At 46.0% G+C, this 44465-nt stretch carries 46 protein-coding genes and 3 pseudogenes; 27 read left to right on the plus strand and 22 right to left on the minus strand.

Translation table 11 applies throughout. The features are described from left to right. Positions 1-333 (plus strand): hypothetical protein (locus tag QUB44_RS22370; RefSeq protein ID WP_333370874.1); only part of this gene is annotated, 333 nt, incomplete at its 5' end. Positions 334-814: 481 nt separating this feature from the next. On the opposite strand, the gene QUB44_RS22375 is transcribed toward QUB44_RS22370, so the two are convergent. Continuing rightward, on the minus strand, positions 815-2749 hold the full coding sequence (locus QUB44_RS22375; protein ID WP_333165943.1) for a serine/threonine-protein kinase: 1935 nt from the start codon (positions 2747-2749) through the stop codon (positions 815-817). A 192-nt stretch (positions 2750-2941) separates the two neighbouring features. Between QUB44_RS22375 and QUB44_RS22380 the strand changes: the two genes are divergently transcribed. The 3 genes from QUB44_RS22380 to QUB44_RS22390 all read left to right on the plus strand — a co-directional run bounded on the left by QUB44_RS22380 (position 2942) and on the right by QUB44_RS22390 (position 4243). Further along, complete coding sequence (locus QUB44_RS22380; protein WP_333370876.1) at positions 2942-3124, plus strand: hypothetical protein; 183 nt, start codon at positions 2942-2944, stop codon at positions 3122-3124. A 127-nt stretch (positions 3125-3251) separates the two neighbouring features. Then, positions 3252-3734, plus strand: a complete 483-nt coding sequence (locus tag QUB44_RS22385) for a 2Fe-2S iron-sulfur cluster-binding protein (RefSeq protein ID WP_006635922.1) — start codon at positions 3252-3254, stop codon at positions 3732-3734. A 38-nt stretch (positions 3735-3772) separates the two neighbouring features. Then, positions 3773-4243 carry a phycobilisome protein gene (locus QUB44_RS22390; protein WP_333211712.1) on the plus strand — a complete coding sequence of 157 codons (471 nt, stop codon included), beginning with the start codon at positions 3773-3775 and terminating at the stop codon, positions 4241-4243. A 17-nt stretch (positions 4244-4260) separates the two neighbouring features. Here QUB44_RS22390 and QUB44_RS22395 read toward each other — a convergent pair whose 3' ends face one another. The 5 genes from QUB44_RS22395 to QUB44_RS22415 all read right to left on the minus strand — a co-directional run bounded on the left by QUB44_RS22395 (position 4261) and on the right by QUB44_RS22415 (position 8096). Further along, the gene (locus QUB44_RS22395; RefSeq protein ID WP_333370879.1) at positions 4261-5427 is read right to left on the minus strand and encodes a pentapeptide repeat-containing protein; all 1167 of its coding nucleotides are present in this window, start codon (positions 5425-5427) and stop codon (positions 4261-4263) included. A gap of 239 nt (positions 5428-5666) precedes the next feature. Next, positions 5667-6329, minus strand: a complete 663-nt coding sequence (locus tag QUB44_RS22400) for a V4R domain-containing protein (protein ID WP_333370882.1) — start codon at positions 6327-6329, stop codon at positions 5667-5669. 64 nt (positions 6330-6393) lie between these two features. Further along, positions 6394-6864, minus strand: coding sequence for a phycobilisome protein (locus QUB44_RS22405; RefSeq protein ID WP_333370884.1), 471 nt, complete (start codon positions 6862-6864; stop codon positions 6394-6396). A 169-nt stretch (positions 6865-7033) separates the two neighbouring features. Continuing rightward, on the minus strand, positions 7034-7300 hold the full coding sequence (locus tag QUB44_RS22410) for a hypothetical protein (RefSeq protein ID WP_333370885.1): 267 nt from the start codon (positions 7298-7300) through the stop codon (positions 7034-7036). Between the two features lie 94 nt (positions 7301-7394). Further along, positions 7395-8096, minus strand: coding sequence for a V4R domain-containing protein (locus QUB44_RS22415; RefSeq protein ID WP_333370887.1), 702 nt, complete (start codon positions 8094-8096; stop codon positions 7395-7397). 282 nt (positions 8097-8378) lie between these two features. On the opposite strand from QUB44_RS22415, the gene QUB44_RS22420 reads away from it, so the two are divergent. The 3 genes from QUB44_RS22420 to QUB44_RS22430 all read left to right on the plus strand — a co-directional run bounded on the left by QUB44_RS22420 (position 8379) and on the right by QUB44_RS22430 (position 12947). Next, entirely contained in the window at positions 8379-10214 is a 1836-nt protein-coding gene (locus QUB44_RS22420; RefSeq protein WP_333370889.1) for a caspase family protein, read from the plus strand. A gap of 1498 nt (positions 10215-11712) precedes the next feature. Then, positions 11713-11937 (plus strand): hypothetical protein, encoded by a 225-nt coding sequence (locus QUB44_RS22425; protein WP_333042394.1) that lies wholly within the window; start codon positions 11713-11715, stop codon positions 11935-11937. 758 nt (positions 11938-12695) lie between these two features. Continuing rightward, complete coding sequence (locus QUB44_RS22430; protein ID WP_242725377.1) at positions 12696-12947, plus strand: TIGR02450 family Trp-rich protein; 252 nt, start codon at positions 12696-12698, stop codon at positions 12945-12947. A gap of 231 nt (positions 12948-13178) precedes the next feature. Here the strand turns inward: QUB44_RS22430 and QUB44_RS22435 are convergent. The 3 genes and pseudogenes from QUB44_RS22435 to galT form a co-directional block, all read right to left on the minus strand. Continuing rightward, positions 13179-13268, minus strand: a pseudogene (locus QUB44_RS22435) (IS5/IS1182 family transposase); the annotation flags it as partial. 5 nt (positions 13269-13273) lie between these two features. Next, the gene (locus tag QUB44_RS22440; protein WP_333370891.1) at positions 13274-14386 is read right to left on the minus strand and encodes a M24 family metallopeptidase; all 1113 of its coding nucleotides are present in this window, start codon (positions 14384-14386) and stop codon (positions 13274-13276) included. 112 nt (positions 14387-14498) lie between these two features. Continuing rightward, positions 14499-15587, minus strand: coding sequence for a galactose-1-phosphate uridylyltransferase (gene galT / locus QUB44_RS22445; RefSeq protein WP_333370894.1), 1089 nt, complete (start codon positions 15585-15587; stop codon positions 14499-14501). Between the two features lie 106 nt (positions 15588-15693). Here galT and QUB44_RS22450 point away from each other — a divergent pair, with 106 nt between their 5' ends. Next, positions 15694-15846, plus strand: coding sequence for a hypothetical protein (locus tag QUB44_RS22450; protein WP_333370896.1), 153 nt, complete (start codon positions 15694-15696; stop codon positions 15844-15846). Here the strand turns inward: QUB44_RS22450 and QUB44_RS22455 are convergent. The 3 genes from QUB44_RS22455 to QUB44_RS22465 all read right to left on the minus strand — a co-directional run bounded on the left by QUB44_RS22455 (position 15812) and on the right by QUB44_RS22465 (position 21559). Continuing rightward, positions 15812-17491, minus strand: coding sequence for an AarF/ABC1/UbiB kinase family protein (locus tag QUB44_RS22455; protein ID WP_333370898.1), 1680 nt, complete (start codon positions 17489-17491; stop codon positions 15812-15814). The two genes, QUB44_RS22450 and QUB44_RS22455, sit on opposite strands and share 35 nt — an antisense overlap. Positions 17492-17931: 440 nt before the next feature. Continuing rightward, positions 17932-20157: an ATP-binding protein gene (locus tag QUB44_RS22460; protein WP_333370941.1), complete on the minus strand. Its 2226-nt coding sequence runs from the start codon at positions 20155-20157 to the stop codon at positions 17932-17934. Between the two features lie 526 nt (positions 20158-20683). Next, positions 20684-21559: a hypothetical protein gene (locus QUB44_RS22465; RefSeq protein WP_333370900.1), complete on the minus strand. Its 876-nt coding sequence runs from the start codon at positions 21557-21559 to the stop codon at positions 20684-20686. Between the two features lie 178 nt (positions 21560-21737). Between QUB44_RS22465 and QUB44_RS22470 the strand changes: the two genes are divergently transcribed. Then, positions 21738-22286 carry a LeuD/DmdB family oxidoreductase small subunit gene (locus QUB44_RS22470; protein WP_333042404.1) on the plus strand — a complete coding sequence of 183 codons (549 nt, stop codon included), beginning with the start codon at positions 21738-21740 and terminating at the stop codon, positions 22284-22286. Between the two features lie 97 nt (positions 22287-22383). Here the strand turns inward: QUB44_RS22470 and QUB44_RS22475 are convergent, their stop codons facing one another. Both QUB44_RS22475 and QUB44_RS22480 read right to left on the minus strand, forming a co-directional pair. Then, a complete protein-coding gene (locus QUB44_RS22475) occupies positions 22384-22806 on the minus strand; it encodes an NUDIX hydrolase (protein ID WP_333370902.1) in 423 nt (140 codons plus the stop codon). A 160-nt stretch (positions 22807-22966) separates the two neighbouring features. Beyond that, positions 22967-23398: a DNA-binding protein gene (locus QUB44_RS22480; RefSeq protein WP_333370904.1), complete on the minus strand. Its 432-nt coding sequence runs from the start codon at positions 23396-23398 to the stop codon at positions 22967-22969. Positions 23399-23542: 144 nt separating this feature from the next. Between QUB44_RS22480 and folD the strand changes: the two genes are divergently transcribed. The 4 genes and pseudogenes from folD (at position 23543) to QUB44_RS22500 (ending at position 26589) form a co-directional block, all read left to right on the plus strand. Then, positions 23543-24421 (plus strand): bifunctional methylenetetrahydrofolate dehydrogenase/methenyltetrahydrofolate cyclohydrolase FolD, encoded by an 879-nt coding sequence (folD, locus tag QUB44_RS22485; protein WP_333370906.1) that lies wholly within the window; start codon positions 23543-23545, stop codon positions 24419-24421. Positions 24422-24497: 76 nt separating this feature from the next. Next, the gene (locus tag QUB44_RS22490; RefSeq protein ID WP_333370908.1) at positions 24498-25259 is read left to right on the plus strand and encodes a calcium-binding protein; all 762 of its coding nucleotides are present in this window, start codon (positions 24498-24500) and stop codon (positions 25257-25259) included. 324 nt (positions 25260-25583) lie between these two features. Next, positions 25584-25727, plus strand: a pseudogene (locus QUB44_RS22495) (bifunctional 5,10-methylene-tetrahydrofolate dehydrogenase/5,10-methylene-tetrahydrofolate cyclohydrolase); the annotation flags it as partial. 73 nt (positions 25728-25800) lie between these two features. Then, positions 25801-26589, plus strand: a complete 789-nt coding sequence (locus QUB44_RS22500) for a calcium-binding protein (protein ID WP_333370910.1) — start codon at positions 25801-25803, stop codon at positions 26587-26589. A gap of 454 nt (positions 26590-27043) precedes the next feature. Here QUB44_RS22500 and QUB44_RS22505 read toward each other — a convergent pair whose 3' ends face one another. Both QUB44_RS22505 and QUB44_RS22510 read right to left on the minus strand, forming a co-directional pair. Next, positions 27044-27304, minus strand: a complete 261-nt coding sequence (locus tag QUB44_RS22505) for a DUF4926 domain-containing protein (RefSeq protein WP_333370912.1) — start codon at positions 27302-27304, stop codon at positions 27044-27046. Between the two features lie 18 nt (positions 27305-27322). Beyond that, entirely contained in the window at positions 27323-27655 is a 333-nt protein-coding gene (locus QUB44_RS22510) for a DUF6883 domain-containing protein (RefSeq protein WP_333370914.1), read from the minus strand. A 175-nt stretch (positions 27656-27830) separates the two neighbouring features. On the opposite strand from QUB44_RS22510, the gene QUB44_RS22515 reads away from it, so the two are divergent. Further along, positions 27831-28250: a GNAT family N-acetyltransferase gene (locus QUB44_RS22515; protein ID WP_333370917.1), complete on the plus strand. Its 420-nt coding sequence runs from the start codon at positions 27831-27833 to the stop codon at positions 28248-28250. Positions 28251-28497: 247 nt separating this feature from the next. On the opposite strand, the gene QUB44_RS22520 is transcribed toward QUB44_RS22515, so the two are convergent. Genes QUB44_RS22520 through ndhC form a run of 3 tightly spaced genes read right to left on the minus strand, consistent with a single transcriptional unit; the run spans position 28498 to position 30069 of the window. Then, positions 28498-29001, minus strand: a complete 504-nt coding sequence (locus QUB44_RS22520; protein WP_333370919.1) for an NAD(P)H-quinone oxidoreductase subunit J — start codon at positions 28999-29001, stop codon at positions 28498-28500. Continuing rightward, entirely contained in the window at positions 28994-29716 is a 723-nt protein-coding gene (gene ndhK / locus QUB44_RS22525; protein ID WP_333370921.1) for a photosynthetic/respiratory NAD(P)H-quinone oxidoreductase subunit K, read from the minus strand. Before ndhK ends, QUB44_RS22520 begins: the two co-directional genes overlap by 8 nt. Beyond that, on the minus strand, positions 29707-30069 hold the full coding sequence (ndhC, locus tag QUB44_RS22530) for a photosynthetic/respiratory NAD(P)H-quinone oxidoreductase subunit C (protein WP_006635500.1): 363 nt from the start codon (positions 30067-30069) through the stop codon (positions 29707-29709). Before ndhC ends, ndhK begins: the two co-directional genes overlap by 10 nt. A 366-nt stretch (positions 30070-30435) precedes the next feature. On the opposite strand from ndhC, the gene QUB44_RS22535 reads away from it, so the two are divergent. The 8 genes from QUB44_RS22535 (at position 30436) to QUB44_RS22570 (ending at position 35798) form a co-directional block, all read left to right on the plus strand. Further along, complete coding sequence (locus QUB44_RS22535; protein WP_333109400.1) at positions 30436-30771, plus strand: rubredoxin; 336 nt, start codon at positions 30436-30438, stop codon at positions 30769-30771. Then, entirely contained in the window at positions 30758-31771 is a 1014-nt protein-coding gene (locus QUB44_RS22540; protein ID WP_333370923.1) for a photosynthesis system II assembly factor Ycf48, read from the plus strand. The genes QUB44_RS22535 and QUB44_RS22540 overlap by 14 nt, the downstream gene beginning before the upstream one ends. A gap of 56 nt (positions 31772-31827) precedes the next feature. Then, positions 31828-32076, plus strand: a complete 249-nt coding sequence (gene psbE, locus QUB44_RS22545) for a cytochrome b559 subunit alpha (RefSeq protein WP_006635503.1) — start codon at positions 31828-31830, stop codon at positions 32074-32076. A 20-nt stretch (positions 32077-32096) separates the two neighbouring features. Beyond that, entirely contained in the window at positions 32097-32234 is a 138-nt protein-coding gene (gene psbF / locus QUB44_RS22550) for a cytochrome b559 subunit beta (protein ID WP_006635504.1), read from the plus strand. A gap of 9 nt (positions 32235-32243) precedes the next feature. Further along, positions 32244-32366, plus strand: coding sequence for a photosystem II reaction center protein L (locus QUB44_RS22555; RefSeq protein ID WP_015176850.1), 123 nt, complete (start codon positions 32244-32246; stop codon positions 32364-32366). A 69-nt stretch (positions 32367-32435) separates the two neighbouring features. Then, positions 32436-32558, plus strand: a complete 123-nt coding sequence (locus QUB44_RS22560; RefSeq protein WP_333109398.1) for a photosystem II reaction center protein J — start codon at positions 32436-32438, stop codon at positions 32556-32558. A 336-nt stretch (positions 32559-32894) separates the two neighbouring features. Further along, on the plus strand, positions 32895-35147 hold the full coding sequence (locus QUB44_RS22565) for a transglycosylase domain-containing protein (protein WP_333370943.1): 2253 nt from the start codon (positions 32895-32897) through the stop codon (positions 35145-35147). Between the two features lie 492 nt (positions 35148-35639). Continuing rightward, a complete protein-coding gene (locus QUB44_RS22570) occupies positions 35640-35798 on the plus strand; it encodes a hypothetical protein (RefSeq protein WP_333370925.1) in 159 nt (52 codons plus the stop codon). A gap of 87 nt (positions 35799-35885) precedes the next feature. Here QUB44_RS22570 and QUB44_RS22575 read toward each other — a convergent pair. Together QUB44_RS22575 and QUB44_RS22580 are read right to left on the minus strand one after the other, a co-directional pair. Next, positions 35886-36020: pseudogene (locus tag QUB44_RS22575) on the minus strand (glycosyltransferase family 2 protein); the annotation flags it as partial. Between the two features lie 174 nt (positions 36021-36194). Next, positions 36195-36740: a phosphatase domain-containing putative toxin gene (locus QUB44_RS22580; RefSeq protein ID WP_333370927.1), complete on the minus strand. Its 546-nt coding sequence runs from the start codon at positions 36738-36740 to the stop codon at positions 36195-36197. A 57-nt stretch (positions 36741-36797) separates the two neighbouring features. Here QUB44_RS22580 and QUB44_RS22585 point away from each other — a divergent pair, with 57 nt between their 5' ends. Continuing rightward, on the plus strand, positions 36798-37436 hold the full coding sequence (locus QUB44_RS22585; protein WP_333370930.1) for a pentapeptide repeat-containing protein: 639 nt from the start codon (positions 36798-36800) through the stop codon (positions 37434-37436). Between the two features lie 116 nt (positions 37437-37552). Here the strand turns inward: QUB44_RS22585 and QUB44_RS22590 are convergent, their stop codons facing one another. Next, positions 37553-41209, minus strand: coding sequence for an eIF2A-related protein (locus QUB44_RS22590; RefSeq protein ID WP_333370933.1), 3657 nt, complete (start codon positions 41207-41209; stop codon positions 37553-37555). Positions 41210-41439: 230 nt separating this feature from the next. Between QUB44_RS22590 and QUB44_RS22595 the strand changes: the two genes are divergently transcribed. The 4 genes from QUB44_RS22595 (at position 41440) to QUB44_RS31265 (ending at position 44413) form a co-directional block, all read left to right on the plus strand. Then, a complete protein-coding gene (locus tag QUB44_RS22595) occupies positions 41440-43065 on the plus strand; it encodes a calcium-binding protein (protein WP_333370935.1) in 1626 nt (541 codons plus the stop codon). 338 nt (positions 43066-43403) lie between these two features. Then, the gene (locus QUB44_RS22600) at positions 43404-43676 is read left to right on the plus strand and encodes a hypothetical protein (protein ID WP_333370937.1); all 273 of its coding nucleotides are present in this window, start codon (positions 43404-43406) and stop codon (positions 43674-43676) included. A gap of 79 nt (positions 43677-43755) precedes the next feature. Continuing rightward, positions 43756-44079 carry a hypothetical protein gene (locus QUB44_RS22605; RefSeq protein WP_333370939.1) on the plus strand — a complete coding sequence of 108 codons (324 nt, stop codon included), beginning with the start codon at positions 43756-43758 and terminating at the stop codon, positions 44077-44079. A 52-nt stretch (positions 44080-44131) separates the two neighbouring features. Beyond that, the gene (locus QUB44_RS31265) at positions 44132-44413 is read left to right on the plus strand and encodes a transposase family protein (protein WP_445299925.1); all 282 of its coding nucleotides are present in this window, start codon (positions 44132-44134) and stop codon (positions 44411-44413) included. Positions 44414-44465: the final 52 nt, after the last annotated feature.

Raw genomic sequence — 44465 nt, forward strand, 5'->3', positions numbered from 1 at the left:
GCCAGCGTTCATCCTGAGCCAGGATCAAACTCTCCGTGTTGGATTGTTTTTTTTGGCTTTAGTCAAGTTCTTTCCACGCTAGCCCTGAAGGCTGGTTTTTTTCCCTTGACTTTTTTCTCGTTGTTTGCGATATTGAGTTCAGCTCTCGCTTTTACTCTCTATCTTGATTTTTTTGACGAGGTTAATAGTGCTTTAAGCTTTCAAACTATTCTTTTTTCTAGGTTCAGTTTTTTGCCTTTAGTTCGTGGTTCAGTGAACCGCTTCTCTTCTGGCGCTTTATTAATGTATCAACTCTCCCCAGAGTTGTCAAGCTTTTTGGGGAAATATTTTTGAGGTTTTTTGAAAGCTATACACTGTAAGGGTTTCGAGACTTATGACCGGCTCCGACCTCCGCTGGCTGACTCCTCTTTTAACTATGGGGTCTTTTTTTTGACGAAAAGACGGCTTTGGGGCAGACTATTTCCCGCGCATGGGTATAAGGACTCACTGGTTCAATAGGATGATGGGGCTTACTTAGAGTAGAGGTAAGGCAAAGTTAGAGTGTAAGGTGTGAAGCTGCATCATGGGGTTAGGATGACAGAAGCAGGCTGGTGCATGAGTCATATATATGTAAGTGGTGTCTGCATTTCTGGGACTTTACTGAGGGAGGTTTGGGTCTCAGATTGAGCCGATCGCCCTTAACAATTCCTCTGATTCAAAATCCAGAAGTTGACACGACACCGTACTCTAACCCAGATCAAACTCCGAAAAATCGATCGCCCGCAAATACACTATCCTGAATTACGCCCCGAAACTCCTTTAGTTACGCCAGCTATCAGCCCTTGATGATCGAGCGCGAGTTGGTCTCTTCAACATCTACATCTAAAAAGTGCAACTGACTCTCTTCCTCAGTATTGACAGCAATCACCAAACCTCTATCCCCCCAAGGAGCGATCGCCCGGGGTGAGGCAGGACTGCTAAAATTCCCTACTTGAATCCCTTGACTGTTTAACACTTCTATCTGCCCCCCAAAATCGGCCAATACCCATCCCCAATTAGCCACACAAGCAGACACGGGCAAACTTTCAAGGGGAATTCGCGCTACCTTGAGCGGCCACAATTTCATCAACAGCACCGCCGCTTTACCACCTTGGGGAATTCCCAGCAAAGTATAAGGCTCAGGTGTCAATAGGATCTGTCCGACGCTGGCAGACAACCGCACAGAACCCACCGGCGTGCCGCGGCGAGTGTAAACTCTAAAAATAGTTTGGGGATTTTTTGGTTCGTTGTCCGGCCAAATTGCTAAGACGTGTCGCCGATCCAAAAAAATTAATTCTGGTAAATAGTGTTCTGGTAAAGGCACAGTAGCGATCAGCTTCAGGGCTTTTTCCCGATCGCCCGCAGTGCTGTTTCCCGCTAAAGAATAAAAACGCAGTTCGCCAGGCACCGCTACTGTCAACCAGTTACCGTGAGAGTCAATAGCAGCTTTTAAAGCATCTGGGCCTTGCCTAAAACCCATATCCAGCAGGCACTGAGGTTCCCAAGAGCGATCGTTGAGCCAGTAAAGTTTTTGCGGAGTGAGAACGCAGCAGCCGTGGGAAACAGGTAAAATGCCCCGCACGATTTCCGGCATTAATGAAATAGAAGTAGATATTTCTCCTGTAACTAGCTGTTTTCCCGGCTGAGACCAAACCTTTACCTCTGTACCTACAGCAGCATAGAGATATGTTTCAGTGGCAATTAAAGCGGTCAACGGTGCTGGAAGTATCAGTGGCTTGGGGTGCGAAAGCGCATAGCGGACAGTCCCAAGTAAATTAATCGCCGACAGTGATGCTTTTTCCTCTTCAACTTCTAGCAAAGACTCAGTTTCCGACTTCAGACTTTTATCACCACTTGTGGGATTTTCCCAAGGAATAATGCAGTCGCCCAATTGCCTAACAGCGGGGTCATACATGATCAGTCGCAGAGCTTGGGCCATTTGGGAAGCACTGGCAAAACGGCGGGCTGGCAGCTTTTCTAAAGATTTTTTAACTATTGCTTGCAAAGGTTCGGGGATGGCGTCGGGAAATTGCAAGCGTTGATTCAGGTGCGCCCACCTCAAGTCTCCGGGGGTTCCCCCGAAAGGGCGGTAGCCCATTAGCAATTCAAACAGCAGAATGCCTACTGCATATATATCTGACATCGGGGAAAAAAGACCGTAAAACCGCTCAGGGGCCATGTAAGCGGGGGAACCTACGGTAGCGTCGGGAGAAAGTTCTTGGTGGAGGCGAGTGGTACCAATTTCTGGCAGCCGACGCGCGATGCCAAAGTCAGACAGTCGGGGCGACCAACCTTTTGCCCCTAAAGTGAGGAGGATATTTTCGGGTTTGATGTCGCAGTGAACTACGCCTCGCCGGTGGGCGTAGTCTAAGCCTGCTAAAACTTCCATGACTAGCTGCAAACCTTCAAGCAGACGCAAGGGGCGCTCTTGTTTGAGCAGGTTGCGGAGGGTTCCTCCCTCGCAGTAGTCCATAACCAAGTACCTCCCTGTAGCTGTGTGTTCTAGAGCTCGGCAGGTAACAATGTTCGGGTGCTGCAAGGTGATCAGAAACCACAGCTCTCGCAAGAATTCGCTAGTTGGGGCTTTTTGATGACTAAGTTCTTTGAGAGCAACCAGTTGGCTGGTGAGGCGGGAGTCCTGGGCGGGAGCTTCTCGAACGCTGGCACAAAAGACTCGACCAAATTGTCCTTGTCCGACTAGCCCTAAAATACGGTACTTAGAATGTTGCATCGGTCTAATTATAGAAAAAGCTTGAGCTAGTATTAAAATATGTAAATAATTCTGACAAAAATTCAAATTTTTGAATCCCTCGCCAGGTACAGCCTATGTTATCTCAGGTTCATTCTCAGCCTCTTTGAGAGCGATCGCACAGTCGCACCTACTAAAATCCTGGAGCTTCGGAATCACTATCAATCTTGCCGGATGCCGCTACCTGATCGGAAACTACCTGTGGCTGCTATTTTAGTCGATCGCGACTATTGCTGTTTTTTCAATGCCATCCAGAAAGTATCTAAGGTTTTAGCTTTTCAAGGCGAAGCTGGGGAATCGGGGCGAGGGAACAGCGATATGACCAAAACAGAAGTGCGGTTATGTCATAGGGGTTAGAGAGCCAGAAGCCGATGCTGTCGTCAAGGCATCTTAACCTTTTTGAGTATTAGCCAAATTTTTTTGCGCTTTGAATAAGTTGATCGTAACTTGCTAAATACTGAAGTTGACAGGAGCAAACATCAATATGGTTAAAATTATTAAACTAGATCCAATTGCGGAGGAAATAGCAGTCGAAACCCGATCAAATATTTTGTCTGCCTTACTTTCCAAAGACTTAGACGTTCTCAAGGAATGCGGGGGGCGGGGAATGTGCGCTACCTGCCATGTTTACATTAAAGAAGGCATGGAAGGCTTGTCGGACATGAACCGCCGCGAGAGAAGGACGTTGGAAGTCATTACTACGGCTAAAGCCAATTCGCGACTTGCTTGTCAGGCTCAAATTATGGGCGAGGGTGTGGTTGTACAGTTGCCTGCGGGGATGTACATTAATGCTATTGAAAATGTCGAAGCTCTGATCGGCCGCCGGGCCCAGCAAGATTTATTACACCCAATTACGGGTCAAGTAGTTGTAGAATCAGGAAAGTTAATTACTCGTTCTATCGTGACACAGCTTAATGAAACCCGCTTTCAAGTAGGACAGTATTTAGTTCGCACTAAAGAAGCTTAAAACTGATATGTTTGTATTTTAGTAGTAGAGAAAAATCTATGTTGAGCCAACTTGCGCGTTTGAGCATGGAAGCAGACGGACGCTACGCCAGTGCAGAAGAACTCCAATTTTTGAAAGACTACTTTCAGTCTTTGAATCACCGGATGAGTGCTTATAAAAAAATTCAAGCCTCTGAAACAGAAATTATGCGGCAAGTGGAAGCACAAATGCTCTCTCTAGACCCTGGTTTATTTCGGCGGGGGGCTAACGATATGACTGAAAAGTGCCGTGGAGATATTGTGCGGGTGTTGAGGCATTCGGCGGCAGCACTGTTGATTAATGATACGGAACGATTGCGCGATCGGCTACTACTTTGGTTGCAAACTATTTTAGGGGCTGTTCAAGTTAGAAATAGTGCGACCGTGACTTACGATGTGATGAAAAAGGTTCTCAAACAATATCTCACAGTGGAAGAAAGAAACCTATTTTTTCCGATTCTGGACATCAACCGCACTTTACTCGGCAAATAATCAAGGGAGTTGACGAGTTAACGCCGATAAACTGTGCCGTTAGGAAGAGTGGCTCCAATCAACTTCGCTCCCGTCAAATCCGCCTCAGTGAGAATGGCTCCCCGGAGGTTGGCTCCTGTCAAGTCAGCTTTCTGCAAGTTGGCTTTACTCAGGTTAGCTTTGGTCAAGTTAATTTCATGCAGGCAAGAATTAGAAAGGTCGGCATTGAGCAGGTAGGCTAGACTCAAGTTGGCTTTGCTGAGGTTTGCCCCGCTCAAATTAGCTTCCATCAGATAAGCACCGCTCAAGTTGGCTTCGTTCAACAATGCCTCTGCCATATTAATTCCAGTTAAAAGTTTGCGGCTCAAGTCTACACCGCCCAGATCGGCTCCGCTGAGGTTAATACCGCTTAAGTGGCTGCCATTCAAAGTAATGTTTCTCAGATAGGTTTTGCTGAGGTCTGCTTTGCACAAATTGGCTCTATCCAAGCAAGCTTCGCTAAGGTCTGATCCGATCAAGCACGCGCCGTTTAAATAGGCTTGAGTGAGGTTAGCTCGCCTGAGATTAGCTTTCAACAGGTTGGCTTTACTGAGGTTAGCACGAGTTAAGTTGGCTCCGGCTAGGTTGGCTTTGGATAATTCGGCTCCGGTGAGCTGTGCTTCGGTCAAGTCTGCCTCTTTCAGACTCGCTAGACTTAAGTAAGCATCTTTGAAGTTTGCTCCGTTGAGATTGGCTTTAATCAGATAGGCTTTACTGAGATTGGCCTCAGTGAGAACGGCTTTGGTGAGGTTAGCCGCGCTCATATCTGCACCTATGAGATTAGCATTGGGAAGAATTGCTCCGGTCAGGTTTGCCCAATTCAGATGAGATCCGGCTAGGTTGGCGCCGGTAAGATTGGCTTCGATGAGATTGGCTCCACTCAGACTTGCTGCCATGAGGTTGGCGCCGGTGAGATTGGCTCCGCTGAGGTCAGCTTTGCTGAGATTGGCTCGGCTCAGATGGGCTTTGGTGAGGTCTGCCCCGCTGAGGTTAGCACCGATTAAGTAGGGTCGTTGCTGGTGTTGGTTGAGGTTTGCCAAAATTAGAGTTGGGGCATCGCTGGAACGGTATAAATCGATCGGACTCAACACAATGCCGCGCAGATTTGCCAGTCTAAAATCTCTTTCGCCGGCTGCATATCGAGTTAGAAGTTCATTGGCGTCCATTAAGTTCTAGCAAAATGTTTGAGGTTTTGATTGCTTTTAAATTTTATGAATTTCTAAAGTAAGTTATGAATTTTCTAGCTGCTAGTTATAATCAGGTATTATTTAGATTGCTAAAACCTGATTTTTTGACTTAGGAGCTCTTTTATAATTTAACTCACAGTTTTGATGATACGGTGGATAATATGGGTGCAACACAATCAATTTGACAGCTATTAACAAACTAATAGCTGTCAAAAAAGTCAGTTTTTTGGGAAAAGTTGACTGAGAATAGCTTCATGGTCTTTTCCTTCTTCGACCATAGAATCGGCAGGTTGGAGGCGATCGCGCAACCCTAAAATAAAGCGGTTGCAGTCCGAACCCAATGATTCGCAGGATGTTTGCAGGCAGTGAAGTTCTCGACCCGTAAGCTGACTAAAGAACGCACTTAAAATACCTGCTTCTAAAAAACAGGCTGGTCGCTTAGACTTGGGAGCTGTTTTAGCAAAAAGAGAGTTAGCAATTTTTACTATTAAAAATCCATGTTCGGAATAGGTAGGATCAAGCTCAAATGTTCCCCATCCATGAGTTTTCCAACACTGCTGTAAGGACTGAATAAATTCTACCATTTCCATTTCAGAAACTGGCTGACCGTAGTATTCGCTGACTTCTTCACAAAAACGCACGTAGAAGTTTTTACCCCACCAGCGACCGCAGTTGAAAAGCACGAGGCGGGAGGCTTGACCTGTTTCTTGTTCTAAGCCGATATAAATGGCTTGAATTAGTGTTTCTGGGAGTGCTAAGAGTCGATCACCCCGGCGATTTTCGAGGAGACCGAGTTCGAGGTCGCCTCGGACGTAGGCATCGCTAGCAAAGTAGTTTCCAGGGAGTCGGGGCTGTTTGAGTAAGTCGGCAATATTAATCATCGGAAATTGGGAATTGCGAATCGGGAATTGGAAATAGGAAGTTGGAAATTAGGAAGAAAGCAGATTATTTATTACCTTGGTCAATAATAATTGAATGTGCTTGGTCGAAAAATGGTTGCAATATAGCCCGGGCTTGCTCGGAAAGCAATTCTTTTAAACGAGTTTGCAGCAGATTGCAAACAGTGGCTTCGATTTTTTGAGTTTGGTGGGCTGCGACTATGCCGGAAAGCCAGTCTACAAGGCGCTGTTCGAGAAAATTTTTATCGTTCAGCAGCATAGCCATAGCGCAGTACCGCAAGACTAACACCCAGTGTTTAAGCGATCGTTCTAAGGTTTCTTGTTTTTCGTCGGGGAACGTTTCTTGTACCTTGTTGGCTACTGGTTGGAAGATGCTTGCTTCCTTCTCTCGCAAAAATTCGTAAATTTTTAAGCGCTGGACAAGGGTTACAGCTTGACGCTTAAAAGCTATGAGTTCTTCGCCTTTTAAAAAGCGGTTTTCTGCCTGATCCAGCAGCGCCTCAATCTCAGGGTGCATGATTTTAATTAAGTGGTAATCGGTAATTGATAAAAGGAAGGAATTTCGGCAAAGAGCAATGCACGGGATTTAACGGATTTAACTAATGGATTTTGAGGGAGGAGGAAAGAGGGGTGAAAGAAGATGAATGAGGAATTCCCCTATTTTTATTTTCCATTCCCTACACAGATTAAAATAGGTCAAATAGGTCATCAATGGTGACTTCTGCTTGTTCAGAAATAGAAATTACTGGCAAGGGTGGGGGTAGGGGTAGGGCACCTACTTCCGGAATTCCTTCCCAAGAAATAGCTTGAAAAAAGTCTGCTACTGGCTGGGTTAAACTCAGAAGTTGACCGGGGGTCGAGCCAGTTGGGGTTGCTAAAGATTTTCCCAGCCAATTATAGTGACCAAAGAATTCTTGGACGGATTGGCCCAACCATGAAGTTTGACTTTTCATCTTTCTTCCTGCCTGGAGAAATCCACCATCGCACTTTCGATCGCGAAATTGGTGGGAGGAAAGGCAGGGCAGGGGATGTGCCTTTCCAGGTTGTTTACCGCAATATTTCACCGTGTTGCAGTCGATTTTGAATATCGCGGGCGTTGGCACCTTCGTTGAGCCAGAATGCTGCTGCATCAATTTTATCTGGGTTGCCGAGCAGGAACTTGCAATAGGTTTCTCCCATTGAGTAACATTGGAGTTCTATGCAGCTCAGAGGCTTTTTGACTAAAGAGCCGAAGAAACCGGCGAACAAACCTGCGTATAGGTGACAAACCGGTTTGCCTACGTCGCCCAAAGTGCGAGCAACTGCTGAGTCAAATAGGTTGATGAAGATGCAGCCGTGTTTGCGATCGCTCATGTCCACTTCCCAGCGACCCCAACCTTGAGCTGTGAAAGGCCACCACCAAGTTTCTAGCAGAAACATGAGATTTGACTGGCGAATGTTCTGGCTGTATTCGGCACTAAACCATTTTTGAAAAAATTCGGAATCTTGGAGTCCCCACTGGCAACCAATAGTATACATGATGACAGATGACGCAGGGCCGACTTCTTCTTCGAGTCCCTCCACCAAACCGATAATGAAGTCTTCGCTGGTAAAAATGTTGCGCGATTGATTCCAGTCGTCAATTGTACCCATCTGGCGATCAAAGGCAAAAAAATCCTGAAACCTATAGTGGCTGTGAGTTTTAGGATGCTTTCGCTTCAGTGGCGATTCGCTGTGGGGGGAGATTTCTTTTTTGGCGGTAGAGACCATTGGCGGGTTATTCCTTTTTGGTTTAGTTTGGTGAAAATTAGACTCAAATAGACGGGCCTGTGTATCCAATTTAACTTTATTTTTCTAAAGGCAGGCACAGGGTATAATTTTTTACTAAAATATAAAAATTAAAAATTCTAAGATGCTAAATTTGGGGGCTTGTTGGGAGTTCTGCCTGCGGACAACTGCTCTCTGAATGCTAGCGAAAGTGGGTATAACCTTAAACGGCTATGTGTTATCGTTTTGTGCAAGCTGTCCACTATATATATAGGGCATATGGGGATGAAAAATCACGCTTGTATTGCAATAGGCATCAATCAATATCAGTTACTCCAGCCTTTGAGTTATGCCCAAGAGGATGCAGAGGCCCTGTACGGTTTTTTGACTGAGGAGGCGGGTTTTGCGCCGGATGGATGTCTGCTGATGACCGATAGCTCGCCGTCGCTGTGGGGTCAATCTACATATCCAAATCGGGAAAATATTCTGAGATTGACCCAAAGCCTATGCGCGGAACATGTGCAACAGGGAGATTTACTCTGGTGTTTTTTTAGCGGCTACGGTGTCAGTTATGAAGGTAAGGATTATTTGATGCCGGTTGACGGTAATCCGGCTGACATTCAGGGTACGGGGATTCCGGTAGAGTTGCTGTTGAATACTCTGAAAAACGCTCCTACGGAAACGGTGTTGGTGCTGGTTGATATGAATCGCAGCCAGATTGTGAAAGCGGGGGAAACGATCGGCTCTCAAACGGTCGAGCTGGCGCGGGAACTGGAAATCCCGACGGTGCTTTCTTGCCGCCCGAATCAAGTTTCCCGCGAAACTTCGGCTTTGCGTCAAGGGTTTTTTACGACGGCGCTTTTGGAGGGGCTGCGATCGGGACAGTGCATGACCATTAAGGGTTTAGACCGTTTTTTGAGCGATCGACTGCCGGAGCTGTGTGACCACCATTTGCGTCCGAAACAAGAACCTTTGATGGTGGTGAATCCTCCAGGAAAGGCTAATTTGGTGATTTTGCCGGATGCTTCAGGGGTACCAACTGCTGCGTTGGCAGGACGCAACGGCAATATGGCGGTTGGTACGGCTGATGGGTTCGATCGCCCGCAAATGGCGACGGCTACGGCTCGAATGGATCTGCCTCCGGCAGTTCGCAACGCTCAGGATTCGTCGGTTGAGATGCCGCCTGTGTCGCAGCCGAAGGCCGTGGTCCCTGCTGATGGGGGAGGCGATCGACCGAACTTGCAAAAGCCGGAGGATGAGCATAACGGGGGGTCGGATAAGTCATTTTTGCAGCAGCTAGTTTTATGGAGTTCAGCTACGGCTTTGGTGCTGCTGTTGGGTGTTTTTGTGACGAACAGATCAATTTTTATTGGTCAGCAGGAAGGAGATCCTCGATCGCCTGCTGAAAATGCCCAAAACTCTGGATCTCAACAATCTACTGGTACTGGGGGGTCGCAGAGCCAGCCGCGGGCTGTGCAAGCAAGGACTGGAACCAAGCAGCCACCATCCAGCCAGCAGGTGTGGGCTGAGGCGAAAACGTTCCTCAAGGATGGTTCGGCTTCTAGTTTTAATAGAGCGGTGGTTAAGGCTCGAACGATTCCGGCTAGCGATCCGCTCTACCCGCAGGCTCAGCAGGATATTGAGCGCTGGAGTTTAACGATTTTGGATATAGCTAACGGGCGGGCTGCTCGAGGCGATTTCCAGGGGGCGATCGGCGCGGCTAAATTGATGCCGGATGTCAATAAGCCTGTTTACAATCAGTCGAAACAGGCGATCGCTCAGTGGGAGGAGCTATCCAAAGACCAGGATGTAAATGCTGCTTTGCTATCGGCTGCTAAGGGTCAAATTAAACGGGGGGTTGCCTCTTCTTACAGTAAAGGCATCCAGCAAGCTAATAAAATTGAGCCCGGTCAGCCGAAGTATGAAGAAGCTCAACAGTTAATTGGAGAGTGGAGCGAAAGTATTCTCAAAATTGCTCAGTTGCGCGGCTCTCAAGGAAAGCTGAAAGAGGCAGTTGAAGCTGCTTCGCTGGTGCCGTCTGGTACTAAGAGTTATCAGCCGGCTCAGAAGGAGATCGCCAATTGGAAAACTAAGCTCCAACGCCAGCAGAAAAAAGGTTGATTTAGTTGATAATTTCTCGGTTTCCCACCGGGAAATTATCTTAGCGACTGGCCGAAGTAGATCGATAGATCGCTCGATACCTCTTGATGCTGCAAAAAAAGATCTACACATCGATAATTTAAAACCAATAATTTTATTCAACATTTCCCCTCCCCAGCTTCTGCGCGAGGGGATTTTTTATGCTTGCTGCCTAGCCGGTTCGTTTTTGTAGAGTGAAAGATATCGTATGGGCTGGTTAATTGGGGCTGCATAATAGTGGAATGATTTGGATTTTTTTTGTTATGAGCTCATGAGCCTGAAGGCGTGTATTTTCAAAGCAGGCGGGACGCCTAACCCCTACTCATTACAATAATCCTCAAATTGTGCAACGCCGATTAATTAATATCTTTAATTTACGTCCAGAGTTGCCTAAACCGACGCCTCCAACGTCAAAAAATATTTTTTCACAATAAGGATGGCTGTAAATATATATTGGTTGATGAGGAAAGAGTTTTAAATTACTTAATTTTGATGGGTGCTTAAAAAAGTTAATTTATGTATTTTATCACCTAGGGTTATCAGCTTAATTTATAGTTAATTTTAACTTTAGTGACCAGCAAATAGGGCTATATCAAATTGCTATCTAAGGAAAATAGCTAAGGCAAAATCGCCTTAAAAAATCGGGGATGCAGAGTTGATTTTTTTTATGCCTCTTTGTGGGCTATTAGGAGCGATCAACTGATGGAAGACTGTTTAAACTTGTGCTGTTTTTAAATTCTTAGCAGTGACAGATATGTTATGAATTATACAAAATGATCCGTTACTGGCAATTCTCGCGGACGAGCGATCGCCCCCAATGAATTCAGGAAACAGATTCAGCGCCACACAGGACAAAATATCTAGATTCACAAGCTGCGAGTCTTCCTTGACCAGGAGATCACAAAGCTGCCTTAATTAACACAAATAATAGCTTTGCAAGAAAATCCAAAAAATATTTCCTTGAGAAACAAGAATAAAAACTTGCTCGCTTATTGTAGCCCCGGTAACAACACGTATGCCTGAAGTTATAGTCCACAGCCAAGTCTACGGGACGATCTAAATCAATAGGGTGATGTGGCAGTGTCCGGGTGTTAAGAGGGGCGATCGAAGAGGAATGTTCCCCGAGCGATCGCTTCCCAATCGGGGAGTGTAAAACCTAGGAAGGCAAGGAGTTGGAGACAATCCTGAACTTTTTGAGTTCAGGAAAGTAGCGTTAGCACTAAACTCTGCCTTATTGTGGAAATCGAGCCAAATTTGTAACAGTTCTTAACTATAAATAATTCTGCCAAAACTGCTAGCATAGTGACACTTTTGCTAGCAAAAACAGATAAAGTAAATAAAGTTGGCTAGCTCTAGACGCGCCGATCCCCATCCTGGGGATGTTGAATCAATTTGATTCATACCAAGTGGTTTTAGAGTTACAATCGGAAGCAAAGCATCGCTATTTAACTGAGTTCTTTACTTACTTTTAGTTTCAGCTATGAACGTGGATTTTATCAAAGCCCAAGTCAGGTTGCTACAGGGTGCAAGTTCATCGGAGCGAGAAACCCTTATGAAAAACATCGGCGTCTGTGCTGGCGTGATCCGACCGGGAGAGTACGTGACTCCGCAACGGAAGCACGCTATCACTCTCTGGCTGCAAACAAATGCGGTTCGCCTCCGGCTTCCCCAACTTCCTCTGGACTTATCAGGCCAAAAGCCTTAACAGGGAAGTAATCAAGAGGTAGCGACAGAATCAAAGAAATTAGTCAATCTTACCTAAAAGTGCGTTTTTATTGAGCTGTACAGGATCAATGAAACACGATTAAGATTGAAAAAATGTTTGTAGGGAAAGTTGGGTTCGAAAACACGCCTGCGGACAAGAAGCGGCCGACCGCCTTGGTAGAAACAGGAAGTGAACGTCAAACCTGCTCTAAAAGTAGATTTGAGTAAGTTTCACAGAAGGGATTATTGTGCACAACTATAACCTGGGTTATTTGCTTTTAGATTTGAGATTCACGATTTAGCTCGTACTGGATAAATTTGCTATTTGTGGATCGCCTGAAAAATTATCCTATTCAATAGGTATAACTAATTACAGGGGCAGTCATTGAACTGCCCTTACTTTTGACTCCCGATGCGAAACTGTTGCAAGTTAAAATAAACGCATCTACTTGCAGATAGAGTTTAGGTGAACTCTCATGTAAGCAGCAGCGGCTCTATATTATCTGGTATGTTCGAGAGAAGGGGAGAGGGGAGAGGATTGGACGAGCTTTAATAGGGAATTAATATCATCAAACAGAACGAGTTATAGCAATCCTTGCAGGAGTCGTACAAAGATGTAGGGGATAGTACCTTTCTTTGCCTACCCTGCCTCATGGGGGCAACCACGGGGGGTTTGCCCCTACAAGAATTACACAAGGGATTTAGGATGGCTATATTACAATTCACTTGCTTTCTAATATATTTTTCCACAAAAATACTGTGAGCAAAAAACAAAAATTTCCTTATTTAGTTGGTTCCCGATGGACTTCACACCAAAAAACTTGGGGGTGGCGACACTTTCAAGTGGTCAACCGAAAAAACGAAGGTAAATGGGTATTTGCAGAAATGGTGGCGGCTTGTGATCCAAATGTGCGTTTTTGGCTGAACGCCGCACAGCTCAAAGACCGATCGCTCTGGCAAGCTGGATGGCAGTCTACGCAAGAATTAGAGGAACTAGAAACTGCCGACTAAAAGACAGGGCTGTGGGGTAGATTGAGGGGAACTTCCGCCGCCTGCTGCTATCGTTCCGATCCAAACCAATAGGGAGTGAGACTTTCCCGGTTTTGAAAAATATTTTACCAAGACATTGGTGGGAAAAATCATAAGTATGTAACAAAACATTAAGTACGGCGATCGCAACTCAATTTAATGCGTTTTGTAGGGTAGTTTCCTTTTTTCCTCTAGGGCGTGTCCTAAATTAAGCTAAATGACAGAACCGGCCAGATAAATTGCACCTAAAAAGTTTGCAGCGCGTTTGTCGTAGCGCGTTGCGATCGCTCGGTACTGATTGAGATTGACTAAGGTCTATCGTCCCATATTTCCAGCGGCACAGGGCGCAACCTTCCCGCAACTTCTACGCTCGGCCAATTCGGATCAAAAGTCAAATTTTCCAACGTTCCATCGCTGTGAATTAAAAACGTATCCTCAATTTTTGCTCCCGACAAACTCGGATTCCAAGCCACAGCCATATTTTCTGCCAAAATATCTGAAGTAGCCGGATTCGCCACAATTTCCCGGGCCAAGTATCCGGTAGTTCCGCCTTGATGGTGTTCCGCAATTGCTTGAGGATATCCGTGCTCTTCGTAAGCAGTTTTAAGCGTATCATAAACCGCATTCAGCGTTACTCCCGGCCGACAAAAATTGAGCGCCGCTGCTTCAATTTCTCTGACTTGTCGGTGCAACTCTGAATGCTTTTCCCCAAGAAAATCGAAACAGACAAATCTAGTTAAGTTTGCATACAAACCCCATCCCCTCGCGCAAAATACTAACATTGCTTGTCGTCCAATTTGTTCGGCGGTTGCTGTGGCGTGGCGGTACAGCGCCAAACGCCTTTCTCCAGCAACTAATGTCAGGGCTGGATGCAAACCTCTAGCCCACAAAGCCTCTGCACCGGCTCCCGCTAGCTGATATTCTGTCCATGTGGGTTTGGCTGCAGAAAGTACCTCTGTCATCGCTTCGCTGGCTAAACGCCCAACTCGTCGGTATCGCTCTAATTCGCTTGACATCATTGTCTGTTTGCGGGATTGTAAAGATGCGATTATTGGCATTTCTTGGGAAGTTGGCCGATCGCTCATAACGTTACCGCCACCAGTAATTTGTTTGACGAAAGCTTCGCGCTCTGCAACATCAGCCCAAGGATAGATGTGCATTTGAAAGTTGGCTGGCAGTTCCTCGTCCTGCAAGCGTTGATCTTCGATTTCATCGGTGAGAACCCAAGCATTTTCGGCGGTAATTAATATTTCTGCCACTCCGGTTTCTGCGGTTAGCAATACTGTATGGGAACCGCCGGCTGTGGCCCAGGCAAACCAATCTGTACCGCGCAAGCGAAGCGCGATCGCTTTTGTTTCGGTTAAGGCTTTGCGGATGAATTCGAGTTTGCTTTCAACTTCTAGGTTTAATGAGTTTATCATCTGCTTTCTTGCATCTAAATTATATTATTTTTAGGACGGGGCGGGACACCCCACGAAGAAGGAATAAAATCAATTATTTGAGTCAGCATTTCCTCAATCTAAAATCTAAAATCTAAAATCTAAAATCGATAGATACTGCTTGCAATTCTTTAGCTTTTTCTTCGGGTAAAGCGTCGTTGGCAAACATTCCGGCGGCGAGTTCGGTTCCTGCTAGGTATTTTAGCCGATCGCTCGATCGATAGGGCGGATAAAATTGGGCGTGCAAATGCGCTCCTGGATGGGGTTTCCCGTCTGTGGGGCCTTGAAACCAAGCCATCAAATAAGGGAATGGGCGATGCCACAAACCGTCATATTTGAGGGTGACTGTTTTTAAGGCTTTAGCGAGTGATTGCCGCTGTTTTTCCGTCAAATCGATAAATGTAGCAGCGGGGGCGATCGGGGCAATCCACACTTCGTAAGGGTAGCGGGCACAAGCGGGTACAAAGGCGATCGCCTCTTCGTCTAAATAAATAATTCGCTGTTTGTCGGCAATCTCTTTTTGAATCAAATCTTGCAGCAAACCGCTACTGTTTTTTTGATAGTAAACCGATTGACATTCTAACATCCGTGCCGGCACCGGTGGCACGAACGGATAAGCGTAAATTTGACCGTGGGGATGGTGCAAAGTTACTCCGACTTCGACGCCGCGATTTTCAAAGGGCAAGACGTATTCAATTTCGGGATTGCTGCCAATAACTGAAGTGCGATCGGCCCATACTTCTAACAATAATTCCAAATGAGTTAACTCCAAAGATCCCAAGGAAGCCAGCGGATCTTGAGTGAAAACAACGACTTCGCAAATGCCTTTAGCTGGCAAAGTTTCTACAATATTTGCAGGTGCGTTTTTTGCTTGCAAAGTCATCGAGGGAAAGCGGTTGTCAAACACTGCTACATCGTAATCTCCCGGCGGCAATTCTGTCGGAAACTTAGGGTTAATTGTAGCTGCCAGGGGGTTGTATTCCGGCGGCGGCATGAAAGTTCTTCCCTGACGGTGGCTGGCGTATGCTACCCATTCCCCCCGCAAAGGATGCCAGCGAAAGTGCGGGTTTGCCTGTACGGGTTCATTGCTGGGACTTACGGCCACGATACCTTCTGGGATTGGGTAGCGACTGTACAGTGTGAGTGGGCGGCCGTCTGGTTTTAGCAATGTTTGGGCGTACATTTTTTGTAGGGGCGGGCGATCGCGTTTAATATATGTTAGGAGTATAACTTCGTGCTTTGAGAATCTGCCCCTACCTAAAGTCGCAAATTATGTTAACAAGTTTAGTTTGCAGTACCAACGTCAGCCGATCGTCTGCTATGGTAGAACGGGCTGGAGAGCTTGGATCTGGATTCAATTTAAATGCGTAGCAGCTTACGATCGCAATTCCCAATTACCCAGTATATTTATCGATCGACCATTCGATCGAGCTTTTCCTTAACCAACAAGTCTAACAACGAGCGCAACACAAACAAGCCACCGAATCCCGAAACCGCAAAAGCTGCGATCGCCCCCGTTTGATATCCGCCCACTAGCAGCACTGCACCCGACAAAAACACAAAACCAGTCAAACAAGCGAAAATTAGAGTTTTCAGGGCTAAATTAATGCGTTTCAAGGCTCTTTCGCTCTCTAGATTTCGCACTCTAATTTGCAGTTCGCCTTCTTCAATTCGCTGCTCCAAACGCTTGAGATAAACTTGCGATTTGCTCGGCTGCCGTAACTTATATGTAATAAAACTTCGCGCTTGCCTTGCCAATTCTCCGATCGCATTTCCCCGCCCCTTGCTCACCGCAATACTCTTGACAAAAGGCTGAGCGGATGCTAGGAAATTGTAATTAGGGTCGAGAGTTCTGGCAATGCCGTCGAGAGTCGTGACTGACTTGACAATAAACATCATTTCTGCAGGCAAGCGAAACGGTTGCTGCTCGAACATGATGTAAAGTTCGTTCTTAATTTCATTAAAAGCTTGAAAGTCGATCGGCTTATCAATAAACTTATCCAACAGAAAAGCAATTAACCTGCGTACTGGCATCATATCCGGCATCGGCTCAACTAAGCCGATCGACATTAAAGTATTGAGTACCTCATCAGCATCCTTTCTCATCACAGCAAAAAAAGTCTTGACCATTTGGTCTTTAGCCAGAGACTTCACCTCAGCCATCATCCCAAAATCGTAAAAAATCAAGCTACCATCTTCTGTCACCGCCAAGTTTCCCGGATGCGGATCAGCTTGAAAAAAACCGTCAATTAACAACTGTTTCAAATAACAGCAAATTCCGAGTTGATTGAGCTTCACAATATCGACTCCAATCGCCTCTAAACTAATGCGGTCGTCCACCTTAATGCCCGGTGCGTATTCTAGAGTCAGCACTTTTTTAGTAGTGTATTGCCAGTAGACTTTCGGGACAATAACTTGAGGATATTCTCGAAAATTATGGCTAAAGCGATCGGAATTTTTACCTTCTTGCACGTAGTCAATTTCTTGATATAAAATCTTAAAAAACTCGTGATAAATAGATTCCAGGTCATATTTGCGCGTTCCAGGCAAATAGCGATCGCAAAAACGCATCACTTGGCGCACCGCCTTCACATCCAAATCAAATAAACTTTCCAAACCCGGACGCTGAACCTTTACAATCACATCTTCCCCGGTGTGCAGCCTCGCTTTGTGTACCTGTCCCAGACTCGCAGCAGCGATCGGCGACGGGTCAAAATCACGGTACAAAGCATAAATATCCTTGCCTAACTCTGATTCTACAAGAGCGATCGCCTCTTCGGAACTAAACTGAGGAACCCGATCTTGCAACTGTTCGAGTTCCTTCACATACTCAAGCGGCAACAAATCCGCGCGAGTCGAGAGAGACTGCCCGATTTTAATAAAAGTCGGGCCTAAATTCAGCAAAGTATTGACCAACCAATGAGCGCGAATTCTTCTAGTATGAGGCGAATTATTTTGCAGCAGTGCGTCCCACCACAAAAAAAACATAAACTTTCCCGCCGCTGCAAAAATGTCTATTTGCCGTGCCAGTGGCGAATATTTAGAACGTTGCCAACGCAGGGTTTTAGGTGCAGCTTTTGTGAGCATAATATTGGCGATCGAATTCCATGCACCGTGACAATTTTTAGGGACAATCCAGGACGCAGAAACCCGCTTGTACGAAAAGACGGGTGGCAGGCCTTTGAAACAGTTAAAAACTCAGTTTCTTTGGTCTATACTGCGTAATATCATCTCCGACTATACAATTATAATTAAGTTCCTAGTAAGTAATGCAAGTCCTAATTAATTCATAAATAGAGGACAGTCGCACTCACTAAAAACACGCGCTAATTACGGGTCAATAACCAGACATAATATAAGTTATGGGAAAAATCAGCAATCGAGAACCGGCAATTTAGACGGCAACCAGATCAACAATTCAAAACAGAGGACTTGGTAGTGTTTACGACATTTCCCAATCTCCCTCTTCTGGCAAGTCTTCTAGTTTCGCCTGTTCGCTGCCAATTCCCAGGAGCTTCTCAACCGAACTATTCTTCTACATTACAGAGTTCCGCTGCAAATTGCGGCAGAGTCAGAGTAAAAGATGTGCGCCACAAATTGTCAGATTCTGAACATTCTGCCGGACAGCTAGATACATCAATAGTACCATTCAAGTGCTGCACTAAACACTTTACCAGAGCCAGACCCAAACCCGTACCGGCGATAGCTTGGTCAGTAATGCCAGTGCCACGGCGGAACTTGTCAAAGATGTGGGGCAAATCAGCGGCAGAAATACCGCGCCCGAAATTAGAAATGCTCAGGACAATATAGCCGGCTGCCTCAGACGCCTCCAAAACTACCGTCGTTCCAGAAGCAGAGTATTTTCCAGCATTCGTCAGCAGTTCCAGCAGTATCCGATTGAGAATGTCCGGGTCAGTTTCCCAGCAAGGAGTCAACGTGGGCAAATCCACCTTAAGAGTCAATTGCTTATCCGCCCACTGTTTTTCAAAATCCCTAACTAAATCTTGAAATAAACGGTTGAGATCGATTTTGATTAGAGAAATCGGGACTTGCTGAGGTTCAAACTGCTTGAGGGCCAGCAAATCGTTAACCAGAGCAGTTTCCTTAGAACACTGCTGTTCTAGAATGTCGAGATACTTAGTCCGATTCGCTGACGGCAGTTCAGCTTGTTTGAGCATCAGAATCGCCAGCTTCATGATTGTTAAAGGGGTACGCAACTCGTGACTCAGAGTGCTGAGAAACTCCTCTTTAATCAGCTTCAATTTCCGCATTTGTTCTAGCTGATTGGCAGATTGTTCGTACAGTTTCTCCTGCAGGTCTAGACTTTGCTGCAACTGAGAGGTTCTGTCGAAGACTACGGTTTGCAATTCCTTAACCGTTTGAGTTTGGATAATCATCTTGCTCGCTTGAGCGCTGACTGATTCGAGAACTTCTAATTCTTCCGGGATCCAAGTGCGCGGATCGGAGTGCTGCAAAACCAAGAAACCCAAAACTGTTTCCTGGCAGCTACCGCCCGTGAGGGGAACCAGCAGCAAGTCGCGAATGCCTTGGAGTTTCAAAATTTCTGTGGCTGCTTCTTGTTCTTTGCCGATTAATGCGCCTGCGTCTGCGAGGGCGAGGGGTTTTGGTGCGCTGTGGAATGCTTGGTGGCACAAATTAGATTCTGACAGCCAAAAAGCGGGATAGTTATTTGGTTTTGAGTTGGGGATTTTGGATTGGGAATTAGCAGTTTTATCTTGGTTTTTTGTTTTGGATGTTGAGCTTTTTTTTCCGGTAGCGCTTTGTGCTATTGCCTGTTTCTTTGGAGTTTTTTTTACAACGGATTCGCAAACTAATTCGACTTTCGCTTTGGGAGTTTGATTGGGGGAGCGAGTTGTAAATAGAGGATCTGTATATTTCAATAGCAGGATTTGGCCTCTATCTATTTCCAGGGTATCGACGGTATTTTCAATAACTTGCTGCAATATTCGATCGACTTCTGAATTGGTGTCGATCAAGGCAGCAACTGACCTGAGTAGATTTTTGTATTTAGCTTGTCGCTGTAACTGTTCGTTTAAGCTGGCAATTTCTTGAGTTTTTTGAATGTGAGAAATCGCGCTGCCGATCGCGTCTGATGCTGTTTCAAGGTGCTGCCGATCGGCTACCGACCATTCGTGAGGTTGCGACTTACCTACAATCACCATGCCATTTACAGCCCCTCCAAATCGCGCAGGCCCTGCCAGAATTGCCCGGAAAGGCAGCGCAGTCACAGGGGAATTGGGCGATGAAGCAGCAGGAATATCCAGATAGTCGGATATCGCCACTATCTCGCCGTTTGCTAGCACGTCTGCCCAAACGGGATGTTCGAGTGATATGCTAGGCGGTTTTAATCTTGTGGTTTGGGGGTATTCCGGTGTTTCGGTGGAATCGGCAACACCGGCAACATAGGCGAAATCGCTGCTATTTTGCCAGCAAGCATTCGGATTTACTGCTTTGTGGTCAACCACAGCAGCAACAAAACAGAAATCTGCCCCCCATGCAACCCCCAAAGTATTGGCTATTTGCTGCAGCAGGAGTTCTTGATCAAAGCTGGTGGCGAGAATTTGGCAAATTTGTCGCCCAAGGAGGGCAGGATCGACCTGGTACTGCATAAGACGATCCAGAAATTTTTGGACTGATACTGGTTCTGCGATTTGCGGTAAATGCAAAGTGCAAGCCTCTGAGGGCGATCGGTCGATCAAAGTAAAGTCTTGATTTCTCTGGCGATCGATCATGGCAACCAAGCCTTTATTCTAAGATGTTTGAGCCGGCTCCCGCTGCAAATATAGAACCTCTCTCTAACTGTCGGCTTGACCGTTATGAGCCTGCTTTCTGTGTTCCAGCCGGTCGGCGGGTCGCTCGATATGTAAAAATATACCCAGATCTGACCGAGTTCTATTTTCCTGTTTTCTACCTTTCGATCTGTACGGAATGAACTGTACCATCCTTTACCGGATGATTATCAATCCCATTCCCGCTAATTTTGACGGTTATTAGTAGTATGAAGCTTTTCTAGAGACCGCTTAGTGACACCCCTCTTCTCACTGTGTGATGTTTCCTATTTAAGCTTGTGATTCTAACAAATTTTTATTGTGAGACAAATCTGCCGATCGAGTAACGCCGATCGCAAAAATTCAAAATCCCAAAATTATCACTCATAACATAGCTGAGAGTTTCCGAGTTTTTGCTCAAAAACTCATTTTTCACAACACCTAGAGCAGCGAGGCGAACTCTAAGGTTAAATTTATCCGACTTACCTGCTTACTTATTTTGTGCTTGCTGTTGGGCTTTATCGCTATTTTGGCGGTAAAGTGCCGTCCGGTTCTGAGCCGTTGTGTAGCGGGGATGCTTGGAAGGCACGGCGGCCATCAAATCGGAAGCTTGCTGCCACTTAGCAGCTACGACTAACCAATCCTCGCGAGATTGAGCGGTTTTGCCCTCGGTGGCTGCTTGTTCGGCTACTCGCACTGCTTGGGCAAAAGAGTCCACAGCAGAATTAACAGTCTCCTTAGAAATTTTCAAAGCAGGTTTTGCCTCCGAGGGAGGGGCACTGGCAACTGCTTGGGTGCTGGCTTGTGTGCTGTTTGGCACTTGGGAATTAAGTCCTTTGTGGATGGCGGCCGCTGCTGCAAGCAACAGCACGGTCAAGCTGATGCCGCCGACGATACCGCGCTGAAATTGCCGCGGTTGTTGCATCGATCGAGGTATAGCCATTCTCGGCAAAGCCCGCTTGCCTGTGAGAGTTTGTCGTTCGTGATGGGCGGTGGCTAAACGCTTGAACAAATTCGGCTTTCGGAGTTTAATTTCTTGAGACCACAACAGTTGATTATCCGGATCGCGGCTAATTTCTTCCAGCCACAGCAGTTGGTGTTCTCGCACAAGCCGGCTGTTGATGTTGACTCGGCGAATATTGTGGGGCGAAATGCGTTCCAAAATTTCTCGGACTCGATCGACCAAACTCGACTCTTCGAGCAGTTGGGGCGTTGCAGCTTCGCACAGCAGTTGCAGCACCCCGTCCGCAAACACAGCTCGGGCCCTGACCCCTATCAGTGCCAGTTCGTCATTAAGGATTTGAATAATCGATGCAACCGAGCCCTCGCGAGCTTGTCGAGCAATGTCATCTATTGGATTTGCCATAAAACTATCTTGACGCTTAGCAATCTGTTAATTGTTAACCCAAAGTCTCGGATCTAATTTTTACTCATACAGGTTATCACTGACACTGCCAGGTTAAAATGAACAGATGCAAATCTTGCATACCGATCCACTTAAAATTATCACCACAGCATCGAGCGAGGCTAACAGGAAATAAACTATGGGTAAAGTAATTAGCGGTCAAATTTTTGTTGTAGACGACAACATCGATACAGATCAAATTATCCCTGCCGAATACCTGACCCTGGTTCCCTCGAAGCCGGATGAGTACGAGAAACTAGGCAGTTATGCGATGATTGGGTTGCCCGATCGCTACGGTAAGTTTATCGAATCCGGTGAACAGAAAACCCGGTATCCGATTATAATAGCAGGCGAAAATTTTGGCTGCGGTTCTTCGCGGGAACACGCTCCCATCGCTTTGGGAGCCGCTGGCGTTACAGCAGTGGTGGCTTTGTCTTACGCACGCATTTTCTTTCGCAATTGCTCGGCTACTGGCGAATTGTACCCGATAGAATCAGTTGAGAGGCTCTGCGACTTGTTTGTAACCGGCCAAGAAGTGACGATCGACTTTACAGCAGAGGTAATTGTCAACCACACTCTCGATCGAACTTTCTCGCTCAAACCTTTAGGAGAAGTAGGGCCAGTGATTGATGCCGGAGGGTTGTTTGACTACGCGCGCCAAACGGGAATGATTGCGGCTCGCTCTTAACTTTTAAAACCCCTGCAATGTAGGGTGTACCACCGGGCGCACCTTACTAATATCTCCCTCCTCAAACCCATGCAATGTAGGGTGCGTGGAAATTTTCTCAAATCGAGTCAATAAAATTCAATAAAATACGCTGGTGAGCAATGCCAAAAGGTCGCACATCTCCTGACTGCTCAGAATAGCATTTGCCGGCCCGAATCTGCTCCGGGGTCAACAACTTCATATCCCAACCCTCCAGCAAAACTAAATCCTTGACATCCGCACTAAGTTGTCCGTGAAAAACGTGGCGAACCACATCTTTTTCGACATCGCAACAGAAAAAAGAAACACTTGCAGGATCATAGCAAATTTCCTCTGATAATTCCCGTAATACAGCCACTTCCGCAGTTTCTCCCGGTTCCAAGTGTCCACCAAACAAAGCCCAATGTCCGGGATACCTGATATGAGGAATATCGTCTCGCAACTGACAGAGAAACTTGCCGTCTTGGTACAAAATCGCGATCGCAACGTGAATTTTAGTCATGTGTTATTAGTCAGTAGTCAGTAGTCAGTAGTCAGTAGTCATTAGTCATTAGTTATTTAACACGAATACACGGATGAATTATGGAGTATTCCTCAGATATTAAATAAGGAAGAGGGAACAAAGAGCAATTATCAAATAACAAACAACAAATAACCAATGCCTATTTCCCCTTGTCTGAACTGGGAGTGCGCTTTAACTGTTCCATTTCCTCAACATAAATTTCACCTAAATCTTTTCCGGCCAATTCCTTCAGAGTAATACTCTTGTAGCGGACTTCTCCCTTCAGCAGCACTTCATCGCCAAGCTGGGGCAAATCTTGCTTGGTTAAAATCCAAATACTGCCAGTACCATCCTCAAGTTGATAAGCCGCATTCCCTACAAACGGAGCGCGATTTTCTACCTTCCCCCGAAGATAAACTTCAGCATCCACTTGCCGCTTTTGTTGAACGTCGCCAATGCTAGCAACATTAAAACCAAGATTAAGTTGAGACATTGGTAAATTGCCACAACTGAAAAAACCGCTGGCGAGGATTAGCGACAAAGAGCTGGTGCAGAATCTTTGAACCCAAACTTGCTTAATTGCAGTAGTCATTGGTCAACTGAGTTGAGATTTGAGATACGACTTACTTTAACAGAATCCCCAGAATCGATCGCAAGTAAGAAATTTCTCTAGTGTAGTCCTTGGCGGGGATTAGGCTAAAATCTAAAGTCGTCAGCCCCTAACCCAGAGTCTACAATGGATGCCAAAACTGCTCAAATACTAGATGGCAAAGCTTTAGCGACAAAGATTCAAACCGAGCTGAGCGATCGAGTCCGCGCCCTACAACCCCAAAAGGGGCGTCCTCCCGGACTTGCGGTGCTGATGGTGGGCGACAACCCAGCCAGCGCAGCCTATGTTCGCAATAAAGAGCGAGCCTGCGCTAAAGTTGGCATAGCTTCCTTCGGCCAGCATTACCCCGCAAACGCTACTCAAGCCGAACTAGAACTTGCAATTCGTGCGCTCAACGAGGACGATCGAGTAGATGGCATTTTAGTTCAATTACCGCTGCCAGAACACTTAGATGCAATTTCGCTGCTGTACCAAATTGCCCCCGACAAAGATGCTGACGGACTTCACCCTGTAAATTTAGGCCGTCTCGTGCGCGGGGAGCAAGGTTTGCGGAGTTGTACTCCCGCCGGAGTGATGCGGTTATTGCAGGAATACCAGATTGATTTGAAAGGAAAAAATGCCGTTGTTTTGGGACGGAGTATTTTGGTAGGTAAACCGATGGCACTGATGCTATTAGAAGCCGACTGCACTGTTACTGTAGCTCATTCGCGGACGAAAAACCTAGAATTGATTACGAATCAAGCCGATATTTTAATAGCCGCCGTCGGCCGCACAGAAATGATTAAAGCTAATATGGTCAAACCTGGATCAGTAGTAATTGATGTCGGTATTAACCGCGTCGTCAATCCAGACGGTACGAGTCGTTTGGTCGGAGACGTTGATTTTAATGCTGTTAAAACAGTAGCCAAATTTATCACGCCGGTGCCGGGAGGAATCGGGCCGATGACTGTTGCTATGCTTTTGGAAAATACCGTTTCGAGTTATATTGAATACGGTTCTAATTGAATAGGGGCCAACTTGTGAGCCAGTATTGGCTCAATTAGTAGGGTTAGTAATCTACCAACACACAAAGATTTTAGCTATGGCTTTAAAACCCGATCCATCAGGGATAGTGCGCTTAATGGGCGACAACACCTCGGAATTCATTGCACTTTCTCCTGGAGATCTAACCAACTTCCCTTTAGGAGCTTGGGCCCTCGATGGCGACGATACAGTAGATGGCTCAGAGGCTAGCGAGTTAATCCTGGGAAATGAAGGGGAAGATGTTCTCAGAGGTTTTGTAGGCAACGATTCTGTATTTGGAGGAAAAGGAAGAGATGGCCTGTATGGACATGAGGGGAATGACTTCCTCAGTGGTGGTCTAGATGCTGATTTTATTTTTGGAAGGGCAGGCGATGATATTTTATTTGGGGGTAGAGGCGATGATCTTTTAAACGGCCAAGAGGGGAATAACACTCTGGTTGGCGGCTTGGGCAGAGACTTCTTAAGTTGTGAGTTTGGCAATAATTTATGCGTTCTGGGAATAGATCCTGCCACTACAGATATCAATTCTAGTGATGCGATCGCAGGTTTTGTTCCTGGTTTTGATAGCATTGGATTAGCGAGTGGGTTAACGGTCAATGATATAGTGTTGGAGCCGATAGAGAATGTGACATTAACATTTAGGTTCGATGTGTCGCAAGCTTTACAACCATTAATTCCTCCAGCTTTAGTCAGCGGAATTAGCGGACTTTCTTCAGGAACTCTAATCAGAGTCAGAAATTCTAATGCGATTTTAGGTTTTGTAGAGGATGTAACCCCTAATGAACTACAAAGCAGCATTGTTTCCGTTCAGCGTTTCTAAGTTCAGGACAATCAGTTGTAAGCTGAAAAACTTATCATTTTGTTAGGCACAAATTAACTCCTGATATTTACAGGAGTTACGGAGAAACGCTAGTAGTTGGGTGCGAAATACGCACCCAACTACTACCAATCGCGTAAAAATTGACTATGCAGCGTAAGTCTTGTAAGTAAAATTATTTACTCTTTGAGTCCGCATCGACGGAAGAAAGTTGGTTTAGTAACGATTTCAAGCTCCGATCGACATCACGAATCACTAAGATTTACCGTGAGGAATTCAAGATAGCAACAACGCGAATTCGGCGTTGTCAATCCAGACGGTACGAGCCGTTTGGCTCCAGATGTGGAGTTTGATGCTGTTAAAAAAGTAGCCGAATTTATCACGCCGGTGCCGGGAGTAATCGGGCCAGTGACTGTTGCTAGGCTTTTGGAAAATACCGTTTTGAGTTATATTGAATATGGTTTTAATTGAATTATGACCCACTTGTGAGCCAGTATGGGTTCAAGTAGGGTTAGTAATCTACCAACACACAAAGATTTTAGCTATGGCTTTAAAACCCGATCCATCAGGGATAGTGCGCTTAATTGGCGACAACACCTCAGAATTGATTCAACTTTCTTTTGGAGAGCTAACAAACTTCCCTTTAGGAGCTTGGGCGCTCGATGGCGATGATACAGTAAATGGCTCAGGAGCTAGCGAGTTAATCCTGGGAAATGAAGGGGAAGATATTCTCATAGGTTTTGCAGGCAACGATTCTTTATTTGGGGGAAAAGGAAAAGATGCCTTGTTTGGACAGGAGGGGAATAACTCCCTCAGTGGTGGTCTAGATGCTGATTGGCTTCTTGGAGATGCTGGCGATGATATTTTATTTGGGGGGAGAGGCAATGATTTGTTATCCGGCACAGATGGGAATAACACTCTGGTTGGCGGCTTGGGCAGAGACTTCTTAGAGTGTGGGCTTGGCAATAATTTATGCGTTCTGGAAATAGATTCTGCCACTACAGATATCAATTCTAGCGATATAATCGAAAGTTTTGATCCTGATGTTGATCGCATTGGATTAGCAAGTGACTTAACGGTCAATGATATAGTGTTGGAGCCGATACAGAATGTGGCATTAACATATAGGTTCGATGGGCCACAAGCTATACTACAAGATGTGGCCGACGAATTTAGCGGATCTGCTTCAGGAACTCAACTCAGAGGCGGAATTAGCGGAGTTTATTCAGGAACTCTCATCAGAGTCAAGAATTCTAACGGGATTTTAGGTTTTGTAGAGAATGTAACCCCTAATGAACTTCAAAACAGGATTCTTTCCGTTCAGCGTTTCTAAAGTAAGGACAATCACTGGTAAGCTGACCAACTTACAGCGTATTCCAGGTTTATAAAGTACACCCAGAAACCGGGTTTCTTTACAGTTCTCACATCATTACTAATTCTGTTGCTCTAAACCCAGTTTCTCGCGATTTACATCTACATGGAATATGCTGTATCATACAGCATATTTCATGAATATAGGGTATCGGCTCAATAAATAGGGGGAGTAATTATTCTAGTTGCCAAGACAAGCCCAAGGGATGAAGAGAAGATTTTTCGCAAATAATAGTGGAGAGAGAGGGAATGATTCCAAGTTGAGAAATTTGTATCCGCTCAATAATTCGGGGCGGACTACCCACTCATGAACAATTTTGCGTCATTTGATGTGCATCGTTGAGCGATTTACGCCGGGTTATTGAGTGGATACTCACTTATCAACCTGAAATCCAATTTTTTATAAATTCCGCAAGTTATTCGGCTGCGTATGCTGTAACCATTTCGGGTTTGATATCAGGTGATGCTGGCTCAAAGTACAAGACCATTATTTGCTCTGGATGCAGCCCGACAGATTCATAAGTGCGTCCGTTGCGATCGCTAAATTCAACCTCAAACGCTGCACCATCAGCCAACAGTTCAACCACTGTCCCAACTTGTCCGCGCCACAGATTGTATTCAGGAAGGTCAACTGTCAAGGCAACGACATCTAGTAATTTAATTGTATTCTTTATCACTCTTATTGCCTCCAGACATTACATAGGATAGCAGGTTGTTAATCTCGGAATTTCCGAATCATGCTCAATAATCCAGCCACTCCGAAGGGTTGCACTTCTATTTTGCCATTCAATCGTGAAATCTAGGGTGTAGCGTTGCCCGAACCCATCCCGCCTACCTAACTGAGCTTCATGACTTTGAATGACTTCAAGCAAAATTTGGCGCAATTCCTCAGCATTGTCAGGCGTCATCCCAAGAATTGACGAAAAAAGTCGCGCTTTGTGTTTACCATCATCGTGTTCTGGATTTAGGCAGTAGTCACGAAGTTTACGAATATCAACAACTGCATTCTTTGCATTTGGAATGAGCATAGAAAAGCTGATACGAATAAGCAGCCCTCAGTTTATCTCGAAATTTGTGATGCAGGCTAAATTTCTGGAGATTGAACTTTCGGTGTCTGAAAATCCCCGTATTCTAGTAATGAAACATCTGTTATAATCGGGTGAATTGTGATTGAGGTTTGGGATGGAAGTTCGGTTGGCGCACATGGATGATTTGGATGAGGTGACGCGGTTGTTTGATCGCTATCGCATCTTTTACGGTCAGGTTTCGGATCTTGATGCAGCCCGTCAGTTTATCCAAATGCGTTTCCAACAGGGTGACTCAACAATATTGATTGCGTTGGATGAACTTCGTGGTGTGGGTTTTACTCAGCTTTATCCGAGTTTTTCGTCAGTTTCAATGAAACGAGTTTGGATTTTGAATGATTTGTTTGTTGAAGAAACGGCTCGCCGGCAAGGTGTTGGGACACAATTAATGCAAGTGGCGGAAAGCTTTGCAGGTCAAACGGGTGCCGTGAGAATTGCATTATGTACGCAGATAACCAATCAAAGCGCGCAATCACTTTACGAATCTCGTGGATATGTCAAAGATGAGGTGTTCTATCATTACTCACTCCCGTTGTAATTCATGTATATTGCTAAATCAGTGCGATCGCTCTGATCATCAGTGCGATCGCTCTGATCATCCGTGTATCCGTGTCAAAATCCGTGTCGTGCTCTTCCAATTTTTACCAGCGAGGCATAGCCTCTGGACATCGGTTCCCAGATCGAGCCTAGGAACCAGTTAATTAAAAAAATAGAGGGCGGGTTTTGCATAAAACTTGACTCCCAAAGCCCAATTTTATGCTCAAACCCGCCCTCGCAAAACTCCGTTAATAAGCGTCTTGCAATTCGTAGAAATCAGGGGAAATGTAATCTTTCCGCAGCGGCCAGCCTACCCAATCTTCGTTCATCAAAATCCGTTTCAGATTCGGATGTCCTTCGTAGACAATGCCATACATATCGTAGGATTCCCGCTCTTGAAAGTCGGCTGCTTTCCAAATCCAGTAGACTGATGGCACTCTGGGATCTTCGCGGGGTATGAATACTTTGACGCGGACTTCTTCGGGATGGGAAGCATTGTCTGTCAGCTTAGCCAAGTGGTAGACGCTGACTAAATCTTGTCCCGGCCCTTGGTCGTAGGCGCACTGGCACTGCATATAATTAAACCCGTAGGCATACAGTGCTGTTGACATTGGAATTAAGAAGTCTCGATCGACCTTTAAGATCTCCACACCCAAATTATCGGCCGCTAAAGCTTCGTGATCGAAGCCATTCTGAGTCAACCATTGGGAAACTTTACCTGCTTCAACGATCGCAGATTCTTGCTCAGCCACGGTTTACCTCCTGTTTTTGTGATGCAAGCAGGGCCGGTGGTACGGGCATTCCCATAGCTTCCGTCAATTCCTTTGGTGGCGCCATCCGGCCGGGAATTGACAAATATTTGCCATCCAAAATGTCGTCTACTACCTTCATTTTGTGGGGCCTGGTGTAGTAGCGGTGGGTGGGGAGCAAGTTGCCACGTTCTTGCATCGAATCGTTGGCGATTTTTTTCCGCAGTTTGATAATTGCGTCAATAATCGCTTCTGGGCGGGGAGGACAGCCGGGGATGTACACGTCTACAGGAATTAGTTTGTCAACGCCTCTGACTGCTGTGGTGGAGTCCATGCTGAACATTCCGCCTGTGATGGTGCAAGCGCCCATCGCGATTACGTATTTGGGTTCCGGCATTTGTTCGTACAGCCGCACCAAGATGGGGGCGTACTTCATGGTAATTGTGCCGGCGGTGATGATCAAGTCGGCTTGCCGGGGGCTCGATCGCGGTACTAAGCCGAATCTGTCGAAGTCAAAGCGCGATCCGATCAAAGCTGCAAATTCGATGAAGCAGCAGGCTGTGCCGAAAAGCAGCGGCCACAGGCTCGAAAGTCTCGCCCAATTGTAGAGGTCATCCACTGTTGTCAAGATGACGTTCTCTGAGAGTTGCGATGTAACTTCGGGGCGCTCTACAGGGTTGATCAGCGCTTTTTGTGATTTGTCAGAACTTAAGACCATTCCAAGGCTCCTTTGCGCCATGCATAGACAAGAGCAATAACGAGGATCGTGATAAAAAACAAGGCTTCGATGAAAGCCAAGAGTCCTAGCTGGTTGAAAGCAACCGCCCAAGGATAGAGGAAGACGGTCTCTACGTCGAAGATGACGAAGACCAAGGCGAACATATAATATCTGATGTTGAACTGAATCCAGGCTCCGCCGATCGGCTCGACGCCGGATTCGTAGGTAGTGCGTCGGTCGTAGGGACGACTTTTGGGGCGCAGTACCTTAGACGCCGTGAGGGCGAGGATAGGGACTAGGCTGGAAATTAACAGGAAGCCTAAGAAATACTCGTAGCCGCTGAGTGCAAACACGGTGAATAATTACTGCCTAGGTGAAAGGGTTCTGTAACTTGTCTGTTACATTATATAGATTTTGGGTAGCTAAAATTACGAGTTGGTTGAGATTGATCGTCCATCTTCTGCAATAATTTTTAATGTATATTTTAATATTGTAACTGCCTGTGGAAGACGGGCGGCTGCCTGTGGACGCTAAGTAAGACCATCCTCGACTTAAGTGTCGAACACCCAAGTGGTGTACCTAACGTGGCATCGGCGGTTGAGACGGGAAACCTTGAAGACGAATAAGACCGTCCTAATATGAGTTTTAGTTGGAAGCCCCAACTCGAACGAAGTTTAGTTGAGGTACTTCACGATTAGCTGACCCATAATTTTGGATTTATGAGCGATCGAGCCACTGAGACCAAAACCCTCGATCGGCACGAGTGCCGCGCCTGCGGCTACGTCTATGAGCCGAAAAAGGGAAATCCTAAAATTGACATTGCCCCGGGCACGGCTTTTGAAGATTTGCCCCAAACTTGGGTCTGTCCCGTTTGCGGGGCACGCAAATCGGTGTTTCAAAATCTCGGTCAGATGGAAGGGGTATCGGGATTTAAGGCAAATCAGCGCTACGGTGTCGGTGTCAACGGCATGACCGAAGGTCAGAAAAGTTTGCTGATTTTTGGCGGCTTGGTCGTTGGTTTCTTGTTGTTACTTAGTATGTATGGTTTGCAGTAAAACGATTGTGAGATTTTGGCAACGAATTGTAATGTTATTGGCCGCTGCCCTCATCTGTACGAGTTGCAGCACCATCGGTTCTGTGAGTTACAACCCCTGGCAAGTGATTTCCTTGCCGACGGAAGCTAATTTGCAGGATATTGCCTTTACGGGCAATCCTCAGCACGGCTGGGTTGTGGGTTCTGAGGCGACTCTGCTCGAAACGCTCGACGGCGGTAGTAGCTGGAAGTCTATAGCACTGGATATCGACGATCCGAGGTCGCGTTTTGCGTCGGTGAGTTTCTCCGGTTCCGAAGGCTGGATTGTCGGCCAGCCTTCTGTTTTGCTCCACACGAACGATGAGGGTAAGTCTTGGACGCGGATTGCTTTGAGCAGTCAGTTGCCCGGTTCTCCAAGTACGATCGCGGCTTTGGGCCCGAATTCCGCCGAGATGACGACCGATGTCGGGGCGATTTACCGAACTTCGGACGGCGGCAAAAATTGGAAAGCTGTCGTGCAGGATTCTTTTGGGGTAGTTCGCAATATCAACCGTTCTGAAGACGGGCAGTATGTTGCGGTTTCCTCAAAGGGCAATTTCTACTCGGTGTGGAAACCCGGACAAGAAGCTTGGGAACCTCACAACCGCAATAGTTCTCGCCGCCTGCAAAATATGGGCTTTACCAAGGACGGGCGTTTGTGGATGCTCGCCCGCGGCGGTCAGATTCAGTTTAGCGACCCGGAAAGTGCTGAAGGTTGGGGAAAACCGTTTTTTCCCGATCGCAAGGCGAGTTGGGGTTTGCTCGACATGGCTTACCGGACTGATAATGAAGTTTGGGTAGCCGGCGGTGGCGGCAATTTGCTGTGCAGTTTGGACGGCGGGAAAACTTGGCTAAAAGACCGCGAAGTAGAAGATGTTCCCGCTAATTTTTACAGGATTGTCTTTATGGGCCCCGATCGCGGATTTGTGATCGGCGCGAGCGGTACTCTACTTAAATATCAAGGTTCAGCGCAAGCTGCTTGATAGTAGAATAGTAATAGAGATTGTCTGTCAATTTGTTGTTGAAAGGAGGATTCTAAATGGCTGGTACAACTGGAGAACGTCCGTTTGGGGACATTATTACAAGTATCCGTTATTGGGTAATTCACAGCATCACCATTCCGGCTTTGTTTATTGCTGGATGGCTGTTTGTGCAAACGGGTTTGGCTTACGATGCTTTCGGAACTCCTCGCCCTAACCAGTATTTCACACCGCAGCGGGAAGAAGTGCCGATTATCTCGGATCGCTTTGAAGCTAAGAAACAAGTAGATCAGTTCATTGCCAAGTAATTTAACAAGGATTTGGAAAAATGACGAGTAGAACCCCCAACAATGAGCCAATTTCGTATCCGATTTTTACGGTGCGGTGGTTGGCAGTTCATACTTTAGGTGTCCCAACAATTTTCTTTTTGGGCGCGATCGCAGCAATGCAATTTATTCAACGATAGGAGTTTACAATGCCTGAGCGCGTTCCTAATCCCAACGAGCAGCCTGTTGAGTTAAACCGGACTTCTTTGTATTTGGGTTTGTTGCTGATTTTTGTTTTGGGTATTTTGTTTTCCAGTTATTTCTTTAATTAACTGGTGTCTGAGTTTGATTTCAATAGTTCGATCGAATGTGTTTAGCTGTGAATTAGTGAGGTGATGGCTATGTTTAGTGAAAGTGGCAGAATTCCTTTGTGGCTGGTAGCTACTGTTGCAGGCCTCGGTGTTCTCACCATTGTGAGTCTTTTCTTCTACGGTGCTTATGCCGGTTTGGGTTCTTCGATGTAAGGAGAATCAAGCTGATTTTCGGCTTTTAACCCCCCTTGAAAAAGGGGGGTTTTAATTATGCGAAGTTTGTCGGTAAATCGGGGTAAATGTTATCGAAAGTATTAATTTTGGGGCAAGTTTATGAGAATTTAATTATCGGGTGAGAGAGGGATTTTTGGTGGTTGGGTGGAGATTGGCTAAATAAACGGCTCGCCTTGCGGGTTCACTAATAACCCCAAAATTGATCGCCATTAGCCGACGATCGCCGATCGAGTGTGGGCAGATCGTGAAATTAGCCAAAAGTTGCGAGTAGAATGGTGCAAGAGCCGATCGCTCGATCGTAGTCTACAGCGAAATATGACCCCACCGCAGCCGCCCCGCAAACCTCAAACCGTCTTGGGTGCTATTACCCAAGCAGTCCAGACTATTGCCAAGGTTAATTTTAACCAGCTAGCGCTGAAACCTAATGCCAAAGTACCCGAACTGTGGGTGCAGGATGCGGGTGCAGCTAAAGCTGAGGTTTATCCGCTGTTGGGCGATCGATATTTGTTAGGTCGATCGTCCAAATCTTCAGATATTGTGGTTCGCAATCCCGTTGTCAGTCACGTGCACTTATCCCTGTCGCGCGATACTCGGCGGCGGACTCCTTTTGTCATCAAAGATGAAGACTCCACCAACGGCATTTACAATGGCAAAAGGCGAGTTAAAAGTATGTCCCTGCGTCACGGAGACGTGTTCACTTTAGGGCCGCCAGAACTAGCCGCCGCTGTCAGAATTCAGTACGTATATCCGCCACCTTGGTATTTGCAACTTCTGCGTTACAGCTTTTACGGCGTCAGCGGAATCACCGCTTTGATTGCGGTGTTGGTAGGCATGGAATCGACAAAGTTTAAAGTGCGGCCTTTGCCGAGAAGTATCAATGGCCCCGTGATTGTTTACGCCCGCGATGGGCAAACTCCGCTGCGTCCTCCTCAGAATAACGCTCACTTAGAATTAAAGCAATTGCAGGATTTTTCGCCTTATTTATCCAAGGCGGTACTTGCTTCGGAAGACAGCCGCTACAATTGGCATTTGGGGGTAGATCCGATCGGAGTTTTGCGCGCGCTTTTGACTAATGTTCGCGGGGGAGGAATTCGCGAAGGCGGCAGCACTGTGACGCAGCAGTTAGCGAGGAGTTTGTTTCGAGATTATGTGGGAACTCAAGATTCGGCCGGACGCAAGTTACGGGAAGCGGTAGTTGCGTTGAAACTGGAGAATTATTACAGCAAAGATGAGCTGTTGCTGACTTATTTGAATCGCGTGTTTTTGGGAATTGACCTTTACGGTTTTGAGGATGCGGCTCGGTTTTATTTTGGGAAGTCTGCGAAGGATTTAACTTTGTCAGAGGCGGCAACTTTGGCGGGCATTTTGCCTGCGCCAAACAGTTTTAATCCGATTCAAAATTATCAGTTGGCGGTACAGTACCGCGATCGAGTAATCGAACGGATGCGGGCACTGGGCACGGTTTCTCAGGAAGAAGCCGATCGCGCGAGGCGATCGCGAATTGATATCAATCCCAAAGCTCGTCAATATTTGCAAAGTACGATCGCTCCTTATTTCTACAGTTATGTATTTGACGAATTGGAGTTTTTGCTAGGGGAGCAGTTAGCCAGAGAAGGCAATTTTATTGTAGAAACAGGTTTGAATCCCGGCCTGCAAAAGTTGGCGGAAAGTTCACTCAGAAATGCTGTTGAAAATGCGGGAGCCCGTGCAGGTTTTTCTCAAGGAGCCGTGGTAACTCTCAATAGTACAACCGGGGAAGTCTTAGCTTTAGTTGGGGGCGTAGATTACTTAAAAAGTCAGTTTAATCGGGCTACCCAAGCTTTAAGACAGCCCGGTTCTACATTTAAGATTTTTACCTATGCAGCCGCCCTGGAACAGGGAATCTCACCCGATAAAACTTATTCTTGCGCCCCCCTTTCTTGGGGCGGACAAAGTTACAGCGGCTGCGAAAGAACCAGCGGTAGTACAGATATGTATCGGGGTTTAGCACAGTCGGAAAATGCAGTTGCTTTGAGAATTGCACAAGATGTCGGTTTAGACAATGTAGTGGGAATGGCTAGACGTTTGGGAATTACTTCTGAACTGCGTTCTAACCCTGGTTTAGTATTAGGTGAAAGTGAAGTTAATGTGTTGCAATTAACGGGTGCTTTCGGGGTTTTGGCCAATCGGGGTTTGGGAAATCGCCCCCACGTAATTAAGCGAATTATTGACAGCAGCGATTGCAAAGATCGAAATGATTTTAACAGTTGCCGGGTAATTTATGAGTATCAAAAAGATGGCGTTGCCAATCGGCAGTTAGTTTCTGAAGCAGTAGCGGATACGATGACTGATATGCTGCAAGGTGTGGTGCGGGGAGGTACGGGTAGCAGTGCAGCTTTGGGATTGGGAGAAGCTGGAAAAACAGGCACGACTAATGATAATAGAGATTTGTGGTTTGTCGGTTATATTCCGAGTCAGCAACTGGTGACAGGAGTTTGGTTGGGAAATGATGATAATTCTCCGACTGGGGGAGGTAGTTCAAATGCCGCTCAGTTGTGGGGGGAATATATGCGGCAGGTGGCGCGTTGAGTAGGTGCGGGGATTGGAAGAATTTTGATACGGCATTGAAATATACAATTTAAATACGGTACAGCTTGTCAACTCAATCTCCGAATCCTCAAGGCAGAACCCATGAAAAACAGATGCTGCGATTGCTTTTCTAAGAGGGCGCGCCAGCTAACAATCCCCGCGATCAATGACATCAATACGTTATTGATTCCCAGGCTGATTAAGGTTAACTTAGCGAGGATTTTTTCAGGGCTTGGGTTGTTCGTCTCCAAAACGATCGCACATATTTTCGTTGGTCGATCGTGTGCAGTACAATAAAGGCCCGGAAAGTATAAGTAATCCAGAAATGTAAATCTCCTGCAAAAGTTACAACCGCTGTATTTTTAGGAAAGATACAGCGTACTCCAGGTTTATGAAGTATATCTACATGGAATATATCGAATATGCTGTATCTTTGTCTTAAAAGCTGGTCAAGGATTTGACCGGATTGCTGATTTTACAAGGGGTCAAAATTTGATTAGATTAAGCGAAGGTTTAAGCTTTGCTCAGTTAGCAAGCACTCAAAATACTCAGGGAACTCTCATCAAAAATGTCTTGACAGGAGAGGAGTTAGGTGTCATAACAGGAGTGAGTGGCAATGCGATTACATCCGCTAATTTCCGGTTAATTTAGGGAAAGAAGAAAAGTACGAGTCCCATTCGATCCAAAAGGAATCTCGCACTTCTACCAATTTTAAAAGGTCTAGCAAAAATTTAACGATTATTCATACTTTCTGCCGCGCCACTGAGTAAGCTGATTTAAAGCAGAAATGAAAATTAGCAAAAACGCCAGCGGATCGGCTAACGGTGACAGCCAAAACAGCCATTTATTGGATACCTGAGTTCGATCGTAGGAAGCCGAGTCTTTTAAATCTTTTAGGACTTAGGCAATTGGCACATATATAGCAATCCTAAGTGATTTTCTATATCTGTAAAATCTGAAAGTCTTGCTATACAAGAAGTCTAGGAAGACAAGAGGGTGTTGTGTTGTGAGACTCAAATCAGATTGCTATATATAGTTGCTATAGTGCTATATATCATTTCTCGCAGCAAGGCGACAATCATCTAAGAGAGCATTAAGTTCTTCAACGACTAGCCAGGGGTTTCGACCTTTCAAACAAGCTACGATTGCTGCTTCATAGGGATTTCTGCCAGTTTTTTTTACTGCTGCGATCGCCTGTTTGTTAGACAATCCCCGCCCGCTGACCAACCAAGCAGCCAAAACCTGTCCTGTACGTCCGATCCCCCCAGAACAGTGAACTACTACCCGTTCGCCTTTGCTATTTGCAGATTCCAAAAAAGGCAATATGTGATCGACTAAAATATCGCGATCGACCAATTCAAAGTCTGCAATCGGTGCCCAGCAAACTCGATCGCACCCAAAGATGTTCCGATATGTTGCCAGTAAATCAGTGTAGCGGATGAGTTGCGTCTGAGCCAGCAAGCAGCAAACTTGCTTGATATTATGTCCCTGCATAAATTCAATCCACCCAGCAATTTCTGCATCGCGGTATCCTGGTCTGGCTGCACCAAACACAATTAATTCATTCTCTGAAGCCGCAGCGAATTTGTGCATACTGTTTTCAATATTTTTACCTATAATTAAGAAAGACGCACAACTCCTGAATCAACAGTGAAAAACAACAGCTCGATCGCCTTAATGAACTGGCTGCAACCCAAACCAGAAACCGTTTTGCTGTGCGACTCAATAGCAGCAGCTTCTGACATGGCATTCATGCTCAACGGTGAGTGGGATGGGTGCAATAGTTTGGTGCTCCCTAAATCCGACAAGGTAGCAATTGAAGCAGCCGCTAGTTTGCTGGAGACATCGTGGTGCTACCAAAATACTTGCGAACCCGTTTTAATTCGGCTAGAAGTTGACGAATTGCTGCGCCGTTATGCGGTTGGAGACAGGTTTTTTATTAATGCTAACTTGCGATGCGCGCAATTGAGCGAACTTTGCTTGGAAAACATTGATTTGAGTTATGCTAAATTGAATTTGGCTAACCTCAGTGGCACTAATTTAAGCAAAGCCAACTTAATGGCGGTACAGATGCCAGCAGCAAATTTGAGTGGCAGCAATTTGAGTAAATCGCAACTTGTGAGGGCGAATTTATCAGGAGCCAATTTATCGGATGCTAATCTCAGAGGTGCTGATTTGAGTTATGCAGATTTAACCAATGTTTGCTTAATAGGTGCGGATTTAAGAGGTGCAAATTTAGCGAGAACAGACTTAAGAAAAACTTCCTTAAATGGAGCGATCGTTGAGTAAAATTCGGGGCAATATCGAGGACGGGCAGGATGCCTATTCCACAAAAAAACAGCCACCAATCGCCCCAGATTCGAGCGCGAGAAGCAGCATCTTTCAAATCGAGCGATCGCGCCCATTCATTCCCCATGAGCGATCGCGCCGAGAGCTATCAGCGTCGCTTTCTGTGCTTCAGTTAAACCTCTAACCCCAGTAATGTTCATGCCTTCGTAGAGTCGGGGTACTTTCAGTATTTTTAGGCACTCACCCGTATTGACATCCCATAGCCTTGCCGTTTCATCAGCACAGCCACTTGCTACAGTTTGACCATCCGGACTAAAACTGACTGAGTAGATTTCACGGGTATGTCCGGTGAGAGTTCTGATACATCTTCCAGTGCTGACATCCCATAGCCTCACCGTTCGATCGCAACTACCACTAACCAAGGTTTTTCCGTCTGGGCTAAAAGCAACTGACCATACCCAATTGGTATGCCCAGTCAATGTTTTGATGCAGTTACCCGTATTGACATCCCACAACTTCAACGTTTGATCGACACTAGCACTAGCTACGATTTGACCATCCGGACTAAAGGCAACCGAAGATACTTTATTTGTATGTCCAGTGAAGGTTTTTAAGCAACTGCCAGTGCTGACATCCCATAATTTTACACAGTCAAAACTGCTACTGGCTAGGGTTTTACTGCTGGGACTGAAAATGACGAAAAATGTGGAGAGGAAAAATATGGAATTGCTAGGTTCGGTACAAGTTCGGAAACATTGACCCGTTTGACAATCCCAGAACCTGATACTCTGGTCAAAACCGCTACTGGCTAAAGTTTTGCCATCTGGACTAAAGGCAACTCCATATACCCAATCAGTATGTCCTGTGAACGTTTTTATGCACTTGCCCGTATTGACATTCCATAACTTCACCCTTTTGTCAGCACCCCCACTAGCGATTGTTTTACCATCGGGACTAAATGCGACTCCTATGACTGCTTTAGTATGTCCCGTGAACGTTCTCACGCAACTGCCAGTATTGACATCCCACAGCCTCAGTGTAGTGTCAATGTTGCCACTAGCTAAGAGCTTACCGCAGGGACTAAAAGGAACTGCTAATACACAACTGTTGCATTTATATCCGGTGTAAGTTTTGAAACATTTGCCTGTTTGACAATCCCAAAACCGAATTGTACGGTCCAAACTACCACTCACTACTATTTGACCATCTTGACTGTTGGCGTAGCCTGGGCGTAGCGCATAGGTAACGGACTCTACGCGATCGCTATGTCCGATGAAGGTTCTTGCACAGCTACCCGTGCTAACATCCCACAACTTCACCGTTTTGTCAAAACTACCACTCACTACGGTTTGACCATGGGGACTAAAAGCGACTGATGTGACTACACTGCTATGTCCCGTGCAAATTTTAACGCACTGACCATCACGGATATCCCAAAGCCTGACTGTGCAGTCAGCACTGCCACTCGCTAGGGTTTGACCATCCGGACTGAAGGCGACTGCATAGACCGAATTCGTATGTCCGTACAACGTCTTAAAGCACTTGCCTTTGCGTACATCCCAAAACTTTACCGTGCTGTCAGCACTAGCACTCGCTAAAATTTGACCATCCCGACTAAAGGCGACTGAATAGATTTCATTCGTATGTCCGGTGAACGTTCTAACGCAACTATCAGTCGTGACATTCCACAAATTTACTGTGTTATCAGCACTACCACTCGCTAAAATTTGACCATCCGGACTGAAGGCGACTGAGTAGACTATATTACTATGTCCGGTATAAGTTTTTAGACAGATGCCAGTACGAACATCCCAAAGCTTCACTGTGTGGTCATAACTACTACTCGCTAGGGTTTGACTATCTGGACTCCAAGCAACTGATTTTACCCAGTGGGTGTGTCCCTGAAAGGTCAAAAGTTGTTTGCCTTTTTGCACGTCCCACAGGTGAATATTATTATATAGATCGGCCGTCGCCGCACATTTGCCATCTGGTGTCAGTGCTAGTGACGTAACATTACCCAATATGTCAGAAAAAACCGATTGACACAGGTCAGAATTGGCGAAATTGACATTGTGCAAGTTTATCCCCTGGAGGTTGGCTTGCCAAACCGTTAGATTTGAAAAGTCATAACCGCTTATATCTACCTGTAATTGACGAAGTAGATTGATAATATTTCCACTTACATATCCGGTCTTTAGGGGCGGTTTCCCTCGTAGCATCTCAAGAATTTGACATAGACAATTTTCGAGAGTTTTTGAGTCGCTAAAACTCGTAATTAATCGATTGATCGCTGGTTGAATAATGAGGCGAAGTTGAGTATCTATCACATAATCTTTGGCTTGAGATTTAACCAGAGCGTGACTGCTAAAAAGTTGAAGGCGATCGGGTTGAAAGTTAGCATGTTTATTAGAATTTTCAACCTTTAAACATTCAACCTTTAATCCAATAATTTCTTCACAAATCTGCTCAATGAATCGAGTAATCACGTACTCCATAACGACAGGTTGTTGTGTAAAACCATCGGCAATTTTTTCAATCAATGACCGACGTTGCAAAGAGGCTAGTGCCTGTAGGAGTTCGCTAGCTGATATGGGGGAGACAAAATCCTCTTGTAATTGCTCTAACAACACTGGTTCGCGATTGATGGCTAACCAGTACATAATCTCTTGTTCTATATCGCTCAGTCGCTGAAATTGCCGCTCTAACAAATCGCGGATATCATCAAAAATAAACGAACCTTGCTTTAAAAATTCTAAAAAGCGAGAAATACTGCTATCAAAAAAATCTGTTACGCCTGAAGCTACTATCTTTAAAGCTAAGGGATTCCCGCCATAGCGTGAAATCACGCTTGTCCATTCATCTTCTGATCCAGTAAAAGACCCCTTCGCAGAGAAAATTTTTCGTCCTTGAACTTCGGGTAAACCTGTCAGTTGCAAGCAGCGAACGGGTAGGGTTTCGCCCTCTAAAGCGGTTATTCCTTGTGGTTTCTCGCGACTGGTTAGTATCAAGCTGCTGTTGTGGTGTGTTTCCCCAACACATTTGAGTAACTCACCGTAACCTTCATATCCTTCTCGAAAGCGTCCCATGGGTGAAGCAAAGCTATGCCGCACTTCATCGCCTGCTTGCAAAACCAATTCAGCATTATCCAAAACTAGCAGACAGCGCGAGGAGCGTAAATAATCGATCGACCGCAAAATTCTGCCGTCCAAGTTGGTTGGCAAGTTTATTTCTTCTTGGTTGGAGAGAAATTGAATCAGTTCTGCCAGTATCTCTTCTACCGGAGGGGCATTGCGGAGACTTCGCCAAATCACAAATTCAAATCCTGATTGTAGTTGTTGGGCAAGCTTGGCAGCCAAAGCTGTTTTACCAATCCCTCCCATCCCCAGCAACACTACTAAACGGCAGTTATCCTGCACAATCCATTGTTCTAGAGTTGTCAATTCGTCACTACGACCGTAGAAAACCGAGACATCGGGTGCTTCGCCCCAATCTTGGTGTCTGTTGGCCATCAAGAGGGAGGATTCCACATCTACAGACTGGGATAGAACCCGATCGCCCAAGTCAGAGATCGATCGCCAATCGATCGCCAATTTTCCACAAATTTCGACAAAAGTCGCATAATCAACGGTTTTTCCCGTGAGGAACCTGCTGAGAGTGGATAAAGCGAGTCCTAATTCTTCAGCACAGGCTCTTTGGCTGGGAAAGCCATTGCGCTTGAGGGCTAATTTGGTTTGCTGAATGCAGTCACTGCGAACTTTGAGCGATCGTGACATACCCTATTCCCCCGAAAGTTATGCAGATTTTAGTAGGTTACGCGGAAGTCGGTAACAAATCAGTACGTTCTCAGTCTCGATCTCGGTCAACGGCAAGTTTTGATGAATTTAGTAGAGATGAGAAGTCCGATGCGGGTTCTAGATCCGAGTAAAAACACTTAGCTAACAAGCTAGGAAGCATCGAGTCGCGCTCGCTTGAACAACATCAGGAAAAGAAGGAAGAAATAACTATGGCAACCATCAACGGCAACAACAGCAACAATAACCTTCCGGGAACAGAAGAAGCCGATCGCATCCGAGGATTAGGCGGTGATGACAAGCTAGGTGGTAAGGGTGGCAATGACGAGATATTTGGAGGTCTCGGCGCAGACACGATTGATGGCGATCGGGGCGATGACAGACTTCTCGGCGATTCCAATGGCACTGTTTTTGGTGGTGGTAACGATGTCATTACTAGCTCGAATACCCCGTCGGCATCTGAGTTCGACGAAAGGGTGAATCCCTTGTTTTCTGCTTTCGACGAACCCTTCGGTTCGTTGTTTACTCATACTCCAAACGACGATCTTCTCGGCGGCGATTCGGAGGGCAGTGTTTTTACTGGTGGTGACGATGTCATTACTAGCCCGAATATCAGGTCGGCACCTGAATTCGACGAAACGGTGAATCCCTTGTTCTCTGCCTTCGACCAACCCTTCCGTCCGTTGTTTACTCATACTCCAAACGACGATCTAATTCGGGGCGGCATTGGCAACGACACCATCCTTGGTGAATTGGGTTTTGACACCCTAATTGGCGACTCTGGCAGCGATCGCATCAGAGGCGGGATAGGCAATGATTTGTTGCGGGGGGGCGATGATGACGATAATCTCTCTGGTGACAGCGGGGACGATACAGTATTTGGCGATCGAGGCGACGATAACATTAACGGTGTCTCTGGTGACGACATTCTTTCAGGTGATTTTGGTTATGACACCATTAACGGCGGATCTGGTAACGATAGTCTGGATGGGGGGAACGATAATGATTGGCTAGATGGGGGAGGGGGTAGAGACTACCTCCAAGGTGGCTTCGATGACGATACCCTCATAGGTGGAAGGAACCATGACACCCTGGAGGGAGGTAACGGGGAAGACGTTCTTGACGGCGATTGGGGCAACGATTTATTGAAGGGCGGTGAGGATAACGACACACTCTTTGGCGATACTGGCAACGACACGCTTTACGCTAGCACTGAGAACGAACAGTTTGGCTCTTTTGAAAGTAATGAGCTTGACGGCTTCACTGGCAAGGATTTACTGATCGGCAGTCGTGGTCAAGATATACTCGTGGGCGGCGAGGATCAGGATACCCTCATCGGTGGTGCAGACAACGATTTGCTCGTAGGAGGTATTAATGAAGGTGCTGGCTTTGATGATAAAAGCGATATTTTCAAGTTTACCGGAGACGAGTTCAACGGCAGTTTCGGGAACGATACTATCCGAGGGTTTCAGCCTGGATTGGACAAAATTGAGTTCGGTTTCGATATTTTACTTAATAGGAATTTCGATCCGAAAAATCCAAATCAGGAGTTAACCCTGAAGAATTTCGAGCTCCTCGATTTTAACGCGGGCGGGAATATTAAAGGGGCAGACGGGGTGCTTAACTCACTAGATGGTCCATTTGTGACGGAATTTAATGGCGATCTAATTCTCAACCTACCAGAATCCGGCCAACTCTTCTCTGCAGACAATCAGTTGCTAGGTACGATCGAATATCTGAGAAACGGTCAGCCTATTAATTTCGACGGCGGTACTATTTTGATTGAGTCCACCTTCGATTCAGCCTCGCTGGTTGAGAACGATTTCATCTTCTCTTAGATTCTGTAGGTTGAGGCTACTGCTGCACGGCTAGGCTTTGGATCTGTGCAAACTGAATGATGTCTGGCAACAGTAGCAGTTATGAACGAGCGATCGCTCTCTTTCCCCTTTCACAAAAGCTCTGCAGATTATCTTAAGGCAATTTACTCGAAAGTCGGTCACAAGTCAGTACATTCTCAGTCTCGATCTCGGTCATCTGGGTGTTTTGATGAATTTGTAGATGGGATTAGAGGGAAAACAACCTCTAGTAAGCTGCAAGCCATCGGTTGCGAGAATTAGTAGCCCGAACATTGCAGCAAATAGGCAACGTCTTGAAAACACAGTTGAGGATTTTCACCATGAAGAAAAGTGTATTAACGATCGCCCTCGCTACAGCAGCACTCTCTTTAGCTTTCTCTGGGTCGGCTAACGCAGGGCCAGGAGTCGTGCTCCAGGGTCTCAGGTTGAACGGCTGGAGTCTGAACGGCTTGCACGTCAACGGCGTGAGATTGAAGGCTGTCGTGCTCCCGGGCACGAGTATGCAAGCCACAAAACTGCAAGGCATGGAATTGCAAAGCCTTAAAGTCGAAGGTGGACAGCTTGTAGGCGTAACGCGAGTTGCTGCTGAATAGTTGCTAAAGATAACTGAAAGCCAGATACCCGACTTCTCAAAGAAGCCGGGTATCTGAACCCCTGGCAGAAATTGAAACTATGAAAAAGACATTTATATACAGTTTTGTTGTTGTTTTTCCGGTGTTGCTTGTTAGCTGTGGAGTGTTTGCAAAGAATCAAAACACAACTTATAAAACCGAACTAGACACCAGCGCGACTGCCTCGACGACTGAAATTGTTAAAGGCAAAGACTTAAAAGGCGCACAGTTTAACGCAGTTGACGAGCAGGGGAGAAAGCTGAACTTTCAAATCAAAGATGTTGAACTAGACCCAAAAGACCCGGAAAAAGAAACCTATCTTTACACAGTCTTTTATCTAGATTCTGCTGATTCTCAATCAGGGCTATTTCGTTCTAGACAGTAGGCAGGGTTTAGGTTTAGAGTTTAGAAGTCGGATTCACCCTAACTTATGATTTATGAGTTCGCTAGCAATTGTAGAAGCATTTTCGGAATTACCCGACCCACGGCGTGGAGCGGGCTGTCGTCATGAGTATGCGGTCTGTTTAGCGTTATTTACCCTGGCGATTAGCGCAGGATGTGGTGGTTTTCTAGCCATCGGGGATTGGTTAAAGGCTTACCGCGAACCTCTGATTGCGCTGTTTGGGTTCCCGAAGCATGGGATTCCTTCCTACAGTACGCTTCGTCGGACGTTACTGGACTTGGATTATCAATCCGGCTCTTCTGAGTTTATGGTGTAAAATGTACCTAATAATACATTTACCGTTATGAGCTTCCATCTAGACTATCTAT

This window comes from Microcoleus sp. AT3-D2 (assembly GCF_036705715.1).
Classification (GTDB): Bacteria; Cyanobacteriota; Cyanobacteriia; order Cyanobacteriales; family Microcoleaceae; genus Microcoleus.

What these genes read in the sequence shown, in the direction of transcription:
- QUB44_RS22375 (WP_333165943.1), bottom strand. Translation starts at nt 2,749, where the DNA reads ATGCAACATTCTAAGTACCGTATTTTAGGGCTAGTCGGACAAGGACAA.
- QUB44_RS22380 (WP_333370876.1), top strand. Translation starts at nt 2,942, where the DNA reads ATGCCGCTACCTGATCGGAAACTACCTGTGGCTGCTATTTTAGTCGAT.
- QUB44_RS22385 (WP_006635922.1), top strand. Translation starts at nt 3,252, where the DNA reads ATGGTTAAAATTATTAAACTAGATCCAATTGCGGAGGAAATAGCAGTC.
- QUB44_RS22390 (WP_333211712.1), top strand. Translation starts at nt 3,773, where the DNA reads ATGTTGAGCCAACTTGCGCGTTTGAGCATGGAAGCAGACGGACGCTAC.
- QUB44_RS22395 (WP_333370879.1), bottom strand. Translation starts at nt 5,427, where the DNA reads ATGGACGCCAATGAACTTCTAACTCGATATGCAGCCGGCGAAAGAGAT.
- QUB44_RS22400 (WP_333370882.1), bottom strand. Translation starts at nt 6,329, where the DNA reads ATGATTAATATTGCCGACTTACTCAAACAGCCCCGACTCCCTGGAAAC.
- QUB44_RS22405 (WP_333370884.1), bottom strand. Translation starts at nt 6,864, where the DNA reads ATGCACCCTGAGATTGAGGCGCTGCTGGATCAGGCAGAAAACCGCTTT.
- QUB44_RS22410 (WP_333370885.1), bottom strand. Translation starts at nt 7,300, where the DNA reads ATGAAAAGTCAAACTTCATGGTTGGGCCAATCCGTCCAAGAATTCTTT.
- QUB44_RS22415 (WP_333370887.1), bottom strand. Translation starts at nt 8,096, where the DNA reads ATGGTCTCTACCGCCAAAAAAGAAATCTCCCCCCACAGCGAATCGCCA.
- QUB44_RS22420 (WP_333370889.1), top strand. Translation starts at nt 8,379, where the DNA reads ATGAAAAATCACGCTTGTATTGCAATAGGCATCAATCAATATCAGTTA.
- QUB44_RS22425 (WP_333042394.1), top strand. Translation starts at nt 11,713, where the DNA reads ATGAACGTGGATTTTATCAAAGCCCAAGTCAGGTTGCTACAGGGTGCA.
- QUB44_RS22440 (WP_333370891.1), bottom strand. Translation starts at nt 14,386, where the DNA reads ATGATAAACTCATTAAACCTAGAAGTTGAAAGCAAACTCGAATTCATC.
- galT (WP_333370894.1), bottom strand. Translation starts at nt 15,587, where the DNA reads ATGTACGCCCAAACATTGCTAAAACCAGACGGCCGCCCACTCACACTG.
- QUB44_RS22455 (WP_333370898.1), bottom strand. Translation starts at nt 17,491, where the DNA reads ATGCTCACAAAAGCTGCACCTAAAACCCTGCGTTGGCAACGTTCTAAA.
- QUB44_RS22460 (WP_333370941.1), bottom strand. Translation starts at nt 20,157, where the DNA reads ATGATCGATCGCCAGAGAAATCAAGACTTTACTTTGATCGACCGATCG.
- QUB44_RS22465 (WP_333370900.1), bottom strand. Translation starts at nt 21,559, where the DNA reads ATGGCAAATCCAATAGATGACATTGCTCGACAAGCTCGCGAGGGCTCG.
- QUB44_RS22470 (WP_333042404.1), top strand. Translation starts at nt 21,738, where the DNA reads ATGGGTAAAGTAATTAGCGGTCAAATTTTTGTTGTAGACGACAACATC.
- QUB44_RS22475 (WP_333370902.1), bottom strand. Translation starts at nt 22,806, where the DNA reads ATGACTAAAATTCACGTTGCGATCGCGATTTTGTACCAAGACGGCAAG.
- QUB44_RS22480 (WP_333370904.1), bottom strand. Translation starts at nt 23,398, where the DNA reads ATGACTACTGCAATTAAGCAAGTTTGGGTTCAAAGATTCTGCACCAGC.
- folD (WP_333370906.1), top strand. Translation starts at nt 23,543, where the DNA reads ATGGATGCCAAAACTGCTCAAATACTAGATGGCAAAGCTTTAGCGACA.
- QUB44_RS22490 (WP_333370908.1), top strand. Translation starts at nt 24,498, where the DNA reads ATGGCTTTAAAACCCGATCCATCAGGGATAGTGCGCTTAATGGGCGAC.
- QUB44_RS22500 (WP_333370910.1), top strand. Translation starts at nt 25,801, where the DNA reads ATGGCTTTAAAACCCGATCCATCAGGGATAGTGCGCTTAATTGGCGAC.
- QUB44_RS22510 (WP_333370914.1), bottom strand. Translation starts at nt 27,655, where the DNA reads ATGCTCATTCCAAATGCAAAGAATGCAGTTGTTGATATTCGTAAACTT.
- QUB44_RS22515 (WP_333370917.1), top strand. Translation starts at nt 27,831, where the DNA reads ATGGATGATTTGGATGAGGTGACGCGGTTGTTTGATCGCTATCGCATC.
- ndhK (WP_333370921.1), bottom strand. Translation starts at nt 29,716, where the DNA reads ATGGTCTTAAGTTCTGACAAATCACAAAAAGCGCTGATCAACCCTGTA.
- QUB44_RS22535 (WP_333109400.1), top strand. Translation starts at nt 30,436, where the DNA reads ATGAGCGATCGAGCCACTGAGACCAAAACCCTCGATCGGCACGAGTGC.
- QUB44_RS22540 (WP_333370923.1), top strand. Translation starts at nt 30,758, where the DNA reads ATGGTTTGCAGTAAAACGATTGTGAGATTTTGGCAACGAATTGTAATG.
- psbE (WP_006635503.1), top strand. Translation starts at nt 31,828, where the DNA reads ATGGCTGGTACAACTGGAGAACGTCCGTTTGGGGACATTATTACAAGT.
- psbF (WP_006635504.1), top strand. Translation starts at nt 32,097, where the DNA reads ATGACGAGTAGAACCCCCAACAATGAGCCAATTTCGTATCCGATTTTT.
- QUB44_RS22555 (WP_015176850.1), top strand. Translation starts at nt 32,244, where the DNA reads ATGCCTGAGCGCGTTCCTAATCCCAACGAGCAGCCTGTTGAGTTAAAC.
- QUB44_RS22560 (WP_333109398.1), top strand. Translation starts at nt 32,436, where the DNA reads ATGTTTAGTGAAAGTGGCAGAATTCCTTTGTGGCTGGTAGCTACTGTT.
- QUB44_RS22565 (WP_333370943.1), top strand. Translation starts at nt 32,895, where the DNA reads ATGACCCCACCGCAGCCGCCCCGCAAACCTCAAACCGTCTTGGGTGCT.
- QUB44_RS22580 (WP_333370927.1), bottom strand. Translation starts at nt 36,740, where the DNA reads ATGCACAAATTCGCTGCGGCTTCAGAGAATGAATTAATTGTGTTTGGT.
- QUB44_RS22590 (WP_333370933.1), bottom strand. Translation starts at nt 41,209, where the DNA reads ATGTCACGATCGCTCAAAGTTCGCAGTGACTGCATTCAGCAAACCAAA.
- QUB44_RS22595 (WP_333370935.1), top strand. Translation starts at nt 41,440, where the DNA reads ATGGCAACCATCAACGGCAACAACAGCAACAATAACCTTCCGGGAACA.
- QUB44_RS22600 (WP_333370937.1), top strand. Translation starts at nt 43,404, where the DNA reads ATGAAGAAAAGTGTATTAACGATCGCCCTCGCTACAGCAGCACTCTCT.
- QUB44_RS22605 (WP_333370939.1), top strand. Translation starts at nt 43,756, where the DNA reads ATGAAAAAGACATTTATATACAGTTTTGTTGTTGTTTTTCCGGTGTTG.
- QUB44_RS31265 (WP_445299925.1), top strand. Translation starts at nt 44,132, where the DNA reads ATGAGTTCGCTAGCAATTGTAGAAGCATTTTCGGAATTACCCGACCCA.